50 protein-coding genes and 2 pseudogenes are annotated in these 52,245 nt (G+C 69.3%); 12 read left to right on the top strand and 40 right to left on the bottom strand.

From position 1 onward, the window contains the following. Positions 1-166 precede the first annotated feature (166 nt). The 5 genes from P1P75_RS09500 to P1P75_RS09480 all read right to left on the bottom strand — a co-directional run bounded on the left by P1P75_RS09500 (position 167) and on the right by P1P75_RS09480 (position 5,534). Entirely contained in the window at positions 167-1,120 is a 954-nt protein-coding gene (locus P1P75_RS09500; protein WP_319253492.1) for a PmoA family protein, read from the bottom strand. Beyond that, on the bottom strand, positions 1,117-2,232 hold the full coding sequence (locus P1P75_RS09495) for a Gfo/Idh/MocA family oxidoreductase (protein WP_319253490.1): 1,116 nt from the start codon (positions 2,230-2,232) through the stop codon (positions 1,117-1,119). The genes P1P75_RS09500 and P1P75_RS09495 overlap by 4 nt, the downstream gene beginning before the upstream one ends. An 86-nt stretch (positions 2,233-2,318) precedes the next feature. After that, positions 2,319-3,623 (bottom strand): extracellular solute-binding protein, encoded by a 1,305-nt coding sequence (locus tag P1P75_RS09490; RefSeq protein WP_319253487.1) that lies wholly within the window; start codon positions 3,621-3,623, stop codon positions 2,319-2,321. Between the two features lie 101 nt (positions 3,624-3,724). Continuing rightward, on the bottom strand, positions 3,725-4,621 hold the full coding sequence (locus P1P75_RS09485; RefSeq protein ID WP_319253485.1) for a carbohydrate ABC transporter permease: 897 nt from the start codon (positions 4,619-4,621) through the stop codon (positions 3,725-3,727). Then, positions 4,614-5,534, bottom strand: coding sequence for a sugar ABC transporter permease (locus P1P75_RS09480; protein WP_319253482.1), 921 nt, complete (start codon positions 5,532-5,534; stop codon positions 4,614-4,616). The genes P1P75_RS09485 and P1P75_RS09480 overlap by 8 nt, the downstream gene beginning before the upstream one ends. Before the next feature lie 229 nt (positions 5,535-5,763). On the opposite strand from P1P75_RS09480, the gene P1P75_RS09475 reads away from it, so the two are divergent. Continuing rightward, positions 5,764-6,753 carry a LacI family DNA-binding transcriptional regulator gene (locus P1P75_RS09475; protein ID WP_319253480.1) on the top strand — a complete coding sequence of 330 codons (990 nt, stop codon included), beginning with the start codon at positions 5,764-5,766 and terminating at the stop codon, positions 6,751-6,753. Positions 6,754-6,889: 136 nt separating this feature from the next. Here the strand turns inward: P1P75_RS09475 and P1P75_RS09470 are convergent, their stop codons facing one another. Continuing rightward, the gene (locus P1P75_RS09470) at positions 6,890-7,600 is read right to left on the bottom strand and encodes a cupin domain-containing protein (RefSeq protein ID WP_319253478.1); all 711 of its coding nucleotides are present in this window, start codon (positions 7,598-7,600) and stop codon (positions 6,890-6,892) included. Positions 7,601-7,725: 125 nt separating this feature from the next. Here P1P75_RS09470 and P1P75_RS09465 point away from each other — a divergent pair, with 125 nt between their 5' ends. After that, positions 7,726-8,370 carry an SGNH/GDSL hydrolase family protein gene (locus P1P75_RS09465; protein WP_319253476.1) on the top strand — a complete coding sequence of 215 codons (645 nt, stop codon included), beginning with the start codon at positions 7,726-7,728 and terminating at the stop codon, positions 8,368-8,370. A 157-nt stretch (positions 8,371-8,527) separates the two neighbouring features. Here the strand turns inward: P1P75_RS09465 and P1P75_RS09460 are convergent, their stop codons facing one another. Both P1P75_RS09460 and P1P75_RS09455 read right to left on the bottom strand, forming a co-directional pair. Next, positions 8,528-10,801: a right-handed parallel beta-helix repeat-containing protein gene (locus P1P75_RS09460; RefSeq protein WP_319253473.1), complete on the bottom strand. Its 2,274-nt coding sequence runs from the start codon at positions 10,799-10,801 to the stop codon at positions 8,528-8,530. A 652-nt stretch (positions 10,802-11,453) separates the two neighbouring features. Continuing rightward, on the bottom strand, positions 11,454-12,449 hold the full coding sequence (locus tag P1P75_RS09455; RefSeq protein ID WP_319253470.1) for a LacI family DNA-binding transcriptional regulator: 996 nt from the start codon (positions 12,447-12,449) through the stop codon (positions 11,454-11,456). Positions 12,450-12,807: 358 nt separating this feature from the next. Between P1P75_RS09455 and P1P75_RS09450 the strand changes: the two genes are divergently transcribed. After that, entirely contained in the window at positions 12,808-13,830 is a 1,023-nt protein-coding gene (locus P1P75_RS09450; RefSeq protein ID WP_319253468.1) for a LacI family DNA-binding transcriptional regulator, read from the top strand. Between the two features lie 172 nt (positions 13,831-14,002). On the opposite strand, the gene P1P75_RS09445 is transcribed toward P1P75_RS09450, so the two are convergent. The 14 genes from P1P75_RS09445 to P1P75_RS09380 all read right to left on the bottom strand — a co-directional run bounded on the left by P1P75_RS09445 (position 14,003) and on the right by P1P75_RS09380 (position 25,522). Next, positions 14,003-14,245 (bottom strand): hypothetical protein, encoded by a 243-nt coding sequence (locus P1P75_RS09445; protein WP_319253466.1) that lies wholly within the window; start codon positions 14,243-14,245, stop codon positions 14,003-14,005. Further along, positions 14,242-14,436: a ferredoxin gene (locus tag P1P75_RS09440; protein ID WP_319253464.1), complete on the bottom strand. Its 195-nt coding sequence runs from the start codon at positions 14,434-14,436 to the stop codon at positions 14,242-14,244. Before P1P75_RS09440 ends, P1P75_RS09445 begins: the two co-directional genes overlap by 4 nt. A gap of 165 nt (positions 14,437-14,601) precedes the next feature. After that, positions 14,602-15,618, bottom strand: coding sequence for a 4-hydroxy-2-oxovalerate aldolase (dmpG, locus tag P1P75_RS09435; RefSeq protein WP_319253462.1), 1,017 nt, complete (start codon positions 15,616-15,618; stop codon positions 14,602-14,604). Next, positions 15,615-16,580, bottom strand: a complete 966-nt coding sequence (locus P1P75_RS09430; RefSeq protein WP_319253460.1) for an acetaldehyde dehydrogenase (acetylating) — start codon at positions 16,578-16,580, stop codon at positions 15,615-15,617. The genes dmpG and P1P75_RS09430 overlap by 4 nt, the downstream gene beginning before the upstream one ends. Beyond that, a complete protein-coding gene (locus P1P75_RS09425) occupies positions 16,577-17,431 on the bottom strand; it encodes a fumarylacetoacetate hydrolase family protein (protein WP_319253458.1) in 855 nt (284 codons plus the stop codon). Before P1P75_RS09425 ends, P1P75_RS09430 begins: the two co-directional genes overlap by 4 nt. A 119-nt stretch (positions 17,432-17,550) precedes the next feature. After that, positions 17,551-18,363: a 3-(cis-5,6-dihydroxycyclohexa-1,3-dien-1-yl)propanoate dehydrogenase gene (hcaB, locus tag P1P75_RS09420; protein WP_319253456.1), complete on the bottom strand. Its 813-nt coding sequence runs from the start codon at positions 18,361-18,363 to the stop codon at positions 17,551-17,553. Further along, on the bottom strand, positions 18,363-18,911 hold the full coding sequence (locus tag P1P75_RS09415; protein WP_319253454.1) for a 3-phenylpropionate/cinnamic acid dioxygenase subunit beta: 549 nt from the start codon (positions 18,909-18,911) through the stop codon (positions 18,363-18,365). Before P1P75_RS09415 ends, hcaB begins: the two co-directional genes overlap by 1 nt. Further along, positions 18,908-20,311, bottom strand: coding sequence for an aromatic ring-hydroxylating dioxygenase subunit alpha (locus tag P1P75_RS09410; RefSeq protein WP_319253452.1), 1,404 nt, complete (start codon positions 20,309-20,311; stop codon positions 18,908-18,910). Before P1P75_RS09410 ends, P1P75_RS09415 begins: the two co-directional genes overlap by 4 nt. Before the next feature lie 48 nt (positions 20,312-20,359). After that, on the bottom strand, positions 20,360-21,295 hold the full coding sequence (locus P1P75_RS09405; protein ID WP_319253451.1) for an alpha/beta hydrolase: 936 nt from the start codon (positions 21,293-21,295) through the stop codon (positions 20,360-20,362). Positions 21,296-21,324: 29 nt separating this feature from the next. Further along, on the bottom strand, positions 21,325-22,236 hold the full coding sequence (locus P1P75_RS09400; protein WP_319253449.1) for a VOC family protein: 912 nt from the start codon (positions 22,234-22,236) through the stop codon (positions 21,325-21,327). Beyond that, positions 22,233-22,565: a bifunctional 3-phenylpropionate/cinnamic acid dioxygenase ferredoxin subunit gene (locus tag P1P75_RS09395; protein ID WP_319253447.1), complete on the bottom strand. Its 333-nt coding sequence runs from the start codon at positions 22,563-22,565 to the stop codon at positions 22,233-22,235. The genes P1P75_RS09400 and P1P75_RS09395 overlap by 4 nt, the downstream gene beginning before the upstream one ends. A gap of 37 nt (positions 22,566-22,602) precedes the next feature. Further along, positions 22,603-23,883: an FAD-dependent oxidoreductase gene (locus tag P1P75_RS09390; protein ID WP_319253445.1), complete on the bottom strand. Its 1,281-nt coding sequence runs from the start codon at positions 23,881-23,883 to the stop codon at positions 22,603-22,605. Positions 23,884-24,066: 183 nt separating this feature from the next. Then, positions 24,067-24,681, bottom strand: coding sequence for a TetR/AcrR family transcriptional regulator (locus P1P75_RS09385; RefSeq protein ID WP_319253443.1), 615 nt, complete (start codon positions 24,679-24,681; stop codon positions 24,067-24,069). 49 nt (positions 24,682-24,730) lie between these two features. Then, positions 24,731-25,522, bottom strand: coding sequence for an IclR family transcriptional regulator (locus P1P75_RS09380; RefSeq protein WP_319253441.1), 792 nt, complete (start codon positions 25,520-25,522; stop codon positions 24,731-24,733). A 240-nt stretch (positions 25,523-25,762) separates the two neighbouring features. Between P1P75_RS09380 and P1P75_RS09375 the strand changes: the two genes are divergently transcribed. Next, positions 25,763-26,587 carry an SDR family oxidoreductase gene (locus P1P75_RS09375; RefSeq protein ID WP_319253440.1) on the top strand — a complete coding sequence of 275 codons (825 nt, stop codon included), beginning with the start codon at positions 25,763-25,765 and terminating at the stop codon, positions 26,585-26,587. A 316-nt stretch (positions 26,588-26,903) separates the two neighbouring features. Beyond that, complete coding sequence (locus P1P75_RS09370; RefSeq protein ID WP_319253438.1) at positions 26,904-27,527, top strand: TetR family transcriptional regulator; 624 nt, start codon at positions 26,904-26,906, stop codon at positions 27,525-27,527. Between the two features lie 44 nt (positions 27,528-27,571). Here the strand turns inward: P1P75_RS09370 and P1P75_RS09365 are convergent, their stop codons facing one another. The 6 genes from P1P75_RS09365 to P1P75_RS09340 form a co-directional block, all read right to left on the bottom strand. Beyond that, positions 27,572-28,537: a fumarylacetoacetate hydrolase family protein gene (locus P1P75_RS09365; RefSeq protein ID WP_319253436.1), complete on the bottom strand. Its 966-nt coding sequence runs from the start codon at positions 28,535-28,537 to the stop codon at positions 27,572-27,574. Between the two features lie 93 nt (positions 28,538-28,630). Further along, positions 28,631-29,569, bottom strand: a complete 939-nt coding sequence (locus P1P75_RS09360; protein ID WP_319253434.1) for a VOC family protein — start codon at positions 29,567-29,569, stop codon at positions 28,631-28,633. Positions 29,570-29,579: 10 nt separating this feature from the next. Further along, positions 29,580-30,599: an amidohydrolase family protein gene (locus P1P75_RS09355; RefSeq protein WP_319253432.1), complete on the bottom strand. Its 1,020-nt coding sequence runs from the start codon at positions 30,597-30,599 to the stop codon at positions 29,580-29,582. Further along, positions 30,596-31,735 carry an FAD-dependent oxidoreductase gene (locus P1P75_RS09350; protein WP_319253430.1) on the bottom strand — a complete coding sequence of 380 codons (1,140 nt, stop codon included), beginning with the start codon at positions 31,733-31,735 and terminating at the stop codon, positions 30,596-30,598. The genes P1P75_RS09355 and P1P75_RS09350 overlap by 4 nt, the downstream gene beginning before the upstream one ends. Positions 31,736-31,849: 114 nt before the next feature. After that, positions 31,850-32,821, bottom strand: coding sequence for a cyclase family protein (locus P1P75_RS09345; RefSeq protein ID WP_319253428.1), 972 nt, complete (start codon positions 32,819-32,821; stop codon positions 31,850-31,852). Continuing rightward, positions 32,818-33,822 (bottom strand): fumarylacetoacetate hydrolase family protein, encoded by a 1,005-nt coding sequence (locus tag P1P75_RS09340; protein ID WP_319253426.1) that lies wholly within the window; start codon positions 33,820-33,822, stop codon positions 32,818-32,820. Before P1P75_RS09340 ends, P1P75_RS09345 begins: the two co-directional genes overlap by 4 nt. A 128-nt stretch (positions 33,823-33,950) precedes the next feature. Between P1P75_RS09340 and P1P75_RS09335 the strand changes: the two genes are divergently transcribed. Then, entirely contained in the window at positions 33,951-34,886 is a 936-nt protein-coding gene (locus tag P1P75_RS09335) for a LysR family transcriptional regulator (protein WP_319253424.1), read from the top strand. A 1,168-nt stretch (positions 34,887-36,054) separates the two neighbouring features. On the opposite strand, the gene P1P75_RS09330 is transcribed toward P1P75_RS09335, so the two are convergent. The 3 genes from P1P75_RS09330 to P1P75_RS09320 all read right to left on the bottom strand — a co-directional run bounded on the left by P1P75_RS09330 (position 36,055) and on the right by P1P75_RS09320 (position 39,078). After that, entirely contained in the window at positions 36,055-37,503 is a 1,449-nt protein-coding gene (locus P1P75_RS09330) for a DUF1996 domain-containing protein (protein WP_319253422.1), read from the bottom strand. Positions 37,504-37,912: 409 nt separating this feature from the next. Further along, the gene (locus tag P1P75_RS09325) at positions 37,913-38,785 is read right to left on the bottom strand and encodes an IS3 family transposase (RefSeq protein WP_190047558.1); all 873 of its coding nucleotides are present in this window, start codon (positions 38,783-38,785) and stop codon (positions 37,913-37,915) included. After that, the gene (locus P1P75_RS09320; protein WP_319253419.1) at positions 38,782-39,078 is read right to left on the bottom strand and encodes a transposase; all 297 of its coding nucleotides are present in this window, start codon (positions 39,076-39,078) and stop codon (positions 38,782-38,784) included. The genes P1P75_RS09325 and P1P75_RS09320 overlap by 4 nt, the downstream gene beginning before the upstream one ends. 67 nt (positions 39,079-39,145) lie before the next feature. Between P1P75_RS09320 and P1P75_RS09315 the strand changes: the two are divergent. Continuing rightward, a pseudogene (locus P1P75_RS09315) lies at positions 39,146-39,256 on the top strand (AraC family transcriptional regulator); the annotation flags it as partial. 275 nt (positions 39,257-39,531) lie between these two features. On the opposite strand, the gene P1P75_RS09310 reads toward P1P75_RS09315, so the two are convergent. Then, positions 39,532-39,864, bottom strand: coding sequence for a type II toxin-antitoxin system PemK/MazF family toxin (locus P1P75_RS09310; RefSeq protein WP_319253418.1), 333 nt, complete (start codon positions 39,862-39,864; stop codon positions 39,532-39,534). A 240-nt stretch (positions 39,865-40,104) separates the two neighbouring features. Between P1P75_RS09310 and P1P75_RS09305 the strand changes: the two are divergent. Next, a pseudogene (locus P1P75_RS09305) lies at positions 40,105-40,331 on the top strand (IS701 family transposase); the annotation flags it as partial. A gap of 69 nt (positions 40,332-40,400) precedes the next feature. On the opposite strand, the gene P1P75_RS09300 reads toward P1P75_RS09305, so the two are convergent. The 5 genes from P1P75_RS09300 to P1P75_RS09280 form a co-directional block, all read right to left on the bottom strand. Continuing rightward, entirely contained in the window at positions 40,401-41,504 is a 1,104-nt protein-coding gene (locus P1P75_RS09300; protein ID WP_319253416.1) for a PDR/VanB family oxidoreductase, read from the bottom strand. A gap of 23 nt (positions 41,505-41,527) precedes the next feature. After that, a complete protein-coding gene (locus P1P75_RS09295) occupies positions 41,528-42,439 on the bottom strand; it encodes a metal-dependent hydrolase (RefSeq protein WP_319253414.1) in 912 nt (303 codons plus the stop codon). A gap of 85 nt (positions 42,440-42,524) precedes the next feature. Continuing rightward, positions 42,525-43,484 (bottom strand): alpha/beta fold hydrolase, encoded by a 960-nt coding sequence (locus P1P75_RS09290; protein WP_319253412.1) that lies wholly within the window; start codon positions 43,482-43,484, stop codon positions 42,525-42,527. Beyond that, the gene (locus tag P1P75_RS09285) at positions 43,481-44,629 is read right to left on the bottom strand and encodes a hypothetical protein (protein ID WP_319253410.1); all 1,149 of its coding nucleotides are present in this window, start codon (positions 44,627-44,629) and stop codon (positions 43,481-43,483) included. Before P1P75_RS09285 ends, P1P75_RS09290 begins: the two co-directional genes overlap by 4 nt. Before the next feature lie 4 nt (positions 44,630-44,633). Next, positions 44,634-45,551: an SDR family oxidoreductase gene (locus tag P1P75_RS09280; protein WP_319253408.1), complete on the bottom strand. Its 918-nt coding sequence runs from the start codon at positions 45,549-45,551 to the stop codon at positions 44,634-44,636. Positions 45,552-45,703: 152 nt separating this feature from the next. On the opposite strand from P1P75_RS09280, the gene P1P75_RS09275 reads away from it, so the two are divergent. Beyond that, positions 45,704-46,345: a TetR/AcrR family transcriptional regulator gene (locus P1P75_RS09275; RefSeq protein WP_319253406.1), complete on the top strand. Its 642-nt coding sequence runs from the start codon at positions 45,704-45,706 to the stop codon at positions 46,343-46,345. A 145-nt stretch (positions 46,346-46,490) separates the two neighbouring features. On the opposite strand, the gene P1P75_RS09270 is transcribed toward P1P75_RS09275, so the two are convergent. After that, positions 46,491-47,456 carry a glycoside hydrolase family 6 protein gene (locus P1P75_RS09270; RefSeq protein ID WP_319253404.1) on the bottom strand — a complete coding sequence of 322 codons (966 nt, stop codon included), beginning with the start codon at positions 47,454-47,456 and terminating at the stop codon, positions 46,491-46,493. Between the two features lie 1,008 nt (positions 47,457-48,464). Between P1P75_RS09270 and P1P75_RS09265 the strand changes: the two genes are divergently transcribed. Both P1P75_RS09265 and P1P75_RS09260 read left to right on the top strand, forming a co-directional pair. After that, positions 48,465-49,358 carry a hypothetical protein gene (locus P1P75_RS09265; RefSeq protein ID WP_319253402.1) on the top strand — a complete coding sequence of 298 codons (894 nt, stop codon included), beginning with the start codon at positions 48,465-48,467 and terminating at the stop codon, positions 49,356-49,358. 78 nt (positions 49,359-49,436) lie between these two features. Beyond that, the gene (locus P1P75_RS09260; RefSeq protein WP_319253400.1) at positions 49,437-50,084 is read left to right on the top strand and encodes a hypothetical protein; all 648 of its coding nucleotides are present in this window, start codon (positions 49,437-49,439) and stop codon (positions 50,082-50,084) included. Between the two features lie 59 nt (positions 50,085-50,143). Here the strand turns inward: P1P75_RS09260 and P1P75_RS09255 are convergent, their stop codons facing one another. Continuing rightward, positions 50,144-51,019, bottom strand: coding sequence for an NAD(P)-dependent oxidoreductase (locus P1P75_RS09255; protein WP_319253398.1), 876 nt, complete (start codon positions 51,017-51,019; stop codon positions 50,144-50,146). A gap of 192 nt (positions 51,020-51,211) precedes the next feature. Between P1P75_RS09255 and P1P75_RS09250 the strand changes: the two genes are divergently transcribed. Beyond that, positions 51,212-51,775, top strand: a complete 564-nt coding sequence (locus P1P75_RS09250) for a TetR/AcrR family transcriptional regulator (protein ID WP_319253494.1) — start codon at positions 51,212-51,214, stop codon at positions 51,773-51,775. A gap of 13 nt (positions 51,776-51,788) precedes the next feature. Here P1P75_RS09250 and P1P75_RS09245 read toward each other — a convergent pair. Continuing rightward, positions 51,789-52,245, bottom strand: a 457-nt coding sequence (locus P1P75_RS09245; protein WP_319253396.1) for a hypothetical protein, incomplete at its 5' end; no start/stop codon positions are given.

Below are 52,245 nucleotides of genomic sequence, written 5' to 3'. Positions count from 1 at the left end.
ACACCACCCCCCAGGTCATCCGTTCGACAGGGGGACACAGTCATGCCGGGCCCGGAGGCCAGCGGCCCTCTTGCAGGACCGCGAAGAACATAACGGGGAGGAAGGCGTGCACTCCCTGGTGAGCGGGGAGTGCACGCCGGGGGCTTGCATAGCGAGCAGGGTCGGCTCACCCCGTCGCGAAGCGCCCTGAAGAGGATTCTGAGGACGGCGTGTCCGACCGTGTGAGCGCCCGGCGTACCGCGTCGGCGAGTGCGGGAGCCGCGTTCGCGTTGGCATCGGCGATCCCGACGCCGTAGCGGAACCGCACGGTCGCGCCGTCCTCGACGGTCAGCTCCTCGCTGAAGAACGGTGCCGGATTGAGGCAGGCGAACTCCTCGGTCCGGGCGAACCACTGCGGCGGGTGACTCGGGTTGGCCGCGTCGTCGACCATGAGCACGAGCGACTGTGCGTCCGTCTCGTCGTGGCGTCCGGCGAAACCCATCCACTCCATGCGCCGCCCGCGGACCTCGTCGCCACCCAGACCTTCCTCGGTCACGAACTGCCCGCCGGTGAACGACCGCGGGCCTCGCCAGAACAGGCCGCCGTAGCCGGCGTTCTCGCGCCCCTTGGTGGTCGGCGATCCCATGGCGACGTCCGTTCCGGAGACGTTCGTCATCCGTGTCTCGAACGTCAACGCCCAGGCGTGCGGTGAGATCAGACTCGCTCGCAGCGTCCTGCGTTCGGTGAAGAACAGCGCGCCGGACTGGGTGGTCCAGTCCAGGTCGTGGGCGAACGTCGCCGTTCCGTCGGCCCTGTCCAGGTCGACGACCCGGCGGTGGGCCTGGGTTCCGTTGTTCTCCAGCTGGACGTAGAAGCGTCCGTGGATGTAAGTGGGACCGCCCCAGAAGTTCTGCTCGCCGACGTGGGGCAGGGACCAGGCGATGCCCTTGTGCCACACGTGGTCGTGGGGACGGAACAGGCTGACCGCCTTGCCGGCCCGGGTGCGCAGGGGATGGATGTAGGGCTTGGGCGATTCCAGTTGGACGGTGTCCGGCTGGTACACGTAGCGGAACAACTCGGTGCCGCCGTCGCGGACCGTGACCGAGGTACCCAGGTCGTGGCGGATCTCAAGAGCGTTCATACGAGGGCCTCCTTGACCGGTTCCCACGGCACGGCGCCGCCGTCCATGCTGACCGCGAACGGGTCGTCGGCGGTCAGTTCGCCCGCTGCGACGGGGACACCGCGGAAGGCCGAGGCGTACGTCGCCGCCGCGAACTCCAGTGTGCGACGCGCGTCCTGCAGACAGACGCCGGGTTCCTGTCCATTCTCCCAGGCATCGAACACGGCCTCGATCTGGAGCCTGTGGCCGCTCGTGATGTCCGGCTCGTCACGGTCGGCCCAGAGGTCCGAGAGCTCCTCGTGGCCGGGGGCCGGGGTGAACCGCCAGTGCTCCTCGCTGTAGCCGTAGAGGTGCTCGAGTTCGACCGTGGCGTATTCGAAGTCGAAGCGCAGGCGCGAGGTCTCCCGGGGGGACAGCAGGGAGTTGACCACCGTGGCGAGGGCTCCGCTGCCGAACCGGACGGCGGCGATCGAGACGTCCTCGGTGTCCGTGGGCCGGGCCTGGCGTTCGGCGAGTGCGGTGATCAGCGACCAGGGGCCGAGGACCGACAGCATCAGGTCGAATTGATGGATGCCGTGTCCCATCGTGGGACCGCCTCCCTCGACGTCCCAGCGTCCCCGCCACGGCACCTCGAAGTACGCGTCGGGCCGGTACCAGAGGGTCTCGCAGGTGGCGACCAGTGGCCGGCCCAGCGCGCCGGCCGTGGCCAGCCGTCGCAGGCGTACCGCCGCCGCGCCGTAGCGGTGCTGGAAGACGGTCAGTACCTTGGAACCCGTCTCCTCCTGCACCGTGGCCAGTTGGTCCAACTCACGCAGGCTCAGCGCCGTCGGCTTCTCCACCAGGGCGGTCACGCCCGCCCGCATCACCATGGATGCCAGGGGTGCGTGTGTCTGCGGGGGCGTACAGATGTGTACGAGATCGAGGTCTTGGCTCTCCAGCAGCGCCTGCGGGTCACTGAAGACGTGTGGCACGGAGAATCGGTCGGCGAACTCGGCGGCACGGGTGGGGTCGACGTCGGCGACGGCGACCAGCCGGGCACGTTCGGAGAGTTCGGTGAGGGCTTCGGCATGCGCGTGGGCGATACCGCCGGTGCCGATGATGGCCACGCGGTACGGCGGCCGGGGGCTGGGCATGGGTGTGTTCTCTCTCTTGGTTCCTGACCCACATGTCGTGGGGCTCCCGGGGGCCGTGGCAGAGGCGACGGCCCCCGGGAAGGAGGTCACTTGGCCGCGTCGATCTCGCCCTGGAGCTCCTTGATGAAGGCCTTCGCGGCGTCTTCGGGCGAGGTCTTCCCGAAGTAGACTTCCTGGCTGTAGCGCTGCAGCTGCGGTTCGATGCCGCTTCCGCCGTTGGGGGTCACGACCGGCGACTCACCCGGGGTCACGGCGTTCATGTAGTCGGCTGCCGCCTTGTCGGTCCCGGCCAGTCCCGGCTGGAGGTGCTTCAGCATCTCCTTGTTGGCGGGGATTCCTCGCTCCGTCTTGAGGATGTCGGCGGCCTTCTGGTCGTTGAGCACGAAGTCGACGAACGCGGCTGCCTCGGCCGGGTGCTTGCTCTGGCTGGAGACCGCCCAGTACATCGAGGGCTTGAAGAAGTTCGCCTTGGTGTTGCCGACACGGGGCATCTGCAGCAGTTGCACATTGGCTCCCACGGCCTGCTGAATTGCGGTGATCTGGGTGTTGTACACCCCCATCATGGCTGCCTTGCCGGTGGCGAAGCTGCCGGCGGTGACACCCGCCGTCAGGTCTTCGACCATCGTCGACGCCTTGACGCCGGCCCCCGAGGAGATCAGGTCCTGACCGTACTTCCACATCCCGGCGAGCGTCTCGGGCTTCAACGAGACGTTGCCGTCCTTGTCGAAGAGGTTTTCACCGTGCTGACGAGCCCAGTACTTGACATCGCCGGCGGAGAAGCCGGGTGCGCCGGCCGCACCATGGATCCTGCCGCCGCTCTTGTCCGTCAGCTCCTTCCCGATCTTGGCGTAGTCGTCCCACGTCCACGTTTTGTCGTCGGGAACCTTCACGCCGTACTTCTTGAACAGGTCGGTGTTCACGAGGACTGACAGGACGCCGACGCCGACGGGAAGCGCGTACTGCGTTCCGTTGACCTGTCCGGTGGCCAGGGCCTGGGCGTCGAACTGCGAGGTGTTGAGGAGCTTCTTGGCCTTGCCGAGGTCGTACAGCGCTCCGCGGTCCGCGTACGACGCGAGATACAGCTCGTCCATCTGGACGACGTCGGGAGAGTCCTTGGCCGCGGTCGTCGTGGCGAGCGCGTCCCAGTAGCCGTTCCAGTCCTTGTACTGGCCCTTGACCGTGATGTTGGGGTACTTCTTCTCGAACGCCTTGATGACCTCGTCGGTGAGCTGGGCGCGGGCGTCCGCTCCCCACCAGGTGGCGCGGATGGTGACCGGCTTGTCGCTGAGGTCGGAAGCGGCGCCGGTGCCGCCGCCGGAGCAGGCGGTCAGCGCGAGCGAGAGTGAGGCGACCGCTCCGATGGTGACGCGTCTGAAGGGGCTGGCTTTCATGTGGTTCTCCTGTGCCTGATGGGTGGGTCAGGTTGATGGCTGCGGTGCTCCCGAGTGGTCATGGCTCGGTCGCCTCGCATGTCCGGCAGTGGCCCCCGCAGCTACTTGCCGCCGGTGGTCGCGATGCCGCGCAGCAGGAAGCGCTGTCCGGCGAGGAAGACGAGGAAGACGGGTACGAGCGACACGACACTCATGGCGAACACCGAGCCCCAGTCCGTCGCGGTCTGCTGGTCGACGAAGGTGCGCAGTGCGAGAGGCGTGGTGTACATGTCCGGGTCGGTCAGGTAAATGAGCTGGGTGTAGAAGTCGTTCCAGGTCCAGATGAAGGTGAAGATCGCGGTGGTCGCCAGCGCCGGGACCATGAGCGGGAGGATGAGGGAGAAGAAGATCCGCGCGTGCCCGGCTCCGTCGATCCGTGCGGCCTCGTCGATCTCGCGCGGGATGCCCCGGATGAACTGCACCATCAGGAAGATGAAGAAGGCATCGGTCGCCAGGAACTTCGGCACGATCAGGGGCAGGAACGTGTTGACCCAGCCGAGCTCCGAGAACAGGACGTACTGCGGCACGATGATCACGTGGATCGGCAGCATGATGGTGACGAGCATGACGGCGAACCAGACGCGCTTCGCCCGGAATTCCAGCCTGGCGAACGCGTACGCGGCCAGGGAGCAGGCGAGGAGGTTCCCGAGGATCGCGCCGGTCACGACGATCGCCGAGTTGATCATGTAGTGGCTGAACGGTTGGGAGAAGGCGTTCCAGCCGTTGCTGTAGTTCTCGAAGTGCGGGTGCGTCAGGGCGAGTCCCGCGCTGCGGAAGATCTGGTTGTTGGGCCGCAGCGAGCTGACCGCCATCCACAGGACGGGGTAGAGCATCGTCAGGGCGCAGAGAGCCAGCAGGCAGTGTTTGAGAGGGGCGCGCACCGCGCGCCTGATCCGGCGTATCGCGTGGGGGCGGGGGGTGGGCAGCGAGGGGGGTACGGCTGCGGTGCGGTCAGTCATCGTAGAACACCCAGTACTTTGAGGCCCAGAAGTTGACGGCGGTGAAGGCCGCGACGATGAGGAGCAGGACCCACGCGAGCGCGGACGCGTAACCCATGTCGAAGTGGCCGAACCCGCGCTGGTACAGGTACAGCGAGAAGAAGAGGGTGGAGTCGGCGGGGCCTCCGGTGCCACCGGACACCACGAAGGCCTGGGTGAAGGTCTGGAAGGCGTGGATGATCTGCAGCACCAGGTTGAAGAAGATGATGGGTGTCAGCAGCGGAATGGTGATGCTGTGGAACTGGCGCCAGCGCTTCGCGCCGTCGACGGAGGCCGCCTCGTAGAGGGAGGTCGGAATCTGCCGCAGCCCGGCGAGGAAGATCACCATGGGGGAGCCGAAGGTCCAGACGTTCAGGACGACGAGGGTCGACAGCGCCGTTCCCGGCTCCGAGATCCAGCCCTGCCCCTGGATACCGACGAGGGACAGGGCCTCGTTGACAAGGCCGTTGGTCCCGAACATCGCGCGCCACAGGACGGCGATCGCCACGCTGCCGCCGATCAGTGACGGCAGGTAGAAGACGGAGCGGTAGAAGGCAAGTCCACGCACTCCTCTGTCCAGCAGCAGGGCGAGCCCCAGGGCCATCGCCAGTTGGAGAGGGACGGAGACCAGGACGTAGCTGAACGTCACTTCGAGCGACTTGTGCAGACGCTCGTCGTCGACCATGCGCGTCCAGTTGTCGAGTCCGCTGAACTGCGGCGGCTGCAAGAGGTTGTACTTGGTGAAGCTGAGGTAGAGCGAGGCCAGCATCGGGCCGAGAGTGATCCCGAAGAGCCCGACGAACCATGGCAGTAGGAAGAAGAACGCCACCTTGTTCTGCTGTCGCGCGCCCTTTTGGGACCCGCGCAGCCGGCGTAGTTCGTTGATGGAGCTCACGGCACTGCTCCCTTGAGCGGCGGCATCGGCACACAGTGGTGCGGGCCCGTCCCGGGCCACGCGTCACCCAAAAAGTGATCGTTCACTTTGTGGGATGCGAGGACCATAGTGAACGATCACTTTTTGCGTCAAGAGTGTGTAGTCTCTGACTTCACCGAACGTTGACGGAAGGTGGGGGAAGCGGATGGATGGCGCTGACACGGCGCGACGACGGCCTACGATCACCGATGTGGCGCGACTCGCCGGTGTGTCACCCCAGACGGTGTCGCGGTATCTGCGGTTCAACGGCGGGCTGAAGCCCGCGACCCTGGAACGCGTGGAGAAGGCCATACGCGAACTCGACTACCGCCCCAACCTGGTGGCGCGGTCGATGCGCACACGGAAGACCGGCCGACTGGCGATCCTCATGCCCGCCATGGCCTTCAACCCGTCACGCATGCTGGCAGGAGCCAGCGCCACAGCACACGCCGCGAGGTACTTCGTGGACGTCGTGAGCGCCGGAGGCGGCGTACGGGCGAGGAGTGATCGACTGCTGGAGCTCGCCGATTCGGGACAGTACGAGGGGATTCTCTCCCTGGCTCCCGTGCTTCCCGAGGTGGAGCGCAAACTGCACCAGCGGACGACCGTGGTGATCTCGGCCGACTTCGACGACGAGATGCGCGGCATCGGGGAGCTGGCCGACGCCACGCCCGTAGTGCGGATGATCGAGCACTTGGCGTCCCTCGGCCACTCCCGGTTTCTTCATGTGGCGGGCGACGCGCAGTTCGCTTCCGCCAGGGCGCGCCGGCACAGCTATCTGGATACCGTCGAACGCCTCGGGGTCGAGTCCGTCGGCGTCTTCGACGGAGACTGGTCGGGAGAGTCCGGCATCGAGGCGATACGGTCGCTCCCGAGCCGTTCGCGGCCGACCGCGGTGATCGCGGCCAACGACCTCGTGGCCGCCGGCGTCATCCGGGGCGCCCGGGAGCGCGGCTGGGACGTGCCGGGCGACCTCAGCGTGACCGGTTGGGACAACGCGGGGGTCGGGCAGTTCATGACCCCGTCCCTGACCACCGTCGACGTGGAGCTCGAACAACTCGGCAGTACGGCCATGTCCAAGCTGATCGCGGGGTTGCTCAATACGGTGCCCGAGGCGAAGGAGGAACCCCTCCTCCGCATCATCTGGCGGGAGTCGACGGGCGAACCACCCGCGACCAAGCATCCCAGCCGCAAGCGGTGACCAAGGGCGGGCGCTGCCGGAGTGGGCGCGGGCCGTCGGCTCCCGTCCGTCCCTCTGCCGACGCTGGCGTCCTGCCGGCCTCAGGCGAGAGCCGGCCCGGCCGCGCACGCTGCCGGGCCTCAAGCGCACACCGGCATCAGTTCTGGTAGACGTCGAGCCGACCGCACATCCCGAACTTCCCACGGGCAACGGGCTGTTCGGACCTCACGGCGGCATCCACGAGATGGGGGGACTCCCCCCGCTCCAGCCAGTCGAGCTGCGCCCCAGTGGCCGCGGCGGAGGCCTCCGCGCCTTGGCGCCACCGCTCGCGCCACTCGGCGATGCGGGGCCGTACCAGCGCGGCGGCAGCCCGGTGGAACGCGGCCAGGGCCTGCGGCCCCTCGGCCTCCCGCAGTGCCCGGTAGCCCTCCAGGGCGAGGTCCCGCCGGGCGCGGGCGGCGCGCTCCTGTTCCTCCTCGGGCGAGTCGGCCGGGATGGCGGTGGCACGGGCGTATGCCTCCGGATCGGTCAGGTACTCCGCGGGCAACGTGAGGACCGCGTCCCCCGCCTCCGGCAGCCCGCTGTTCTGCATCAGAACCGTGATCCGCAAATCACTCTCGTTGACCAGCCGGTGGATGGTGCCGGGCGTGAACCAGGCGACCGTACCGGCCTGGAGCGGAGTGACCTCGTACCCGGATGCGGTCAGCGTCTGCACGGCCCCGCGTCCGCCGGTGACGACGTAGGCCTCCGAACAGGCCAGGTGCATGTGGGGGGTGCCGCCGCACGCCCCGTCGGCGGCAGGCCAGTCGTACACCGACAGATGCGAGACGGCGACGCCCCCGGGCAATCCGGTGTTGGTTGTGCTCATGTGTCAACACTCCACTTCATGAAAGTAAGCGCTTTCTATGGCTGCAATTTACGCGCTGATCGCCCAACGGGTCAATGTTCTGCCTAAAATCAATCCTGAAATACCGAAGCTGCAGGGAGAATGATGTGAACAGTGGGTTGGCGGGCAAGAGTATCTACGCCTTCGGGGACAGTATTGTGTATGGACATGTATATCCGCACAGTTTTGTGGACCTCGTTTCAGAGCGCGAGGGCATGACCCTCACGAAGTTCGCCCGGAATGGCGCGACCATCGGTGCCGACCCACATGCTTCCGGCGGGCAGATACTTGTGCAGGTCGAGGAGTCGACCGGCATCGCGCCGGACTTCGTCATCTTTGACGGCGGCACCAATGACGCCCAGTCCATCTTCAGGGACCGCGCTTACACGATCGGCACCTACGCGGGCGAACTGGACAGGACGCTGCACGAGATGAAGCGGAAATGGCCGACCGCCCGCATCGTGTACGTCGCCGCCCACAAACTCGGTTCGCGGGACTGGGGCACCCAGGTGGCGCTGCGCGAGGTGACCCTGCAGGCCTGTCGCAAGTGGGGCATCGCCATTGCCGACATCTTCGGGGACACCACGTTCGATACGCGCGATGACGCTCAGCGTGCGAAATACACATTCGATGACCTGGTCGACGGTTTCCCTGGCACGGATGGGTCGGGAACGCATCCCAACATGGCCGGTATCACCGCATTCTATGTGCCGGTGGTAAGCGACATGTTGCAGCAGATTTCATCACGTTGATCAGTACGGCAATCAGCGCTGCCAGGCCGATATCGGCCTGGCAGCGCTGATTGCTCTTTGTCAGGGCGTCAGCTTGCGCTGAGCACCCTGGAAGGTGGAAGCGCTTACTGCATCGGGTGCGCTTACCCTAATATCGCGCCACCATTGGACCTGGCTGTCACTGGCCGAATTCGGTACCGCGGGAGATGCGGACGTCGTCCACGTGCACGGCCCCGCGCTCGCCTCCGTTCGAGTACCACGCGACCTTCGCGATCCCCGGCATCGAGGTGCGGAACGCCGCGTCGTTCAGCACGCGCCGGCCGTCGATGTCCAGGTCGAAGCGCTGGTTCACGGTGTCCACGGTGAGCTTCACCGGGTACCACTTGCCAGTGGTGTACGTGCCGATCACACGGTCCGTGGTTCCCTCGTACGCGTGGATCTCACCGCGCGCGAACGCGACGCTGACGACGGGGGCGCCGCTGGCGTTGTACAGGTAGGGCAGCCCGAACCAGCCGGCCTGCGTGTCGTTGCGCATCACCTGCGCGTCGATGGTCACCACGCCCTGCAGCGGGGTGCTGAAGAGCCGGGCGAGGTTGGTCCCGTCGGTGCCGCCGCCTTCGATGGTGCGGGTCAGCCGGGCGCTCTTGTCGGTGGCGGACGGTGTCCCCACCACGGAGACGTCGTTGTTGGTCGAGATGACCCGCCATCCGTTGGTCCCGTTGGCGAGCGCCCCGGTCGCCAGGCCGTCGAAGGTGTCCGTGAACGCGATGTTGGGCGCGCCGCGTTCGAGGGCACCGATCTCCGGACCGTTCCCGATCGGTACGGTCGCCCCGGAGTAGTCGAGGCCGCCGTTGCCGGTGATCGTGGCACCGGAGTCGGCGAAGACCGACCCTGACTGGAGCGCGAAGTTCGCCGCCGTGGCGAGTCTCGTGCCGTTCTCGTCACCGTAGGGCCCCGTGACGCCGGCGTTCACGAACTGCGGAGCGCCGACCACGGCGTTCACGTCGGACGAGGGCCGAGTCGTCAGGTTGGACGAGTACCCGTTGTTGTTGTAGACGATGCTCGACTGTTGCCTGAACTCAGGTGCGGCATTTCCGGAGATGAACAGGTTGTCGGTGAACGTCACCTTGCCGCCGACACCGCCGCTCACCATGGTCGGCGAATCGGTGTTGGCGAAGGTGTTGTTGTAGACGTGTGCCACCGAGCCGGTCTGCTGCGACATGTGGATGTTCCACCGCTTGCTGCCGGTGATGACGTTGTAGCGGATCACCACGCTGCCGAACTTGACCGCGGAGTTGCACGCGCACAGCAGGATGCCGTCGCCGTTGTCGTGGAGGTAGTTGTACTGGAACAGTTGGTTGGTGGTGCCGATGTCGGGGTCCAGGGCGTTCTGGTCGGCACCGCCCGACGAGAGGTGGGTACCCATGATCTCGTTGTGCTGGACGGTGACGCTGTCGGCCATATTGGTCTCGACGCCGGAGACACCGACCCGGTCGATCACGTTGCCTTCGACGAGTGCGCCCTTGACGCCGGTGATGTAGATGCCGTTGCAGCCGAAGGGGGTGTTCGCCTGCGTGATGTAGTTACCGCGGAACGTGACGTTGGTGTAAGGCTTCCACTTGGAGTCGCTGGCCGTCTCGCGTTTGCCCCAGCCGGTGTACACGGCGCCGGGCGCGTCACCGGCGTACTGCTTCGTGACGATCCCGTTGAACGAGGTGTTCTTGATGGTGGAGTTCTGCACGGTGATGCCGTCGAGCAACGTGGGGGCGCCGGGCGCGGTGATGTCCTGGACACCGGTGAGGAAGGCGATGCCACCCGTGTTCTTCGAGCGGTCCCAGCCCTGCACGAAGGTGATGCCCGGCTTGTTGCCGGTACTGCTGCCGCCGACCCACTTGACCTCGCCGGTGACATCGTGCACGTCGACCGAGTCGATCACGAAGTGGTGCAGGGTCTGGCCGTTGTCACCGTGTACGCCGATGCCACGGAAGTCGCCGAGCTTCGAACCGTCCGTCGTGCCCGTGGGTACCGCGTTCGACACGTCGAGGTTGCGGATCTCCCAGTACTCCTGGTTGTACAACCGCACGGCGTCGCCGACCGTGCCCTGACCGGCGATCTTCGGCTTGGTGCCCGAACCGTAGCTGTCGATGGTGATCGGGGCGCCGTCGGAGCCCGACCCCTTCGGCCACAGCTGACCGGCCCAGCTGTCACCGGCCTCGAAGCGGATGGTGTCGCCGGGCTGGAATGTCTTCGCGTTCACCTTGCTCAGCGAGCGCCAGGGCACGCTGGTGCTGGTTCCGGCGTTGCTGTCGTTGCCACCCGCGCTCACGTAGTACGTGGTGCCCGCGGCGAAGGCCCGCTGCGCGGGGATGAGCACGATCGACGCGAGCACGACTGCCAGCGCGCACAGTGCGGCGGCTGTCGCTTGTGACACAAGTCTTCGGTTGCCGGTCATGGTCCTCTTCTTGTCGTCTGTGGTGGTGAGGTACTGACTCCTGTCGTGACGCCTCCAGCCGGGACATCGCGTAACGGCTCGGGGCGCGGGCAGTTCGGAACTGTGCGGTGGACGGGACAACGGGTGCCCGGCACGGGCGCGGTCCTGCCTGACATCCCCCGTCGGGGGCTCACCGGCAGCGGCTGCTCCGAGAGCCGCGCTTCCCGTGTCGCAGTGCCCCCCCGGAGGGGAGGTCGGCCGTAGAGAATCTGCATGCCTGCCCTTGTGGCCGCAGTGGGAAAACGTATTCCGCGCAGTGTGCCCAGCGGGACTCGAGTGCGTCAAGGTTTCGAGCGGATGAACGCGTCGGCATCGCGGAGGCCCTTGCCGGAAGGTGAGGGCACACCCATGCGGCTGTGTCGGGCCGGATCAAGGCTCCCGTCGCGTTGCCGCTGCTCACGCCTGTGAGGGTGAGGTAGCCGCCGTTGCTGCATGCTCGCTTCCACGGCGCCGTTCCTGCGTCGGAAATCGCATTCCGCGCAGTGCCCGTCCGTGATCGAAGGCGTCAAGCGGCGGGTCAGCGCCCGACAACGCGTCTTCGGCGCCTCAGGTTCTGGTGACCGTAGGTGCGGTGTGCTCGGCCGGAGCGTGGAGTGATCGGCTCCCGGGCAGTTCAGGCGACGCGGATCGCCGTGCTGTCCCGCACCACGACCTGCCCGCGCATCATCAGATCCTCTCCTTGCGCACGTTCCGCGAGCGCGAGGCGGACCGCCTCGGTACCTGCCTGGACCAGCGGCAATGACACGGTCGTCAGTCGCGGTGTCACGTCGGTCGCGAGCTCGATGTCGTCGAAACCGGTCACCGATACGTCGTCCGGCACCGCCACCCCGGCATTCCGAAAGGCGGACATCGCGCCGATGGCGATGGTGTCGTTGGCGGCGAGAACCGCGTGGGGCGGCTCCAGCCCCTCGGCGACCAGACGTCGCGCCGCATCGGCCCCTCCTTGGCGGCTCACCGCACAGTGCGCGATCCGGATGTGCCGCGCCTCGACGCCGCCGTCGCGGAGCCCGGCCATGAAGCCCGCGGTACGGGCGGAGACGTTCCCCTGCCCACGCGCGCCGGCAAGGATCGTCACGTGCCGGTGCCCCACCCCCGCGATGTGGGCGGCCAGTTCCTTCGCGGGACCGTGATTGTCGAAGCTGATGGAGTCGAACGGCATATCGGTGTCGCCGACGATCACTACCCGGCCGCCCTCGCGTTCGTAGCCGAGCAACTCGTCGAGCAGGCGCCCGCCGAGGGCCTTCGTATCGAGGCGGCTTGAGGTCAGAATGAGCGCACGCGGCCGCAGAGCACGCTGCACCCGGACGGTTTCGAGCTGCCGCTCGGCGGTGCCGTGGGTCGACGAGACGGTCACGAACGCCCCGGCGTCGCGTGCCCGCCGTTCCATCGCCGCGGCGACCATTCCCATCGACGGGGTCGTGAGGTCGTCGCCGACGACCGCGATCGAGTCGTTCGCGCGCCGCATCGCCCGGGCGGAGGCGTCCACGGTGTAGCGCAACGCGGCTGCGGCGGAGAGGACCCGCTGCCGATATTCCTCCGCGACCGTCCGGGAACTCCCGCCCAGCACGCGTGATGCGGTCGGGACCGACACTCCGGCGGCCGCCGCCACGTCGCGCAGGGTGACGGTCGGCCTCGCTGAATGGGGCATCGTGCCGTCCCTCCCGCACCACGAAAACGAGCCGTCGTCGACGCTACCCGAGGATAGCCCCGGCCAGGCCGCCGATACGGGGACCGAGTGCCGGTGACCGGCTCCGGAAACGGCGTCCCGTCGGACGGTGGTCGCGTTGGCCCCGGACGGGGTCCGCCGGGCATGGGCGCGTAGTGAGCGGTCGGCCCACGAAGTTACCCTCCGTAGTCACTCCGCGACTTCCGGGCGCTGTGCGGCTCGGTGCACAATGTGCGGCATGGAAGATGGATCGGCAGCGCCTGCACGGCGTCACGGGGAGGCCGTATCCGGGGAGCGTCAGGTGACCCTGCGTGACGTGGCGCGGTCGGCGGGCGTCTCACAGGCGACGGCGTCGCGGGTACTCAACGGCAGCGTTCGCAACGTCCGGCAGGCGAACGTCGACCGTGTGCTCGCCGCAGCCGCGGAACTGGACTACGAGCCGCACCTCTCCGCGCAAGCGATCGCGCGGGGCTCGACGAACATCGCCGCGTTGGTCGTCAGCGGTGTCGACGACCCGTACTTCTCCTCCATCGCGGCGGGGGTGACACAGGTAGCGGAGGCTGCCGGACTCATCGTGACCATGGCCGTGGCGGACCGCTCCCCTGAGCGTGAACTCCAGATCGTCAGCACGCTGCGCGGCATGCGGCCCCGTGCCATCATCCTGACCGGCAGTCGCATCGATGGCACGGACACCCGCGACGCTCTCCTCGAAGAGCTCGACGCCTACCGGGAGGCGGGCGGTAGCGTGGTCCTGATCAGTCAGCACGACCTGCCTTTCCGCACCGTGTCCATCGACAACTACGGTGGCGCTCGACAGCTGGCCCGCGCGCTGGTGGGCCTCGGCTACCGGCGGTTCGCGGTGGTACGCGCAGACGCCGGGCTCAGGACGTCCCGTGACCGGTGCGATGGCTTCGTGGACGGTCTGCGCGAGTTCAACCTCGGCGTCGACGAGCGGTTCGTGGTCGAAGCCGAGTTCAGCCGCCGAGGGGGTGGTGCGGCGGCCCGGGAACTCGTCCGGCAGGGACTGGACGGCACGGAACTCGTCTTCGCGGTCAGCGACGTCATGGCGATCGGTGCGATGACCGCATTCCGCGACGCCGGGCTTGTCCCCGGCCGGGACATCGCCGTCGCCGGCTTCGACGACATCGGCCCAGCGGTGGACGTCGTCCCGGAGCTGACCTCCGTCAACGTTCCTCTTCGGCAGGTCGGGCTCCGCGCGATGGAAGTCGCGCTCTCCGGCGACGACGCTTCGCGGATCGTACCGATCGCCACGAACGTCGTCCTGCGGGAAAGCACACCGGTTCTGCCTTCTGAGCCCTGGTGAGTCCGGTGCCGGCAGTCAGGCTCAGCCGGTTGCCCCGAACCGCGCCGGGCACGTCGGTCGCCCGCTTTCGCTCCATCACCGGATGGCGTGCATCATGTGCGCTGCGGTCCGAGCGCGGATGTCCTTCTCGACTGGATCGAGTCCGAGTTCGCGCCCCAGCGCTGCTTCCCTGTCAGCGGCATCGGTCACTGCGCGCGATGAACTTGCCGGTCACCAGCCGGTGACCCGCTTCCAGACATCGCTCCTCGCCGCTGCGGGCCCGTGGTAGGTGCGCTGCCGACATCACTGGAGCCCGTCGATGGTGCCGCCGTTGCTCTCGGTGCACGGTCACCTGGCCGTCGAAGCCCTCGGTGCGCAGGCTCTGCGCCGCCGTGACCGCGGCGATGGACCCACCGACCACGACGATCCGCCTCACGGCCGCACCTTCAACGCCGCGACGGGACACACCCGAACGGCGGCCGCGACGACACTCTCGTGTTCCGCGTCCACCTCGTCACTTGTCAGGTGCAACTCGCCCTCGTCGTCGAGCCGGAACACCTCGGGCGCGGTCTGCTCACACAGCCCGTGGCCCTCGCAGCGGTCGAAGTCGACCACGATCCGGGTCATTTCACGGGTCCTTCCATACGGCGATGACGGGAAGAGAGGTCCTCCCGATTGCGGTGCCACCAATCTGGCCCGTGACATCCGATCTGGGAAATCGATTCCTTGGATGATCTGAATCCAGTGGACGAATACAAGCACCTTGCGCGGCGGGCGGCGGCCGTGGTGCCGTCAGGCTCGGCTGCCGTCGAGCAGGTCGAGAGCGATGTCGGTGATCATGTCTTCCTGGCCCCCGACCATCCCGCGGCGGCCGACCTCGACGAGGAGGGCACGGGTGTCGACTCCGTACCGCTGAGAGGCGGTTTCGGCGTGGCGCAGGAAACTCGAATAGACGCCCGCGTAGCCGAGGGTCAGCGTTTCCCGGTCGACGCGCACGTCCCGGTCCTGGAGCGGACGGACCAGGTCGTCGGCGGCGTCCATGAGCGGGAACAGGTCGCAGCCGTGTTTGAAGCCCATCAGGTCGGCGACCGCGATGAACGCCTCCAGCGGGCAGTTGCCGGCGCCCGCGCCCTGCCCGGCCAGGGAGGCGTCCACACGCGTCACCCCGTTCTCGACGGCGACGACGGTGTTGGCGACGCCGAGGGCCAGGTTGTGGTGGGCGTGGATGCCGAGTTCGGTGGCCGGGTCGAGGAGGTCGCGGTAGGCGTGCAGACGGTCGCGTACGCCGTCCATGGTGAGGCGGCCCCCGGAGTCGGTGACGTACACGCAATGGGCGCCGTAGGACTCCATCAGCTTGGCCTGGCGGGCCAGTTCGGCTGGATCGGCCAGGTGAGACATCATCAGGAAGCCCGCCACGTCCATGCCCATCTCGCGGGCCGCGGCGATGTGCTGGGCGGAGATGTCGGCTTCGGTGCAGTGGGTGGCCACGCGCACCGAGCGGATGCCGAGAGAGTGGGACCGCTTCAGGTCGTGCAGGGTGCCGATGCCGGGCAGCAGCAGGGTGGTCGGGACGGCCTGGCGTACGGCGCCCACCACGGCCTCGATCCACTCCCAGTCGCTGTGGGCGCCGACGCCGTAGGTGATGCTGGAGCCGGCGAGCCCGTCACCGTGTGCGATCTCGATCGCCGCCACGCCGGCCGCGTCCAGTGCGGAGGCGATGGTACGGGCCTGCTCGACGGTGTAGCGGTGCCGGACGGCGTGCATGCCGTCCCGCAGGGTCACGTCCTGCACGTACAGAGTCGGGGTCACGCGGTCACCGCCTCGGGGGAGACGTGGGCGGCCATACGTTCCGCGGTGCGCAGCGCGGCCGAGGTCATGATGTCCAGGTTCCCGGCGTAGGCGGGCAGGTAGTGGGCGGCGCCCTCCACCTCCAGGAAGACCGACACCTTCACGGCGCCGCCTTCCGTGTCCGGCGGTAGCAGGCCGCGCAGCGGGTCGTCGGCGGCGACCCGGTCGAACTGCACCTTCTGCTTGAGCCGGTAGCCCGGCACGTATGTCCGCACACCCGCCACCATCGACTCGACGGAGGCGGCCACCGCCGCGTCGTCGCAGTCGCCGACGAGGCAGTGGACGGTGTCCCGCATGATCAGCGGAGGCTCGGCCGGGTTGAGGACGATCACCGCCTTGCCGCGGGCCGCGCCACCCACCTTCTCGATCGCGGACGCGGTGGTCTCCGTGAACTCGTCGATGTTGGCACGGGTACCGGGCCCTGCGGAGCGGGAGGCGATGGAGGCGACGATCTCGCCGTAGTGCACGGGAGTGACGGAGTCGACCGCGGCGACGACCGGGATGGTCGCCTGTCCGCCGCACGTCACCATGTTGACGTTGGGCGCGTGGAGGTGGGCGTCGGCGTTGACCGGCGGGACGACGTAGGGGCCGAGCGCGGCCGGGGTGAGGTCGACGACCCTGCGGCCGTGCGCGCGCAGGACCTCGTCGTGGCGGCGGTGGGCTCCGGCGGAGGTCGCGTCGAAGACGATACGGACGTCGGCGAACTCGTCCATCGCCACCAGGCCGTCGATTCCCTCGTGCGTGGTGGCGACCTTCAGACGACGGGCGCGGGCCAGGCCGTCCGAGTCGGGGTCGATGCCGGCCATCGCGACGATCTCCAGGTCCTCCGACAACCGCAGGATCTTGATCATCAGGTCGGTGCCGATGTTGCCCGAGCCGATGACGGCGACCTTGGTGCGGGCGGACGGGGGTGTCGTGCTCACTGTTCGCTCTCCTTGTCAGCCTGGGCGTCGGCCGGTGCTTCGGCCGGTACGTCGTCCCGTGCCTGGTCCGGCGCGAAGCCGACCCGGACACCGCCCAGACCGGAGATGCGGGCTTCGAAGAAACTGCCTGGCGCCGCCACGGCCATGGGGCCCAGTGCTCCGGTCAGGACGATGTCGCCCTCGCGCAGTGGGTCGCCCATGGCGGCCAGGGTCGACGCCAGCCAGACGGCCGCGTTGAGCGGACCGTCGAGGCAGTCCCGGCCGGTGCCCTCGGAGACCGGATCGCCGTCCCTGAGGAGGGTCATCCGGACGGTTCGCAGGTCCACCGAGGTCAGCGGGACCGGCGCGGTGCCGAGGACGAACAGGCCCGATGAGGCGTTGTCGGCGACCGTGTCCACCAGGCTGATGTCCCAGCCGGCGATACGACTGTCGACGATCTCCAGGGCGGGCAGCGCGAAGTCGACGGCCCGGATCACGTCGGCGACGGTGGTCCGCGGGTGCGCCAGGTCGCGGCCGAGGACCAGCGCGATCTCCGCCTCCACCTTGGGCTGGAGCAGGCGTCCCGCCGGAACCGTACCGCCGTCCGGCACCGCCATGTCCGCCAGCAGCGCTCCGAAGTCGGGCTGGGCGACGCCGAGTTGGGTCTGAACGGCGGTTGACGTGAGACCGATCTTGCGGCCCACGACACGGCGGCCCTCCCGCATCCGCCGCTCGATGTTCAGTCGCTGGACGGCGTACGCCGACGCCACGTCACCCTCGGTGAACAGGTCGCGTACGGGGGGACAGGGAGTGCCGGACTGCTCGGCGTCGAAGAGGGTGTCCGCTGCCTTGCGGATGTCGGCGTCGGTCATCGCCGCCGCCGCGGCGGGTGGGCAGAACGCATGGGTGTCTCCGGAAGGGGGTGCGCTGGGGGTGGTGTGGGCCCGGGCCGCCCCGCCGATGGGGGAGGCGGGGCGGCCCGGGCGGTTGCTCAGTTCTCGTGCAGACTGAGCGCGATACCGCGTCCCGCGGCCACGTCCACGACCGTGCCGGTGGACATGGCGCCGTAGCGGCGGGAGGCCAGGAGGAGGAAGGCGCCGACGTAGTCCTGCGGTCTGGGGGCCCGGCGCAGAGGTCCGTGCTTCTCCATGATGTCGTCCATGGGCAGGGAACTCAGCGGCGTGTCCGCGTAGTTCAGGGCGGCGGGGCCCCGCAGGTCGGTCGACATCCCGCCGGGGGCCACGGCGTTCACCCGCACGTCGGGAGTCAGCTCATAGGCCAGTTGCCGGACGAGTCCGAGGCCGGCGTGCTTGGACGACACGTACAGGCTGCCTCCGCCGCCCGGGTACAGGGCGGCGTTCGACAGCGTGACGACCAGCGAGCCGTTCGTCGCGCGCAGGGCCTCGAGCGCGGCCTTCGCGCCCAGCAGCGGCGCCTTGACGTTGAGGGCGTACACCTCGTCGAAGGCGGCGGAGATCGCGTCGTCGGGCAGGTCCGCCAGGCGGACGGAGAAGTCCCACAACCCGGCGTTGGCGACGAAGCAGTCGAGCCGGCCGAAGGCGTCCAGCGCGGCGGCGACCGTCTCGCGGTTGTCGGCGAGGAGCGTGGCGTCGCCCTCGACCACCCGCACCCGCTCCGGCCCGAAGTCCGAGCGCAGCGCCTCGGCCTTGGCCGGGGAGCGCTCCAGGACGACGACGCGGGCGCCCTCCTCGACGAGGCCGTCGACCAGGGCCCGGCCCAGTCCCGAGCCGGCGCCGGTCACGGCGACGACCTGGTCCTCCACCCAGCCGGTGTGCGCGCTCATCAGAACATCACGCTCATGTTCTTGCTGAGGATCACCGACTGGTCGAGGATGATCCGGCGCCGGCTGATCCGCAGGCCGTCCGGAGTGCGCCGGAAGCGGTCGGTGCGGCCGCAGGCGAAGGAGTCCTGCTCGTCCTCCAGGCGGTTGCGGACGATGAGGAGGTACGAGGTGACCGTGAACTCCCCGGCCCTGGCGTCCTCCTCGCCGATGACGACGTTCGTGAGCAGATGCCGCACCCGGGGCAGCGGGTCGTCGGCCCACGCCTTGCCGGTGGCGATCTTGGCGATCCGCTCCGCGAGGAAGGGCTTGTCGTCGTCGATCAGGGCGAGGGCGTCGTCGTGTTCGACGGTCTCCGGGTCCCGGGAGGAGTGGTTGCGCCGGATCGGCATGTAGTACCGGAGATCGTCGGTGAACAGTGCCAGCCAGGCGTCGTAGTCGTGCCGGCCCAGCAGGTCCGCCTCGCGGTAGAGGAACTGTTCGACTTCGTACTGGAGCAGGAGCCGCTCCACGGTGATGCCGGATGCGGTCTCGGGCAGCAGGGCGGTCATGCGATCACCGCCTTCGCGGACTCGGTGACGGGGGTTTGGGGAGCGGGGGTTTCGGATGCGGGGGTCTCCGAGGCGAAAGTTCCGGAGGTGAGGCTTCCGGAGGAGGAGGCCCCAGAGGCGGCCTCTTCGGCCGGGTGCGGCACGGCCATCAGCTCGGACCAGCGCCGGTAGAAGTGCCGCTGGTTGATCTCGCTGTACACGGCGTCGACGGTCCCGGGGAACTCCGGGAAGTTCTTGTTCGGTTCCCGGCCGGTCCCCATCCCGTAGTGCAGGGGCAGCGACGCGGTGACGAAGCCGTCGCTGCCGTTGGCGCTGTAGTTCCACTGCTCGGCGTCGTCCTGTTCCCAGGTGCCGGACGCGCTGAAGTGCCGCTGGTAGTCGAGGAGCAGCGCCCGGCGCACTGCGGGCGGGGCGCTCTTCGGCAGGATCGCCCAGGAGTGCACCTCCATGGCGTCGGGGCCCTTGGGGTGCCAGACCCGCAGGGTCCAGCGGTTCCACAGCAGGGACAGGTTCGGGAAGGCGGTGCCGTGGATGAGGACGGCACCCGTGGCGCGGGCGGGCCCGAGGCGCTCGGCGGCGCGCTCCAGCATGCTCCCGATCCAGTCCTCCACCTCGGCGGAGAAGCCCTGCGCGTGCCAGTAGGGGTAACCCGGGTAGCCGCCCAGGCCGTGGCCGCCGGGAAGACCGACCTGGAAGCCCTCCTCGGGCGGACGGATGCCCTTGCTGTTGGGCGCCTCCGCGATCATGGAGGACAGGTGCGTGGAGTAGGCGTGGTACATGTCGCCGGCGAACTGCTCGGCCCCGAACTTCCAGTTGCCACGCATGCGCCACTTGTGGACGCCGGCGGCGGCCGTGGCGCCCTCGTCGTCGAGGTCGACGAGCACGTCGAGGTAGTACGTGAAGCCGCCGAGGTACTCGGCCAACGGCGGGATCTCGGTGTCCCACGTGCCGAACACGAGCCCCTTGTAGGTCTCCACGCGCGGCACCACCGCCAGACCCCAGGCGGAGTGGTCCAGCCCGTCGCCGTAGGCGGCCTCCTCCTCGGGAACGCTCAGCAGCGCCCCGTCGGTGCCGTAGGACCAGCCGTGGTACGGGCAGGTGAACGCCTTGGCGTTGCCGGAGTCGTAACGGCACACCCGCATGCCGCGGTGACGGCAGGAGTTGAGCACCGCCTTGTGCGACCCGTCCCGCTGCCGGCTGACGATGACCGGGTCGGCGCCCATGTAGGTGGTGAAGAAGTCACCGGGCTTGGTGAACTGGCTCTCGTGGGCGAGGAACAGCCAGCTGCGGGCGAAGACCCGGGCCAGCTCCTGCCGGTGCAGGGCGGGGTCGGAGAAGATGGACCGGTCGATCAGTGTCTCGGCGTCATCGGCGAAAGCCCTGCCGCGTTGCAGACTCATGCCGTCTCCGTTCGGTGTGCGTGTGGGTGGATCGGGAGGGTGCGCCGTTCAGCGCGTGAGGAACCGGGTGAGCACCGCGTTGAACTCGTCGGGCTTCTCCCACTGCGGCCAGTGGCCCGCGTCCGCGAAGGGATAGAAGTCGGCGCCGATCACGTCGGCCCAGTACTCGCCGTAGTCGGGGCCGTGGCCCGGGTTGTGCTCACCCCAGACCACCAGCGTCTCGGGGCGCCAGGACTTCAGGTCGTCGTGGGTGTACGGCAGTTCGTAGAGGTGGGGTCCGAAGGTGCCGCCTCCGTCGAGGTTGAAGATGCCGCGCAGCGACCGGTTGACCTCGGGGTCGGAGTAGATCCGCCGGCGGACCGAGACCATGTCGTCGGTCATCCGGTCGGGCCGGGAGACCAGCCACCGCAGCCGGTTGCCGAGGTTCTCGGTGGTGGGTTCGGTGACGGCCAGCGCGGAGAGCTGACCCAGGTTCGACGCCCCGCGGGTGGCCGGCGCGAATCCCTCGCGGTCGGGGCGGTTGAGGTAGAACCCCGCGTTGAGGACCATCCGGTCGAAGCGTTCCGGGTGGTGCAGGGCCAGGTTGACGCCGAGCTGCGCCCCCATGGACTCGCCCTCGTAGAACACGCTGCGGTAACCGAGGGCGTCGATCAGGTCGATGACGCCGTCCGCGAGCTGGTCGTACATCCGGGGGACATCGAGGTCGTCCTTGGAGGAGAAGCCGTGGAAGCGGGCGTCCACGGCGTAGACGTGGAAGTGCTCGGACAGGGCCCGCAGATTGCGGGCGAAGGTCTCCGCGTGCCCGCCGATGCCGTGGTACATGAGCAGCGGCGGGCCGTCGGACCCGGCCTCGATGACACGGTGGCGCCACCGTTCGCCGTCCACGAAGCGGACCTGGCATCCGGCGAGCTCCGCCGCGATCGTGCCCCATTCCTCCAACGGCCGCTCGGTGACCGGTTCCTTCAACTGCAAGTGGCGAGCCATGACGGGCCTTTCGGTCTCCGGTGCGGGGGTCAGTACTGCCAACCGGGCTCGGGGCCGCGGACGTTGTCCGGGGTGCGCTTGTGACCCCACCAGCTCTCGACGGGGTAGCGGTGCTCCACGGCCTCCCAGCCGTCCTCGTCGATCTGGAGGCCGAAACAGCCGTATTCGAGGTCGAAACCGGAGGGGGTGCGGACGTAGAAGGAGAGCATCTCGTCGTTGGAGTGCCGGCCGAGGGTGTTGACCAGCGTCGCGGCACCGTCGCGGCACTTGTCGTAGGCGCGGCCCACCGCGTCGAGGTCGTCGACCTCGAACATGATGTGCAGCAGACGCGCTCCCATGCCGGGCACCGAGGCCAGCCCGATGCTGTGGTGGCGGGGGTTGCAGCGCAGGAAGTAGGCGTCGCTCGGGCCCTCGGGCATCCGGTCGCTGACACGGAAGCCCAGCAGCCCGGTGTAGAAGGCGAGCGCGGCCTCCATGTCGGGGACGAGGAAGAAGGCGTGGCCGAAGCCGAGGCCCTTCGTGCCGTGGGTGATGAACCGGGCGCCTGTGGGGGACACGAAGGCGGTCTCGCCGTACATCTGGCCGTAGAAGATCTCCACGGTGGTGCCCGCGGGGTCCTCGACGACGATCAGGTCGGTGACCTGACGCCGGGCGGCGAGCTCGGTCTGGTCGCGCTTGACGGCCACACCGTTCCTCTCCAGCTTCTCGGTGAGCTCGGACAGGGCCGCCGCGTCGCGCACCTCCAGGCCGAGGTGGGAGAGGCCGTCGGCGTCAGCCCGGCGGATCTCCGCGCGGTACGCGCGCTCGTCGGCTCTCAGCCGCAGCGCGCCGTCGGGTCCGTCCACGGCCTGCAGGCCGAGGGTGGCGGTGGCGAACGTGCGCCACGCGTCGACGTCGGTCGCCTCGATCCCGACGTAGGCGAGAGCGATGACTTCACTCATGAGACGGGCTCCTTGATCATTGCGTCGTCGATCTCCACGTACACCTCGCCGTCCTCGACGCGGACGGGGAAGGTACGCAGCGGTTCGGTGGCGGGCAGGGTCAGTGCCCTGCCCGTGCGCAGGCAGAACTTGGCGGAGTGCAGTGCGCACTCCACGACGGCCTCCTCGACGAAGCCGTCGGCCAGGGAGAATCGGCCATGGGTGCAGGTGTCCGCGGTGGCGTAGTACTCGCCGTCGGTGTGGAACACGGCGACGGGCGGCTGGGAGGGGACGACGACCGCGTCGCCCTCCTCCAGTTCGCCCCCCGCGCAGGCACGGATCCAAGGCATCGGTGGTGCTCCTTCGTGTGATGCGTGGAAGGAAGTCTCAGACGGCACCGGCATCGGACGCGAGCGATCGTTCCAGTGGTTTGAACGCTTTCGCGGACTTCACGAGCGCACGCAGGTTCGTGTCCGGCGAGGAAAGGTCCGCCGCCACCGGAGCGCCGGTCTCGATGAGCGGCCGGACGGTCCGCAGGTCCTTCGGCCGGTCCAGGGCCGCCGCGGCGGTGACACGGCCGTCACGGAGCCAGAAGCCGAGGAAGGCGGTGTCCGTGGCGTCCTCGCGCAGCACGAAGGTGTCACCTTCGGCGAAGCGGCCGTACATCTGCAGGGTGTGGCCGAACTGCTCCGAGTAGAAGTACGGCAGGCCGGTGTGCTCCTGATCCGCCGCCCCCGCCATGACGGCCCCGGCGACGGCGCCCTGCCTCTGCGCGTTGTCCCAGTGCTCGACGCGTCCGGGGGCGGGCAGGTGGGGGTTCGGCTGGCACGTGACGTCGCCGGCGGCGAGGATCCACGGATCGCTGGTGCGGCACCGCCGGTCGACGACCACACCCCGGTCGCACACGACACCGGCACGCTCGGCGAGGCCGGTGTCCGGGCGCACCCCCACCCCCACCACCACGGTCGCCGCGGGCAGCACCTCGCCCGTGGTCAGCCGGACGCCGTCGACCTCGCCGCTCCCCGTGAACTCCAGGACCGACACCCCGGTGCGGACACGGACGCCGCGGCGCGTGTGCAGGCCGGTCACCCGTCCGGCCAGGTCCGGTCCCAGAGGGCGCTCCAGCGGTCGGGGCGCCTGTTCGACGACGGTGACCTCCGCCCCCGCATCCCGGGCCACCGCGGCGACCTCCAGGCCGATGAATCCCCCGCCGACCACCACCACGGGGCCACCGTCCGCGAGCCGGTCGGCCAGTTGCCGCGCGTCGTGCACATCGCGCAGGGTGAGCACGCCGGGCAGGCGGGCCCCGGGGATTCCCGGCAGCAGTGCCTTGGCCCCCGTCGCCAGGAGCACGCGGTCGGCCCGCAGTGCGCGGCCGTCGTCCAGCACGACGAGGCGGCGCGCGGGTTCGAGGGCCAGCACACGCGTGCCCAGCAGGAGGCCGACATCCCGCTCGGCGTAGACCTCGGCCGGCACGATGGGTACGACGAAGCGCGACTCCGTACCGGTGAGCGCCTTGGACAACGGCGGGCGCTCGTAAGGGAGTTCGGCACCCGCGTCGACCACGGTCACCTTTCCGGCGAACCCGTGGTCGCGCAGGGCGAGTGCCGCGGCGACGCCCGCCGCGCTGCCCCCGACGATCACGTGATGCTCTGTACTGCCCCACATGTGTTCCTCCGCTCCGTGCCGGACGGCAGAAAGCTAGGAACCCTCGGCGGTCTCGGCACGCGGACGTTCCGGCCGCCGGAACGCGGGCAGTTGTCGTCCCGGTGGTCGGAACGCGGGGACCGCGACCACCCGGACCTTCCTTAACGTTGCGGGCCGTGCGGTCCGCGGGCCGGACAGCCGGCGTCATGCGCGGGAGCTGAGGTCCTCGCACCGGCCGATCACCGCGAGGACGGCGTCCAGGGCGCGCCGCAGGCTGGTGACGTAGTCCTGGCTCACCGACGTGCGGGCCACAATGGCGCCGTCGGTGATGTCGAGCGTCATCGCGGCCAGATCTCGAGCGACCACCGCGGCGTCGGCGAGACCCGCGTCACGGGCGACGGGTTCGATCACCCCGGCGATGCGGTCCACGAGGATCTCGTGGATGCGCCGCGTCTCCGAGCGCACGTCGAGGTCGTCGTGTTCCTGCAGGCGCAGCAGGAGGTACACCCGCAGGTACCTGGGGAACCGCTCGAAGACCTCGGCCGCCCGCATGTAGTAGCTCTCCAGCCGCTCGCGAGGCGAACCGTCGAGGGCGGTCTCCGTGGGCAGAGCGTCGAAGAAGCGCTCGGTGCCGTGCCGGAGTACACCGACCGCCAGGTCGGCCTTGTTCTTGAAATGCCAGTAGAGAGATCCGACCGGCAGGCCGGCCGCCTTGCACACCGCGGAGATCGACATCGCGGCATAACCGCGCCGGGCGAGCAACTCCTCCGCCGCGTCGAGGAACACCTGCTTGGACGACGCTCCGGCCTCTTGTGTCATGCGCGTATTGTCCTCGAACCGGAGGCCATCGAGCTGACGGGTCGGGCCGTCACAGGCACCCCGACGCGTGTGTCAGCGACCTGGACACGGCGGCAGCCGTTTCCCGCAGCGGTCTGATCAGGACGTCACCCTGTCCCGAGGCCGCCGGGAACGCCACCGACAGGGCTGCTACGACCTGGCTGCCGAGACGCAGCGGTGCCGCGATGCAGCTGAGCCCTTCGACCGCCTCGCTCCGGTCCTTGGCGACGCCCTCGCCTTCGATCCGGCGCAGCTCACGCCGCAGCACCACCGGATCGACCACGGACTGCGAGGTTCTGCCACGCAGGGCTCCGCTCAGCACAGCGTCGCGTTCCGCCGCGCCGGCGTGCGCCAGCAGTACCTTGCCGACTCCGGTGAGATGGGCGGGCAGGCTTCCGCCGACAACGGTGGGCAACGGCAGGGCCGAGCGGCTGCGCAGCTTCTCCAGGTAGATCACGTCCGCTCCCTGGAGTACGGCGAGGTGGAGGGTCTGGCCGGTGGCCCGGTGCAGGGCCTCCATGTGCGGCAGAGCCACGTCCCGCAGGGCCACCTCGGGGGAACAGGACCCGAGCTGGAACATCGACAGGCCCATGCGGTAGCGGTCGCCCTCACGTACCACGGCGCCGAGCTGGGTCAGCATGCCCAGCACCCGGTGGACCGTCGACTTCGGCAGTGCGCTGCGCCGGGCGACCTCGGCCAGGGGCATGCGGCGGTGGTTCTGGTCGAAGGCGTTCAGGACCGCGAACGCCTTGTTCAGGATGGAGGGGGTCGCCGTGAGCCGGGTTTCCGGGATGGCAACGGCGACCGAAGCCGTCTCAGGCATAGGGCCTCCATCGCTAGAAGGATCGTTCTAGTGGAAGTTACGTACGCGTGTCGGAGCTGTCAACGGCGTCGCGCACGCGGCGGTTCCCCGACGCGAGTAGTGCGGGGGCGATCCGGCGGCCGGCGTCCTCCAGCGCGGTGTTACTCATGCTCAAGAAACTACAGAGGAACTACTTGATACTCAGTCTCAAGACGGTCTAGAGTCTCGTACCGAAAGTTCGTTTCGAGCAGGAGTGTCCTCATGAGCAAGATCTGGTTCGTCACCGGTTCCTCGCGCGGCTTCGGCCGCCAGTTCGTCCAGGCGGCCCTGGAGCGCGGCGACAAGGTCGCGGCCACCGCCCGCAACACCGAATCCCTGGCGGACCTGGTGGCCGCCCACGGCGCCGCGATCCTGCCGCTGAAGCTGGACGTCACCGACAAGGCCGCCGCGTACGAGGCCGTCAATCGGGCGCACGAGCACTTCGGCCGCCTGGACGTGATTGTCAACAACGCCGGCTACGGCCTGTTCGGCGCGGTCGAGGAGCTGACGGAGCAGCAGGTCCGCGACCAGATGGAGACCAACTTCTACGGCGCCCTGTGGGTCACCCAGGCCGCCCTGCCCCTCCTGCGGGCCCAGGGCAGCGGACACATCGTGCAGATCTCCACGGTCGGCGGCGTCGTCTCCTTCCCCAACCTGGGCGGTTACAACGCCTCCAAGTGGGCCCTGGAGGGCCTGACCGAGGCCCTCGCCCAGGAGGTCGCCGGATTCGGCATCAAGGTCACCCTCGTGGAGCCCGGCGGCTTCGAGACGGACTGGGCCGGCGCTTCCGCCACCTTCGCCGGGCAGCTTCCCGCCTACGACGACCTGCGCGCGGCCGTGGCCGCCGCCTGGGGCGACGTCAAGACCGGCGACCCGGCCGGCACCGGCCCGGCCCTGCTGAAGATCGTCGACGCGGACAACCCCCCGCTGCGCGTCTTCTTCGGCACAGCCCCCCTCCACCTCGTCCCCCAGGTCTACGCCGAGCGGCTGAAGACCTGGGAGGAGTGGGCGGCGGTCTCCGCCGAGGCCGAAGGCGCCGCGGCCTGAAACCGCACACGGCGACGCGACGCGTGAGCCGTGCGGTGGCGAGGTGGACGGCTCGGACGGCGGCCCGCAGGCATGGAGAGGCGGGTCGGTGACCTGAGGCCGGTCGCGGCTTTCGAAGTGCCCGGGGTCAGGTGCCCTGTCGACCCTTCCCGTTCAAGGTGACGGGAAGGGTCGACAGGGGAGGCGCGGGGCCGTCGTCCTCCTCTTCCGCGACCGGTGGCCGTCCAGTCGGTCGGCCGGCAGGGACAGTGTGATCTCAGGAAGGCCGCGTTCTGATGCTCAGTATCAGATTGAGTCGCCGTTGTACTCTTTCCTCATGACCGACTCCGCCCGCACCTCCGGCCAGTCCGCAGCCAAACCGCCCGGCCTGCGGGAACGCATGCGCGCGACGGTCCGGAAGGAAGTTGTCGAGGTCGCGCTCCGGCTCTTCATCGAGCAGGGATTCGACCGGACGACCGTGGACCAGATCGCCGGTGAGGTCGGGCTGTCGCGTGCCAGCCTGTTCCGGTACTTCGGCACCAAGGAGGACATGGTCCTGCAGGGCCTGGAGGAGACCGGCCGTCAGATCGCGGAGGGGTTCGCCGCCCGCCCCGACACCGAGCGTCCCTGGGAGGCGCTGCGCAGGGCGTTCGACGTGCTCACGCAGATGAACGAGGCGGCACCCGAGCAGACGCTCAGCTATCTGCGCATGCTCCAGGAGACTCCGTCACTGCGGGCCCGGCACTTCGAGAAGCAGCTCAGCTGGCAGGCGATGCTGGAGCCGGAGATCGCCCGGCGGCTGGGTGTCAGCCCCGACCAGCCGGAGGAGGTCGGGCCGAACGCGCTCTCCGGGGCCGCGCTCGCCTGTCTGGACGCGGCCGCGACGGGCTGGGTGGCCTGTGAGGGCACCGTCCCCCTTGCCGTGCTGCTCGACCGGGCGATGGACACGCTGACGGAATAGCCCAGCCACAGCGCCCTGCCTCGTGGAGCTCTCCGCCGCGTGGCTCACGGGCGTGTTCGCGGGCGCGTGCGGGCGCGAGGGAGGGCCACCGGTTCGGCACCGGGAACCACGGTGTTGGAGACGGTGCCGATGCCCTCGACGGTGAGGGTGACGGTGTCGCCGGGCTTGAGCGGCGGCGGGTCCTGGCGGCCGCGTAGGCCCCAGAGCTCGGCGAGGCAGCCGCCGTTGCCGCAGGTGCCGGAGCCGAGTACATCGCCGGGGCGTACGTAGGTGCCCCTGGAGGCGTAGGCGGTCATCTCCTCGAAGGTCCAGCTCATGTTGGACAGCAGGTCCTTGCCGACGACCTCCCCGTTGATCTCGGCGGTCAGCGCCAGGCGCAGGAATCCGTCGCCGTCGCGGTACGGCTCCAGTTCGTCGGCGGTGACGAGGTGGGGGCCGAGGGTGGTGGCGGTGTCCTTGCCCTTGCAGGGGCCGAGGCCGACCTGCATCTCGCGGGACTGGAGGTCGCGTGCGGACCAGTCGTTGTAGACGGTGTAGCCGATGATGTGGTCGCGGGCCTGCTCGGGGGTGAGGTCGCGGCCCTCGCGGCCGATGACCGCGGCGACTTCGAGTTCAAAGTCCAGTGCCTGACAGCCGGGCGGCACGGGGACGGGGTCACTCGGGCCGATGACGGCGTAGGGGTTGGTGAAGTAGAAGGTGGGCGCGTCGTACCAGGCGTCCGGGGCGCCCGAGATGCCGTCGATGCTGCGGCGTACACCCTCGACGTGCTCCTCGAACGTGACGAAGTCGCGTATGGACGGCGACTGGAGCGGCGGCAGCAAGCGCACCTGTGAGACATGAGGGCCGCGCGGCACGTCCAGGCTTGCGTTGCCCGCCTCGCGCAGTGCCTCGGGACCGGCCTGGATCAGATCGAGAAGCGAGGCTCGGCCGGGACAGGGGTAGAGGACGCCGTCGTCCTCGACGGTGGCGAGACGGCTGCGGCCGTGCTGCTCATAAGTGGCGAAACGCATGGCATTCCTCAGGAGCTGGGTGAGTTGACACAGGCCGGGGGCCCGGCGCCATGGCAGGGCGGGGGAGTACGCCGAGCCCCCGGAGCCGAGGGATCAGACCGGCGGAGCGACGAAGACGCCGCGGTCGACGTCGTTCTGCATTTCCTTGACGACCATCTCGTTCATCGGGTTGGACGTGCCCCACTGGTCGGCGTTCTCGGGCTTCGTCAGGTCGTAGACGTGCGGGTGCCAGGTGTCCTCGTCCAGCATTTCGAGCTCGGTGGTGTACTCCACGGTGTTGCCGTGCGGGTCGAGGAAGTACGTGAAGGTGTTGTCGCCCGCCATGTGCCGCCCGGGGCCCCAGATTTTGGGGGCGCCGGAGCGCATCACGCGGCCGGAGCCGCGCATGTACTCGTCGACGCCGCGCAGCTCGAAGGAGAGGTGCTGCAGGGAGGTGTGCGGACCGCTGGCGATGGCCATGGAGTGGTGCTGGTTGCTGATCCGCATGAAGTGCATGATCTCGCCCATGTGCGGAATGCTCATCGTGTCGGACAGCCGGAAGCCGAGGTGCCGCTCGTACCAGGCGCGGGTGCCGTTGATGTCGGTGGAGTTCAGGACGACGTGCGAGAGACGGACGGGGATGGACTCCTTCTCCTCGACACGACGGTGCCGGCGCGCCTCGACGTCGGCCGAGACCTCGATGGTGCGGCCGTCGAGGTCGAAGAAGCGGAAGCCGTAGCCGCCGCCGGGGGTATCGACCTTGCCCGGCTGGGAGATCAACTGCACTCCGCCCGCGAGGAGTTGCTCGGCGAGCGTGTCCACGTCGGCGGGGTTCGCCGCGCCGTAGGAGATGAGGTCGAGGCGCTTCTCATCGGCCTTGCGGAGCCGGACGATGTACTGCTCGGGAGAGCCCTCGGCGGCCAGGAAGGAGATGCCGGAGTCTTCGGCGACCTTGGTCAGGCCCCAGACGCCGGCGTAGAAGTCGAGCTGCTTGTCATAGTCCGGCACGGCCAGGTCGACGTGCCGCAGGTGGGTGAGCAGACGGTTGGTCATGTCGGGCTCCTCAGGTGAGACGCAGCAGGGCTGCCGCGTTGTCGCCGCGTACGGCGTGGAAGTGGGGGGCGGGCAGGTCCGTGATGTCGCGCAGCGCGCCGAGAGGGTCGTCGGTTCCCATGTCGAACGGGAAGTCGCTCCCGAGCAGCACCCGGTCGGGGCCGGCCACCCGGATCAACTCGCGCAGGACATGCGGGTCGTGGACAAGGGAGTCGAAGTACAGCTGCTTGAGGTAGCTGCTGGGCGGGCGGGCGCAGCCGCGGGTGTCGGTACGGGCGCGCCAGGCGTGGTCGGAGCGGCCGATGTGCGTGGGCAGATAGCCGCCGCCGTGGGCCGCGACGACGCGCAACCCCGGGTGCCGGTCCAGGACGCCGGAGAAGATCAGATGGGACAGGGCGACCGCGTTCTCGGTCGGCTGGCCGACGGTGTTGGACAAGTACCACCGGTTGAGGCGCTCGTCGAGTGTGCAGCCGAAGGGATGCAGGAAGAGGATCGCGCCGGTTTCCTCGGCCCGTGTCCAGAACGGTTCGTATGCGGGGTCCGACAGTTCGCGTCCCGGCGCGTGGCTGGAGATCTCGACACCGCGCAGGCCCAGGCCGAGGGCGTGTTCGAGGGCTTCGACGGCGAGGCCCGGGTGCTGGAGCGGGACGAGGCCGAGGCCGTGCAGTCGCTGCGGGGCCTGGGCTACGTGCCTGGCGGTGCCCTCGTTGGCCAGTTCCCACACCGTACGGGCCAGGTCCTCGTCGGCCCAGTAGTGGTAGTGGGAGGGGGAGGGCGAGACCAGCTGGACGTCGACCCCGGAGGCGTCCATCGCGGCGAGCCGGGCCTTCACGTCGGTCAGCCTCGGGATGCGGTCGCGGAACATCGGGCCGCTGACGGCGGTGGCCTCGGGGCCGTTGCGGCGGGCGTCGAGATCGCGGGCGGCGGCCAGCCCGGGGTGTCCGGCGACGGCGTCCTCGACGGGCGGCAGCAGGACGTGCGCGTGGACGTCGACCGTCGGTGCGCCGTTCCGGGGACTCACAGGGCTCACGGCATCTCCTTCATGACGGACAGCGTGCGGCTCATCAGACCGGGCGCGTCGGCGTCACGGACGCCGTCCAGCAGCCACTGACCGAGTTGCACGGACGCGTCGACCACTCTGCGGACACGGCCGATCCGGCGTTCGTAGAAGCCGGTCAGCAGGGTGTCGAGGGAGCCCCAGTCCTGCTCCTTGCCCAGCAGTTCGGCCAGTACGGAGGCGTCCTCCAGCGACATGGCCGCCCCCTGGGCGAGCGTGGGGGGACAGACGTGGGCCGCGTCACCGATCAGCACGACCCGGCCGCGGTGCCAGGAGCCCTCGACGAGCAGCCGCTCGAACCTGGTGTGGTTGACCTCGGCCGGGTCGGTGATGCTCGCGGCGATCTCCGGCCAGACCCCGCCGTAGCCTGCGGCCAGCCGTCGCATCTCGTCCGCGTACGAGGCCGGGTCGATGGAGGCGCGGTCGCGGTTGTCCTCGCAGAGGTAGGCGTAGATGGTGTTCTCGCTGGTGGGGCAGTAGCCGGCGATGTAGCACGGTCCGCCGTAGACCAGGTCGGTGCGCTCCACGCCCTCGGGGCGGGGCGCGGGGACGCGCCAGATGGCCATGCCGGTCGGTTCGGGCTTGTCGTTGACGCCGATCATCGCGCGCGTGCGGGAACCGACGCCGTCGGCGGCGATGACAAGGTCGTAGCGCCCCTCGGTGCCGTCGCTGAACCGGGCGGTGACGCCGGTCGAGTCCTGGAGCAGCTCCTCGGCGGTGATACCCAGGCGCACCGTCGCGCCGCTCTCGCGAACGGCCTCGCACAGGATCTCCTGGAGCCGGGGCCGCTGCATGCCGACGGTCGCGGGCAGGTCGTCCCCACCGGTGCGCAGGTTCCGCTGGACATGGACCACCGTCCCGTCGGGCGTGGCCAGGCCGACGGTGTCGGCGGCGTAGCCGCTCTCCCGGACCTTGTCCCATACGCCCACCTCGCGCAGCACGCGCAGCGCGTTGCCCTGGAGGGTGATGCCGGAGCCGAGCACGTTCCAGTCGGGTTTGGCCTCGATCAGTTCCACGGCGATGCCCGCCCGCCGCAGCAGTACGGTCACGGTGTTGCCGGATGCGCCGCCGCCGATGACGAGGACGGTGCGGGGGCGGGGGTCGTTCATGGGTTCTCCCTGAGGTGGTGCCGCGCGACTTCGGGCGGCAAGGAGGGTGGTGCGGGCCGGGTGGACGGGGGTGGCGTGGCCGTCCGGGCGCGGCCCGCCCGGCCGTTCAGGGCGTTACTTGACGGCGATGGGATTCACCGGTGAGCCGACGGACCCGGTGATGGGCAGTGGCGCGGCGGTGAGCCAGAACTCGTACCGGCCGTCGGCGGCGCAGTGTGTGGCGAGGGCGTCGAGGTCCCACATCTCACCGATGAGCAGGCCGATGTGGGGGATGGCGACCTGGTGCAGCGGCTGGAAGGCGTGGTCGAATTCGTTCGGCCGCACCTCGAAGCCCCAGGTGTCGGTGGCGATCCCGGCGATCTCGCTCCGGTGCAGCCAGCCGGCCGTGCTGAAGCTCAGCCCCGGTGCCGGTCCGCCCGCGTAGTCGCCCCAGCCTTCGTGACGGGCACGGGCCAGCCGCCCGGTACGCACGAGGACCAGGTCGCCACGACCGACGGTCACGCCGTGCGAGGCGGCGGTCGCGGTCAGATGCTCCTCGGTGATGGCGAAGCCGTCGGGCAGCTCGCCGTCCTTGCCGATGACCAGGCCCACGTCGAGGAGGACGCCCCGCCCGGCGACGTGCGGAGCCATGTGCTCGATGCCGGTGACCAGGTCGCCTTCGCAGGTGACGACCTTCTCGGCCGGGCGGCCGTTCCATGCCGTGCCGTGATCGAAGATGTGCCCGAGCCCGTCCCACTGGGTGGAGCACTGCAGAGGCATGGCGATCACGTCGTCGGCGCCACCGAAACCGTGCGGAAAGCCCTGGCCGCCCAGAGCGGCGTCGGTGCCGGTGGCGAGCATCGTGTGCACCGGGTTCGTACGCCGCCGCCAGCCCTTCTGCGGGCCGTCCATGTCGAAGGCCTGTGACAAGGAGAAGCTGACGCCGTCGCGGATCAGGGCCGCACCCTCGCGGCGCTTGGCCTCGTCGAGGAAGTTGAGCGTGCCGAGCACGTCGTCCTCGCCCCAGCGGCCCCAGTTCGAGCAGGCCTTCGCGGCCTCGGCGATCGCCGCCTCGGGATCGGTACGGTCGATACGATCGGTGGTCATCGTGCCTCCTCGCTGACACAGCGGGTGCGCTGGGCGCCGAGCCCGCTGACGGAGCCGTCCATCACGTCGCCGTGGCGCAGCAGCCGGCCCCAGTGGATGCCGTTGCCTGCCGGGCTGCCGGTGAGGACCAGGTCACCGGGGAGCAGTCGGGCACTCTGGGAGATGTACGAGACCAGCCGTGCGACGTCGAAGATCATGTCCTGGGTGGACTCGTGCTGCATGGTCTCGCCGTTGAGTTTCAGGGTGACCTGGAGTTCGGACGGGTCGGCGATGGAGTCGGCGGGGACGATCCACGGGCCGAGCGGGGTGAAGCCGGGGGCGTTCTTGCTGCGCAGCCAGTCGGTGCCGATCGGGGGCATGTCCCGGCGGAAGACGCTCGCGCGGTCGGTCAGGTCGTTGGCGATGGTGTAGCCCGCGACGTACTTCAGCGCCTCCTCCACGGTGACCCGGTAGGCGGGGCGGGAGATCACCGCGGCCACCTCCAGCTCCCAGTCGGGCTTCTCTGCCCAAGCGGGTAGCACCACGTCGTCGTAGGGGCCGCTGATCGTGGTCGGCAGGCCGATGAAGACGTACGGGAGGTCGTCGGCGGCCCGCTTGTCCATGACCGCCGCGACCTGGGCGCGGGCCTCCTCGACGGTGCCCGGGGCGTCCGGGGCGCGGTGTGCGACCGCCAGGTCGATCACGTGCTGTCGGTAGTTGGCTCCGGACTGGAAGATCTGCCGGGGCTCGACGGGCGCATGCACCGTCATCTCCGCCAGGGGCCGCCAGTCGCGCGTCGGGTCCCCGGCGAGGGTGTGCAGCCGCGGCAGCTCCTCGTCCCAGCGCTCCAGGAGCGTGAGCGTGGTCAACGCGGGTTCGTTCAGTGCCGTGCGCAGGTCGAGGGCTCGGCCCTCCGGCGTCACGAGGCTCGGGAACCTGGTCTCGCCCGGTGCCGAAAGGGTGCCGATGGCGAACGGTCCGGAGAAGGGGGTGAAGGGTGCCGACGTGGCTGCGGCTGTCACGGAGATTTCCTCCCGATTGCGGTGCCACTAATCTGGCCCGTAGATTGCAATCAGGGAAATTGATTTCCTGTATACAAGAATCCAGCCGGTGAATACCGATGGTGCCGGCTCCGGAATTGGGATGTTTCGTGAACTTGGCCAGCCTGGACCTCAACCTCGTCGTTGCCCTGCGCGCCCTCCTGCAGGAGCGGAACGTCACCAGGGCCGGCCAGCGCATCGGGCTCAGTCAACCCGCGATGAGCGCGGCCCTGGCCCGGCTGCGCCGCCACTTCGACGACGACCTGCTCGCCCGGGTGGGCGGAGGGTACGAACTGACCGCCCTCGGGCGGGCCCTCCTCGACCGGACCACCACCGCGTGCGACCTGCTGGAGCGCGTCTTCGCCAGTCAGGCTGAATTCGACCCTTCCCGCGAGGAACATGAGTTCACGCTGATCGCCTCGGACTACGCGGTTGCCGTCTTCGGCACCGAACTCGCCCGCACCATTCAAGCCGAGGCATCAGGCATCCGGCTCAGGTTCAAACAGGTACCGAACGAATTCATCGACAGCACCGGGTCGCTGCTCAGCACCGTCGACGGGCTACTGCTGCCCCACGGCATCATCCGGGGCTTCCCCACGGTCGAGCTCTATCAGGACAGCTGGGTCTTCCTCGTCGCCGACGACAACCCCGAGGTCGGCGAGCAGCTCACCCTCGACGACCTGGCCCGACTGCCATGGGTGACGTATCAACGGGCCTACGACGCCCCCGCCGCCCGCCAGATCGCCATGCTCGGCATCGAGCCGCGCGTGGCGGTCTCCGTCGACAGTTTCCAGCTGATGCCACTTCTGGTCGCGGGCACCCGCCGGGTAGCTCTCCTGCAGAGGCGTCTCGCCGACGAGCTGGACGGACTCGCACATGTCCGCATCATGGAACCACCCTATGACGCCGTGCCGATCCAGCAGGCCCTGTGGTGGCATCCGGTCCACATGCACGACGCGGCGCACACGTGGCTACGGGAGACGATGGCCCGGGTCGCCGAGATGATGGAGGCCGGTCGGCTTACGATCTCCCGTCCGCCGAAATGAGGGTGGGCTTTGCCTGCATCGCCACAAGACACCGCCGAGCCACGGCCGACGCCGAATCGCGGCCGCCGCGCGGAGCCGGATTGATTAGTTGCTGCTGCTCTGGCTGGAAAGGTTCGCCGACCGGTCCCGTACCAGCGGCGACGATCGCTGCTTGGGCTGCGGGTATCGGGTCGCTCCCCCGGGATGGGCGTGCGGGTAGTCCCGGAAGATCCGCTGGCTCCGACTCCGCGGCACACCGGACACGGCACCGCCGCATCCGGCGTGCGAGCCGTGACCACCACCGCGTCACGAGCGTCCACCGCGTCCTCGACGACCAGCACCGACAGCCCGGAAAACACCGTGCTGACAAGGGAGTTGCATCCATCAGGAGTTCATGGTCAAGGACCGGCTACCTGGTGTCACCACCGATACGTGCCAGAGCCGAACGTCTTGCAGCCCCTGTAGTCACGGACAAGAGGAGTGGACGGCCCCCATGGCTTCGTGGTCCTTCCACCTGGCTCCCAGATGGCGGGCACGTCCGGTCCGTCCGCATCCGGCCTGACGCTCGACAGTGCACAGTGGTCGAGCGTCACGCCGGCCGGTCAGCGTAGGAGCCTGAGGATGGTGGTGGCGGCGCTGATGCCGGTGGGCTGCCCCGTGAGAAGCTCGCGGTCGAGCGTGCGCTGTGTTCTCCAGCCCGCGCTGCACGTCCACCCTCTCCAGGGGAAGCGCATTAGCCGGCGGGCCGGCAGATCGGCCAGGGCGCAGCCGACGGCCTGGGAATCTGCGGGCGGCCGCGCCCCGCATGCTGCTGTTCGGCCGCTCCGACACCGCGGTTGTACTCCGCCGCGACCGCACCGAACGGTACGGGTCCAGCCGCTTGAAGCACAGCCCCCTCAGCCCGGCCACCGTGTCCATCCCAGCCCATCCTGCGCCACCGACGGGTCGATGTGCCAGCGGATCTTTGCCAGGCGGACCAGTTCGATTACGGGGGTTTCTTTGGGCAGGTCGGATGGCCAGAACCGCGCGGCCGGCGGCCCTCGCCGCCGCCGCTGACGCCGGTGGCCTCGGTCAAGGTCACCGGCACCACGGTGCCGTTGCGTCCGCCCGCACAAGGCACGGTGGGCCGGCCTGCGAAGTGAGTGCCACGCAGGCCGGCTCGGTGGGTCTCAGATTTCGGGAGGGGAGATCACTGGCACTTCCGGCCGGTGTTGATGCACTGGACCATCCGGTTCATCAGGTTTTCGTCGAAAACGTTGATGAAGTCGCCGTGGTCGGTGATCGGCTTGTGCATCTGCTCCGGGAAACCGTCCACTGCGTAGAAGGGGCTGGACTTTCCGTTGTCGTTGAGGCTCGGTGCCTTCACGTCGTAGATCAGGCGCTGGACCAGCTGCGGGATGGCCTTGAAGCCGTTCGGGCAGGTGCCGGTCTTCGGGTCGGTGAAGGCGACGTGCGAGCGGTGGTTGGCACTGTCGATGCTGCGGCCGTCCCAGCAGCTCTGGAACTTCGATGTGCGGACCAGTTTGCTGCCCTGGGGACAGATCGGGTACTTGTCCGTCAGCTGCCGGTTCTCGAAGCCGGTGCAGCTCCATGCCGCGTTGGCGTTGGTGGTGCCGTTGGTGAATGCCTTGGCGTCACCGGTGATGATCCGCAGGAACTTGGGCATCGCCACGACCTTGCCGCGCGGGCTGCCAACGAAGTTCAAGGTGACTTTGGACGCGGTCAGTATCCGGCCGGTGTTGCCCTCCGCGCCGCCGCCGAGTTGCTTGGCATCGAACTCCTGGGTGCCGTCCTGCAGTCGGAGCACAGGCCAGTAGTACGTGGATTTGTCACCCTGGTTGCGGCAGCTGGTCGCGGCGGCTGCGAACTCATCGTTGGAGGTGAACGCGTCGTTGTCCTGGTTGCCGACGTAGTCGTGCGTGTGGTGGGCGCCGTTGTCGACACCGGGCGCGACGATGATGTTGTCGGAGTTGTACACCTTGTTCGCGTTGACGCCGCACCGGGTCGTGAACACACCTTGCGAAGCGCCGCGCTGCCCAAGGGGGATCTGCACATTCGGTCGGGCCTTGGTGATGTCCACGAAGTCGGCCGCCACCGGGCCGTTTGCGCCTTGGCCGCCGTTGCCTTGTCCCTGGCCTTGTTCCTGGCCGCCGGCCGAGCGCAGCGAGCAGGACGCCAGGGACTCAAGACCCTGGGGCCTGGGAGCGGACCTGCCGATTGCGATCCCGATCCGGTCGATGGTCGCGACCCGCTTGTCCTTCAGCGGCCCCATGATCGCGTTGTCGGCGAAGTTGCCGTCCTGCTGGATGGCCCTGGCCGAAGCCTGCAGTCGCTGGTAGGCCTCTGCCACCTGTTTGTCCAGGAGCGCGAGTTCCCTGTCGACCTGTGCTCTGGCCTGGTCGGGCACCGAGGCCAGCTTCACCCCGACATCCGGGCAGCTGATCGTGACGTTACCGGCCGCGAGGACCTGATTCGCCCGGTCCTGGGAAGCGCGCTTCGTGGTGTTGCTGTTTCCGCTCTCATGGGCGGAGGCGTACACATTCACCGCTATCAGCCCTCCCGCTCCCAGGGCGAGACCTGCAGTGGCGGCGATGGCCCGATGTGTTGTCCTGGGCTGCTTGCGGGTGTTGCGTCGCATGGGACTCCTCTGGCGTTCTTGAGTCAGGTAGGGCTTGGTGATGTCTTGGTCGATCGTGACTCGGTGACCAGAGTTACGGATGCGATCGGCGTGAAGGCGGATTCCTGACCCCGTGTCATGCCTCCGTAAGAACTCGGTGACCTGATCGAACGGGGAGACATACGGGAGAATTACGTGGCACCGGCATCACTCATCTCTTCTCGCACCACGGACAACTCCAGGTCTGTCGCCACCTGTCGTCGGGGTTCGTCGGACCCCATATGCTGGGTCCATGTCGGCCTCTACGCCGCCGCCTCCCCTCAAAACGTGCCGCGCCTTGCCGAGGCACCGCCCGTGACCATCGCGGCGGAGACGCCGCCGGTCCAGGCTTGAGCTTGTTCCGCTTTGACGGACACCGTCGGTGTGGTGGTCAGGCTGCGAGGGTCGTCTCGTATTCGGCGGGACTGCGGTAGCCGAGGCTGCTGTGCAGTCGGTGCAAGTTGTACCAGCCTTCGATGAAGTCGAAGATCGCGGTGCGGGCGGCGGCCCGGCCGGGCCAGGGGCTCGTGTCGAGCAACTCCCGTTTGATGGTGGCGAAGAACGACTCGGCGAGCGCGTTGTCCCAGCACTGACCGGTGCGGCCGACGGACAGGCGGATGCCGAACTCCCCTGCCAGCGTGGCGAATTGCTGACTGGTGTACTGACAGCCGCGATCCGAGTGAAAGATCACCGGCCGGGCGGGGCGACGCTCGCGGCAGGCCGCCGTGAGGGCGTCGGCGACCAGCTCGGTCCGCAGGTGGTCGGCGGTGGACCAGCCGACCACGCGACGGGAGGCGATGTCGATGACGGTGGCCAGATACAGCCAGCCCTCGTCAGTGGCGACGTAGGTGATGTCACCGCACCAGCGGGTGTCGACGCCGTCCGGGTCGGGAGCGAAGTTGCGGACGATGAGGTCGGGCCTGGAGGCGGCCCGCGGGTCGGGGATCGTCGTCAGCCGTCGTCGTCTGCGGTGACGGCCCACAAGCCCGGCATCGCGCATCAGTCTCGCGACGCGGCGCCGTCCGCAGTCCTCGCCCTGTCGTTGCAGGGCGGCATGGACCCGCGGGACTCCGTAGGTTCCGCGGGACCGCTCATGGACTTCCGTGATCTTCTCGGTCAGCTCGGCGTCACGGACCGCCCGCGGTCCCGGCTTGGCGGTGCGGCGGGCGTAGAAGGCGGTTCGGGAGACCTGCAGCAGTTCACACGCACGCTTGACGCTGTGACCACCATGCTTTTCCGCCTCGATGAACGGGTGCACCGTCACCGGGTCTCCTTCGCGAAGAAAGCCGTCGCCCGCTTGAGGACCTCGACGTCCTCGCGCAGCCGGCGGTTCTCCCGCCGCAGTGCGGCCAGTTCCTCGCGTTCGCTGCTGGTCAGACCGTCGTGCTCGCCAGCGTCGACCTCGGCCTGGCTGATCCACAGCCGCACCGCGGTCTCGGTCAGGTCGAAGTCCCTGGCGATCTGACCGACCGAGCGGTCACCGCGCCGGCACAGCTCGACGATCTCGGCCTTGAACTCCGGCGTGAACGAGCGGCGAGGGCGTGGCTTCTTCCCCATGCTCTCCATGATGGACATCCTTCCGGGGCTGAGCCCCCTGATCTCGGATGTCCGTCAAAGCGGATCAAGCCCACATCTCGGGTTCACCGACCCCGCGAACTTCGGCCGCTTCTTCCGCGACAGCACCGGCCTCACCCCGGCCGCCTTCGCGGCCGGCGACACCACTACCCACCCGTGACGGCGGCCGGGCGTCGGATCTTCATGCCCGGCGGGACCGGTGGTCGATTCGTGGGTTCACTCGGGGTGAGGTGAGATCCAGTTGAGGAAGTGCTCTTCGGTTCCCTCGGCGGTGGCCAGCCGTCCAAATGGCCGGGGGAAGCCCCCAGAGGCCGGCTCCGCCCCGCGGAACAAGCAAGGAGAAGCCGTCGTGAGCAGCAACGTCACCGCGAACCAGTCGGATGAGCCGGCTGACGAGCCGTCGGCCGGCGAGGCACGCCCGCCTTCCCTCTCTGCCTACTCGAGTCCACCGAGACGAAGGGCATCGTCGATCTCGCTGAGCTTCGCGGACGGCAGGACGCCCGCCTGCCCGATCAGGTCTTCCCTGGCCAGGGTGACCAGCCACGTGCAAGGGATGAGGCCGGGGCGTGGAAGTGCGACTCTCAGGACGCCTTCGAGAGGCAGTCCTTCGGGGGCACCTACTGCCACCTCAACGGCCACGCCGCTGAGATCGGTGCCCGCGGGAGCGACGACCTGCATCGCCAGGAAACCGGACGCCTCGTCTCCCGACAGCAGTACGACCGCCCGCTGCTCGCCGAAATCTGCCCACCAGACTTCGCCACGTCGCATATGTCCTCCTGATACGGGACGGTGCACCTGCGTCGCCCCTTCGACCGCCGCCTACTCCAGGCACAGACCGTGATGTTGGCTGATCAGGGCCGCCGATAAGACGGCTGCGGGGACCCGTGATGATCATCATGAGCTGTGTGGACAAACGAAGATCATGCGATGGCCGCAGCTCACAGCCTAGACCCTGCCCGGTGGCAGGAGGCGTTCGAGGGTCTGATGGGCCGGACAGCGGCGAGCTTCGCTCACGCCTTCCTCGCCGTCGTCCGCGCCGACGCACCCGCCTGCCATCCCGCCCCGGCCGAGCTGACCCCGCTCACCTGCAACGAGATACAGCCACTGTTCACGACGCTGATCGTGGGACCCGTGCACGATGTGGCCCACCGGCTCGGCCGGTCCGACTGGCGCCGCCCCACCAGGCCCGAGCCCAGGCCGGCCACTACCGCCGACACGCCGCGAATCGGACATGAAGATCATGATCTACGGCTGGAGCAATAGGGCGGCACGCAAGATCGCCTCGACGGGCATTCGGCCGGCGCTCACATCTCCAGCACCAACCGCTCTCCTTCCGGTGCGCGCGAGACGCAGGGCAGCATGGCGCCGGCCGCACGTTCGGTGGCGGTGAGCCGACGGTCACGGTGTTCGACACGGCCGTGGGCCACCCGTACCCGGCAGGTACCGCAGAATCCCTGGCGGCAGGAGAACGGCAGGTCCGGCAGGGCCTCGTGGAGCACATCCAGGGCGGAGCGGTCGCAGGGCACCGGCAGAACCCGTCCCGTGTCGCCGAGTTGAAGTTCGAAGGGACGGCCGTCCGTGATCGGGGCCGGGGCGAAACGCTCGAAGTGCAGGGCCGACGCGCGGCTGTCACCGAACGCGCGCCGCACGCCGTCGATCATGGGCGTGGGCCCGCAGCAGTACACCGCACCCCCGGCCGGGCTCAGGCTCAGCAGATCGGCCGCTTCGGGCGGGCCGGACTCGTCGTCAGGACGGATGGAAACCCGGCCAGGGGCTGCGGCCGCGAGTTCGGCCAGCTCTGCCGCGAAGGGCATCGAGCCGCGACTGCGGCCGGTGTGCACGAGCGTCCAGTCCAGCCCGCGCCGGGCGGCCTCCCGAGCCATCGGCAGGATCGGGGTGATTCCGATGCCGCCCGCGATGAGCAGGACGAACGCTTCGCCGGCGAAGGGGAAGGCGTTCCAGGGCCGCCCGGTGACGGCGACCCGCACCCCCTCTCCGAGGGCGTCGTGCACCTCGGCCGAACCGCCTGCGCCGTCGGCGATGCGGCGTACCGCGATGCGGTACCCGTACCGGTCGGCGGGGTCGCCGCACAGGGAGTACTGCCGCTTGCGGCCGGAGGGCAGGTGCAGTTCGAGGTGGGCGCCGGGCTGCCAGGGCGGGAGTGTTCCCCCGTCGGGTGCTGCCAGTCGCAGGGAGACGACATCCTCGGCCTCCTGGTGCTTGGCGGCGACCACCAGTTCCCGGATCAGGGGCATCTCGGTGGCCGGCGGGCGCCTGGGAGGAGGGCTGCGCCGCGCGAGGCGCGTGACCGCGAGGTCGCTGAAAGCCGCCAGCTTCCGCATGAAGGAGTCGCCGCGCGGCCTGCCGTACAGGTCCGGCGGCCGGGTGACGGGTGTGCTGATGTCCATGGAGTGCCTCATGGGTTGCTGACTCATCGGGCAGCCGCTCGGGCGGCGGGGGACGCCGCCAGGTAGGCGACCGCCAGCTGGGTCGAGCCCTCCTGGATCGGGTGGTAGCCGGGGCGGAAGTAGCGCAGCACCGAGCGGGCGAACGAACCCGGCGGGGGCAGCAGATCCTTGCGGGCCGCGGTCAGGTAGTCGCGGAAGCGGACCTGGATCCGGTCGTCGAGTTCGGGGTCGGCGCTCATCAGGAAGCGGACTCCGCGTATCCACAGCCGGATCAGCACCGGAGCGGTGACGAGCATGCCGACCACTCGGCGCCGGTACCGGGGATCGAGGTGCACCAGCAGGTCGAAGGCGACCGAGCGGTGCTCGACCTCCTCCGCGCCGTGCCAGCGGAAGAGGTCAAGCATCGCGGGGTCCGCGCCGGCCTGGTCCAGGTGCCCGTTGCTGAGAATCCAGTGACCCATGTACGCGGTGAAGTGCTCGAAGGCCGCGATGAGGGCGAGGCGTTGGAGGAGGTGCGCGTGGGTGGCGGCCGGCGTCAGCTCCGGCCGGTCTCCGAGCACCCTTCGGAAGATCCATTCGGACTGCCGGGTGTACGGAGCCGGGTCCAGCCCTTTGGCGAGCAGGTGCTCCAGGACCTCCTGGTGCGCCTCGGCGTGCATCGCCTCCTGGCCGATGAATCCGCGTACGTCCTCGCGCAGCCGGTCGTCGGTGATCAGTGGCAGTGCCTGCTCGAAGGTGCGCACGAACCAGCGTTCGAGTTCGGGGAGCATGAGGTGGAGCACGTCGAAGGTGTGGGTCGCGAAGGGCTCACCCGGCAGCCAGTGCAGCGGGGTGGCGGTCCAGTCGAAGGTGACGTCCCGGGGTTGTAGTACCAGGTCGTGGTGGTCGATGGGCTCGGACGGACGCTCCGGGTGGGCATGTGCGGCTCGGAACATGACAGGTTCCTCCTCCGTCGGCGATCGGTGTGTGCGAAGGGGCGGTCAGGCAGTCGTCGTCCACTACTGCCGATTTGCTGGGCTCTCAGATCGGGTGCGAGGTGTGGTCCGGATCCCGGCGGGAGCCGTCCTCGACGCGGTCGGCGAATTCCGCGATCCGGGACGCGATCTCCTCGGGGTGGCTGAGCTGTACCCAGTGCCCGGCGTCGATCGGGTGCCGTTGTATCCGGCCCGTCCAGTGCTCCACTCCGTACGACAGCACCGGGGTGACGCAGAAGTCGCGGGTGGGGACGATGAGTTGGACCGGGACGGTGGTCCGCCGGTCCCGGGGACGCAGCAGGCGGGGCAGCATGTTGGCGCGGTACAGCGCGGTGCCGGAGACGGCGTCGCGGGCCAGCGTCGGCGCGGGGTAGGGGGTGTCCCCGGGCATGCCTTGGGAGCCGGTGAGGAAGGCGCGCCAGCGGTGTCCCAGTGCTCGCCAGGCCAGGGCGGGCAGGAGCGGGAAATGGAAGTAGGCGATGTACCAGGACCGTGCGGCCTGCCGCAGCATCTTCGGCAGATCCGGATGGCGCGGCCGGAGGCGGGCCCGGATCAAGTGGCCTACGTGGTCCAGGCAGGGTCCGGAGATGGAGGTGAACGAGGCGATCCGCCCGGCCAGGCGGGTGCCGGTGACCGACTCCCAGGAGTGGATCGATCCCCAGTCGTGTCCGACCAGGTGCACCGGGCGGTCGGGGCTCACCGCGTCGAGAACCGCCTCCAGGTCGGCTTCCAGGCGGGACATCCGGTAGGCCGCCAGGCCCCTGGGCCGGTGGGAGGCACCGGCTCCCCGCACGTCGAAGGCGGTGACGTGGAAGCGGTCGGCCAGGCGCTCGGCGACCGGGCGCCACACGGCGCTGGTGTCCGGATAGCCGTGGACCAGCACCACCGGAGGAGCCGTGGACGCTCCCCATTGGTAGGCGGCCAACTCCACGCCGTCCGCGCCGTCCGCGCCGTCCGCGCCGTCCACGGCATCCACGGTGATCCGGCGGGCGGCCGGGCCGGTCATCGGCCACCGCTGGCAGGGGTCAACTCGCCGTAGTTCAGACCGCCGTGGAAGAAGCTGGGCAGCACCGGCCACTGCCGCTTGAAGCGGGCCAGTTCCGAGGAGGGCAGGATCTGCAGCCAGCGCGGATCACGCCGGCTGGGGTCGGCGAGGGTCTTCTCCTTGACCATGGAGTCGTACTGGTCGAGCGAGTCCTCCAGGGTGTTGGCGTTGGGCACCACCTCATGGCCGTAGAACGCGGCGTGGCGGCGCACCCCGGGGATGCGGGAGAGCTCGGGCTGCCAGTTGTCGGCCGAGATGCCGTTCTCGGAGGAGACCCACACCCCGTCGGGGGTGTTCAGCACCAGGGAGTGGTTGCCGTCCGTGTGGCCGGGGGTCCACAACAGGCTGACGCCGACACCGAGTTCGACATCGCCGTCGAAGGCGGTGACGCGCTCGTCCGGTACGCCGTCCATGCCTCCGTCGACGTACCAGGCCCACTGCATCGGATGCACCGATTCGAAGGTGCCCAGTTCCCTGCGGTGCACCAGCAGCCGGGCGCGCGGGAACAGGGCCTCGCGGGGCGCCCGTTCGCCCGGAATGGTGCTCGTGCTTCCCATGATCATGCGCACGTCCTGGACGTGCAGGTGGTCGAAGCTGACGAAGTCCACGTCCTCGGGGCGCAGACCGCAGGAGGGCAGAACGGTGTTCGGGTCGTGGTAGTAGCGGGTGAAGACGCGCTCGGCGAGAAAGTCTCCCGCCAGCCGCTTGAGCTGGGCGTAGAACGGCGCTTGAGCCGTTCCTGCCGCGACGGTCGGCTCCCACACCAGTGTTTTCGGCTCACCGTCGAAGCCCTCGAACTGCACGACGAGCATCCGGTTGACGATGCTCACGAACGGGTTGACCGCGAGCGCGGCGCCGTGGAAACCGAACCGGGTCGGGTACGGGGCGGCGGCGATGTCGAAGCTGTGGACGGCGTGGATGCGGCCCTGCTGGACGAACCGCTCACGGTAGGCGGCCGCGGCGCCGCGCACGGCGCGCAGCCGGTCACCGCGGGGCCATACGTCGTGGACACCCTCGAATTCGGGGATGGGACGCGGAGCGGCAACGTCCTGGACCTTTGTGGCCTTCTTCGCGCTGGGCGTCGCCGGCTTGGGTGTGGTGGTCACGGGCTCATCCTTCGGGCAGGCGGGCGGTACGGGTGCGCTCTTCGTAGGCCGCGCGGACCGACCGGTCGGGCAGGGCGGCGAGCTGGTCGGGGACAAGGAGGTGATGCAGGGCGTCGCGGGCACGGCCCGGCAGCACCGCGGCCAACCGGGTCAGGACGGCCACCTGGCGGGGAACGAAGACCTCGAAGCGCGGGCGCAGTACGACGTCGAGCACCGCGTCGGCCACCTGCTCCGTCGTCAGGCGCCGGGTGGGGCCGGTCACGGTGCCCACGGCCAGGTCGGTGTCCACGACCCCGGGCATCACCAGGGACACGTGCACGCCGGTGCCGCGAAGTTCGGCGCGGACGGCTGTGCTGTAGCCGTGGACGGCGTGCTTCGTCGCCGCGTAGGTCGCCTCGCCGGCCGGGGCGACCTTGCTGGCGGCGGAGGCGATGTTCACCACGTGGCCGTGACCGCGTTTCCGCATCCCTGGGATCACGAGTCTCATCCCCCGCTGTACGCCGTGGAGGTTGACGTCGAACTGGCGTAGGGCGGCGTCCTCCGGTTCCTCCTCGAAGGGGCCCACCCACATGATTCCGGCGTTGTTGATCAGTACGTCGATCGGCCCCAGCCGGGTCTCGACGGTGCGCAGGAAGTCGCCGAAGGAATGCGTGTCGGTGACGTCGAGAGACAGTCCGAGCAGTCGGCCACCGGGACGCGCGGCGATGGCACCAGCCGTCTCCACGGCAAGCTCCGCGTCGAGATCGCCGATCGCCACGTCGGCGCCGGCCGCGGCGAGCCGGACCGCGACGGCACGCCCGATCCCGCGGCCCGCCCCGGTGACCGCGATCACTCGGCCGGTCAGCGGTTTCGCACGGGGGAGCCTGTCGCGGCCGCGGTCTCTTCGGCTGAACCTGTCCGGGTACCTGGGCGGTGCTGCCACGGTCGAGCCCCTTCCTTGCCCTGGGCATGAGGCGGAGCGCCGAACGGCGAGCGGCCCCACACGCTTCTGACACGAAGCCATGTCAGATGAACTGACAAGCTAGAGTGTCAGTTCAGAGCACACCGGTGTCAACACCTCTGCGAAGGGGAGAAATGACCGGCACACAGACCGCCGGGCGGCGCTACGGCGGACGCGACGCGGCGCAACGACAGCAGGAGCGCCGCACCCGCCTCGTCCAGGCGGGCCTCGACCTGTTCGGCACGGTCGGATACGCCTCGGTCTCCGTCAAGCAGGTGTGCTCGCATGCCGGACTGACCGAGCGCTACTTCTACGAGTCGTTCCGCGACCGCGAAGACCTTCTCGCCGGGGTCTACAACGAGCTGATCACTACGATCAGCGCCGAAACCGCGCAGGCCGCAGCCGTCGTCGCACCCGATGTCGACGCCCAACTGCGCGCCGGCCTCGAGGTGTTCATCCGCACACTGGCCGGCGACGCCCGCAAGGCCCGCCTGGTGCTCATCGAGGTCGTGGGCGCCAGCCCCCGCCTCGAAGTGCGCCGCCGCGAGGTCCTGCACGAATTCGCCGCGATGGTCGCCGCCGTCGTCGCACCGCTCCCCGGCCCGGAAGCCTCCTCCAGCCGGCTCGCCATGACCACGATGAGCCTGGTCGGCGGAGTCAACGAACTCCTCGTGGACTGGACACTCGGCCACCAGGACGCCACCGTCGAAGAACTGATCGACCTGTGCCACACCCTGTACACCGCGGCCTACCGAGCCATCAGCGATCAGCCCTGATCACGCAGGCCGGCACCTGGTCATCCGGTGCCGGCGAGGAGAACTTCGTCGCCTTCGACGCCGACGCCGCACAGCCCGACACGCCGCTGCCCCTGTACGCGGAGCGGCGGCGTGTCCTCGATCGGTCGGGCGGTCACCGTAGAGGTCAGTAGCCGTAGATCATCTTGTAGGCGACCTCGGGGAGGAACTGTCCGGCCGAGGAGCCGGCGCCGACGCCGCAGTTGCCGTCGGACTCACCCGGGACCTTGATCCACAGGAGCATCTCGGCGCCTCCGCCCAGTCGGGTCGGGGTGCCGATACGGCGGCCCGAGGGGTTGCACCACTGTCCGTTGGAGCCGTTGCCGTTGCGGCTGGTGTCCACGACGAACGGCTTGGTGTAGCCGTACCGGGCGCCGAGTTCACGGTTGACGGCGTTGCCGTACGCCGTGTTCTCGGCCGTGGTCAGGTAGTTGGAGACGTTGAGCGAGAAGCCGTGGGCCTGTCGTACGCCCGCTTCGTGGAGGCGCTGGGCCATGGTCGCCGCGTTCACCCAGCCAGGGTTGCCGGCGTCGAGATAGACCCAGGTGTTCGGAGCCTGGCGGTTGAACTCGGCGAGCGCGCCGGTGAGCATGCCCTCGCGTTCGTCGATCTGGGCCTGGGTCATGCAGCCGTAGTCCCCGAGGGAGTCCGGTTCGAGGACGACGACGGCCGGGCGGCCCGCGATCCCGCCCGCGAACTGGGCGATCCAGTTCGCGTAGGCGGACGGCGAGGAGGCTCCGCCCGCGGAGTGCCCGCCGCAGTAGTCGCGGTGGTAGATGTTGTAGGCGACGAGGAGGGGCAGCTTGTCCCGGGCGTCCGCGGCGCCCACGTACGCGCCGGTGGCGGTGCCGATGGTGCCGCTCCAGGAGCCGAACCAGCGGGCCGTCGGGGTGTTGGCGATGGAAGCGTTGATCGCGGGCGCCCGGCCGTCACCCGGGTTGGCGGCGGCCCACCGCTTCGCGCTGGAGTCTGGGTCCGCGTAGAACCCGTTGGTCATGGTCGTCGGGTCGGCCGCGTGGGCGGACGGTGCGGCGGCGAGCGCCAGCGGCAGCGCGGAGAGCGCTGCCGCCAGGGCGAGGAGTCTGGAGCGCATGACGGGTACCTCGGCTTTCTGGCAGGGGTGCGTCGGGCGGGCGGCGGTGATGAGCGCGGGGAGCGCCCCCGAAGGGCTCTCCGTGGCATGGTCGGTCAGCAGGTCGAGCTGGTCCGGGCCAGGAGGCCGAGCCAGGCCCGGGTCACCTCGCCCTGGCTGATGCTCATGGCGGGTTCATGACAGGCGCACGGTGACGGTCTCCTTCTGTGGCCCGGCGTGGGTGGTTGGAGTTGCCCGGATCCGCCCTGCCGGGTTCGCGTGAGTGACCGGATCGATCGACCGGCCCGATCGACAGTTCCGTATGCGAAATATCGAACATGGATCGGCTTGTTGCGCCCTCTGGATGTTAGAGCGCTGGCGAATCCCGTCAATACCTCCCGCAGGAATCGTAGGAAGCATCGAAACATTCGAAGAGTCGCGCTGGGGAATCGCCGCAGGCTGCTGAACCGATGTCGCAGATGGGCCGCGTTTCTCGTTCTGTCTATTCGCGGCGTGGAGGGGATTCCTGTCGGAGGTTGGTGCCGCTCGATCGACTCCTCGGCTCCGCGAGGGCATCATTTTCGGAATTGCGCACGAAATTTCGAACCGCGCTTCCTCCTCCCGCCGGTGTCATGGAGGTGACGTCCGTGGGCCCCTCGCCGGCTTGCGGCAGCCTTGGCAGGCGCCGGTGGGCAGTCCGGCCGAGGGGCGGCTGAACTCCTGTGGCCGCACTGCCCGTTCAGTCTCACCGAGCGGGTACAACCAACTGGCGGTGTCATGAGTCTCCGTCCGTGATCACGTGGTGATCGCACTGACGAGGAGACCATCATCACCGCCATACGCAAGACCCTGACCGCCACCGCAGCTGCCGGTGCCCTCCTGGCGGGTTCGGCCGCCTGCGGCACCGTCGAGCAGCTCTCCGCCGGGAGCAAGCTCGACCAGGCCTTCGAGAAGCTGGCCAAGGAGAAGAGCATCTCCTTCGAGCTCGATCTGGACACGGACCCCCGGTCTCTGAAGGCGCTGGACGCCTTGTCGGATCCGGAACCCGGTGAGGAGCTGACCGACGAGTTCGCCGGCGTGCTCAGTGGCCTGAAGTTCAGCGTCACCGTCCAGTCGAAGAAGCCGATCGCGGAGTCCGGGGAGAAGGACTACGTCGGCATGGCGCTGAAGATCAGCAGCAGGGACGGTGACCTCACCGAGTACCGGGTCGTCGGCGACTACACCTACCTCCGCTCCGACGTGAACACCCTCAGCAAGGCGATGGGCCTCCCGCTGCCGTCGGTGGAGGACCTGCCCCCGGAGGCGGGTGGGCTCAAGAAGGTGTTCGCGGGCGAGTGGGTGAAGATCAACACCAAGGAGATGGCGAAGACCTACGCCGAGATGGGAGCGGAGCCCGGTGCTGAGCCCGAGCCCACCCTCGACGCCAAGACGCAGAAGCGTCTGCTGGAGGCCCTGCGCGGCACCATCGCCCGCGAGGTCGAATTCAAGACGGCCGACGGCAAGGACGGTTCGGAGCACATCACCGCCACGGCTCCCTTCCGTACGCTGATCACCGAGTTCCTCGGCGAGATCCGTCCGCTCGCGAAGCACTTGCCGCCGGGCATGGAACTGCCCACGGACAAGGACTTCAAGGACGCCCCGAACGCCAAGGTCACTGCTGACTTCACCCTCAAGAACGGCGAGCTGACCCAGGTCTCCGTCGACCTCGCCAAGCTGGCCGAGGACGCGAAGGTGAAGAAGCTGGGCCTGGTGGTGCGGATGAGCGAGGGCCGGACACCCGAGGCCCCGGCCGGTGCCACCGAGCTGAACATGGACGAGATCCTGGGCGGGTTCGGCGCCGCGATGATGGATGAAGAGGGATTCCTCGAGGACGAGGAGGGCTTCTACGAAGACGAGGAGGGCTTCCTCGAGGAGGCGGCGTGACCACGCTCGGGCCGGGCGGGCGAGGGGCGTGGCGAACGGCGGAGCCGTGCCGAGCCTCCACTGGATAGGGTCATGGTCATGTCGAACGCGTATCCGCCCGCACAGCCGCCCCCGCAGAACCCCTACGGACAGCCTGCCGGACCGTACGGTGGACAGCCCGCCGGACAGTACGGCGGTGACCCCACCGGGCAGGGCGGCCCCTACGGCCCGCCGGCCACCATGCAGGGGGGAATGCAGGGCGGGGCCTACCCGCCGCCGGCGCCCGGGGCCCCGATGCCGGGCACCCCGGCAGGACCGTACGGAGTTCCCGGCGTGTACGGCGCCTCTCCCTACGCGCCCGTGCCGGCGCCCGTCATGCCCGGCTCGGTGCGTGCCGCGCAGATCGTGATCTGGGTGCTGGCGGGGCTGATGCTGCTGGTCGTCCTGGTGTGGGGGTTCGGCTCCAGTTCGGAGCAGGCCGGCCGGCTGATCGGCGCCAACCTGATGGGCTGGGTGCTGTTCGGCCTGTCGTTCCGCTACCCGACGGCCGGCAACGGCGTGCGGATCGCCTCGATCGTCCTGGCCTCGCTGCAGATCGCGATGTCCCTCGGCGGGCTCTCCCAGGGCAACGGTGGCGGAGGGTTCCCGCTGATCGGCGCGATCGTCGTCGTGATCCTGCTCAACCAGGGCAGCGCGGCGCACTGGTTCCAGCGACCGCGCACCATGGGTGACCCGTACGGTCGTTGACCCGGGGAACCGTGGCAGGCGTGGCAGCGAGGGCGGCGACGGGGAACCGTGTGCCGCCCTCAGTCGTCGGTCCGGGACTCCAGCGCGTGCAGCACGGACACCATGTCCTCGCCGCCATGGCCCTGTTCGACCGTCTCGGCGTACAGGGCGTGGCAGACGTCGAGCAGCGGGGAGGCCAGGCCGGCCTCACGGGCGGCCTCCGCGATCAGCCGGTTGTTCTTCAGGACGTCCGCGGCCGCCGCCTGGACGGTGAAGTCACGGGACAGCAGTTTGGGCGCCTTCATCCGGGAGACCGCGCTGGCCATCGGACCCGCGTCCAGGACGTCCCGCAGCAGACGCCGGTCGAGCCCGTGGCGGTCGGCGAAGTGGAACGCCTCGGCCAGGCCGGTGACCAGGGTGATGAGAAACAGGTTCACCGAGAACTTCATCAGCAGCGCCCCCGGCACCCGGCCGCACACGAAGGTCTCGCGGCACAGCGGGGCGAGCAGCGGACGTACGGCCGCCACGGCGTTGTCCTCACCCGCCAGCATGGCCACCAACTCGCCCTTCTCCGCCGGGACTCGGGAGCCGGAGACCGGCGCCTCGACGTAGGAGCCTCCGGCGGCCCGGATGTCGTCGCGCAGGGCGGTGGAGTACTCCGGTGAGGTCGTGCCCATGTGGACGACGGTGTGCCCGGCGACGCGCGCGGTGAAGGCCGGGGTGCCGCGCCCGAGCACCGCGTCGACGGCGGTCTCGTCGGCCAGCATGAGGATCACCGTGCCGGCCCGGTCGAAGACCTCGGCGGGGCTCGCCGCGACGACGGCCCCGGCGGCGCGCAGTGGATCGCAGCGGCCGGGGGTGCGGTTCCACACGGTGAGGGGCGTTCCGGCGCGGGCGAGGTTGAGGGCCATGGGCTGCCCCATCACCCCGAGGCCGAGGAATCCGACGTACGTCATGTGCTGCCTTTCCTGGCCTGCGGCCCTGCCGAGGCGGGGCCGTTGCCATGGGTGTCGCGTTGCCTGGTTCCACCGTTATGACAGCGGTCATAGTAGGCGCTTCTATGACGACGGTCATAGGGTGGGTGCCGGTCAGTCGCGACAGCGTGGAGGTCGACAGTGGCACCGTCCGAACGGGGGCCGCGGGAGCGGATGGTCTTCAGCGCGGCCCAGCTCATCCGGCGTGACGGGGTCGCCGCCACCGGCATGCGCGAGGTGGCCGTCCACGCGGGGGCGCCGAGGGGCTCGCTCCAGCACTACTTCCCCGGCGGCAAGGAGCAGTTGGTCAACGAGGCGGTGGGCTGGGCCGGCCGTTACGCGGGCAACCGCGTGGCCCGGTTCCTGGCCGCGCTGCCGGAGCCGACGCCGAGCGGCCTGTTCGCCGAGATGGTGCGTCAGTGGACCGACGAGTACGAGGCGGCCGGGTTCGCCGCCGGCTGCCCCGTCGCCGCGGCCACGGTGGACTGCGCCGAGTCCGTCGACTCCACCCGGGAGGCCGCGTCCGCCGCGTTCGCCACCTGGACCGGCGCCGTGGCCGACGCCCTGACCGGCATGGGCGTCCCACGGGAACGGGCCGCATCGCTCGCCACGCTCATGATCGGAGCCCTGGAGGGCGCGATCGTCATCGCCCGCGCCGAGCGGGACGTACGGGCCCTGACCGGCGTGGCCCGGGAACTCGGCCCGCTCCTCGACGCGGCGGTGAGCGTGAAGGACTGACCGGGTGGGGGCGCTACGGCCGCGCCCCCGCCGTGGCCGACGGGGACGGTACCCCCGCCGTGGCCGACGGTTCACCGGACGCGTCGCAGCTCGGCGCCCTTGGCGCGTCCTCCGCGTGCCGGGTCAGCTCGCAGACCGTGCGCAGGGCGACCCTCCAGGTGTCGCCCTGCCGGACGGCCGCCCCAGGCCCGCCGGGGTCCAGCGGTCCGCCGTCGCGGGTGAGGGTATAGCCGACGATGGCGTCCTGGGACGTCGTGAACGCCACGGACGTCACCGTGGCCCGCAGGCGGCTGCCGAGGCGGTCGGCGAAGAGGTTCTCGATCATCAGGGCGTTCTCGGGTCCGTCCTCGACCACCGTGCTCCGGTCGTCGACGGAGGACTCCTGATCGAAGAGGGCCGCCCACGCGGCCCGGACGTCCCGCTCGGCCCCGGCCGGGTCCTCGGGAGCCGTCCCGGTGGGAGTGGGGGAC

Source organism: Streptomyces sp. ID05-39B (assembly GCF_033794725.1).
In the GTDB taxonomy this organism is placed as follows: Bacteria; Actinomycetota; Actinomycetes; order Streptomycetales; family Streptomycetaceae; genus Streptomyces; species Streptomyces bobili.
The sequence above is the reverse complement of the archived record's forward strand: the minus strand, read 5'-3'. Positions and strand labels throughout refer to the sequence as shown.

Coding starts and splice junctions, on each gene's coding strand:
- P1P75_RS09500 (WP_319253492.1), bottom strand. CDS start 1,120: ATGAACGCTCTTGAGATCCGCCACGACCTGGGTACCTCGGTCACGGTC.
- P1P75_RS09495 (WP_319253490.1), bottom strand. CDS start 2,232: ATGCCCAGCCCCCGGCCGCCGTACCGCGTGGCCATCATCGGCACCGGC.
- P1P75_RS09490 (WP_319253487.1), bottom strand. CDS start 3,623: ATGAAAGCCAGCCCCTTCAGACGCGTCACCATCGGAGCGGTCGCCTCA.
- P1P75_RS09485 (WP_319253485.1), bottom strand. CDS start 4,621: ATGACTGACCGCACCGCAGCCGTACCCCCCTCGCTGCCCACCCCCCGC.
- P1P75_RS09470 (WP_319253478.1), bottom strand. CDS start 7,600: ATGAGCACAACCAACACCGGATTGCCCGGGGGCGTCGCCGTCTCGCAT.
- P1P75_RS09460 (WP_319253473.1), bottom strand. CDS start 10,801: ATGACCGGCAACCGAAGACTTGTGTCACAAGCGACAGCCGCCGCACTG.
- P1P75_RS09440 (WP_319253464.1), bottom strand. CDS start 14,436: ATGACCCGGATCGTGGTCGACTTCGACCGCTGCGAGGGCCACGGGCTG.
- P1P75_RS09425 (WP_319253458.1), bottom strand. CDS start 17,431: ATGACCGACGCCGACATCCGCAAGGCAGCGGACACCCTCTTCGACGCC.
- hcaB (WP_319253456.1), bottom strand. CDS start 18,363: ATGAGCGCGCACACCGGCTGGGTGGAGGACCAGGTCGTCGCCGTGACC.
- P1P75_RS09415 (WP_319253454.1), bottom strand. CDS start 18,911: ATGACCGCCCTGCTGCCCGAGACCGCATCCGGCATCACCGTGGAGCGG.
- P1P75_RS09410 (WP_319253452.1), bottom strand. CDS start 20,311: ATGAGTCTGCAACGCGGCAGGGCTTTCGCCGATGACGCCGAGACACTG.
- P1P75_RS09405 (WP_319253451.1), bottom strand. CDS start 21,295: ATGGCTCGCCACTTGCAGTTGAAGGAACCGGTCACCGAGCGGCCGTTG.
- P1P75_RS09400 (WP_319253449.1), bottom strand. CDS start 22,236: ATGAGTGAAGTCATCGCTCTCGCCTACGTCGGGATCGAGGCGACCGAC.
- P1P75_RS09395 (WP_319253447.1), bottom strand. CDS start 22,565: ATGCCTTGGATCCGTGCCTGCGCGGGGGGCGAACTGGAGGAGGGCGAC.
- P1P75_RS09390 (WP_319253445.1), bottom strand. CDS start 23,883: ATGTGGGGCAGTACAGAGCATCACGTGATCGTCGGGGGCAGCGCGGCG.
- P1P75_RS09385 (WP_319253443.1), bottom strand. CDS start 24,681: ATGACACAAGAGGCCGGAGCGTCGTCCAAGCAGGTGTTCCTCGACGCG.
- P1P75_RS09380 (WP_319253441.1), bottom strand. CDS start 25,522: ATGCCTGAGACGGCTTCGGTCGCCGTTGCCATCCCGGAAACCCGGCTC.
- P1P75_RS09375 (WP_319253440.1), top strand. CDS start 25,763: ATGAGCAAGATCTGGTTCGTCACCGGTTCCTCGCGCGGCTTCGGCCGC.
- P1P75_RS09370 (WP_319253438.1), top strand. CDS start 26,904: ATGACCGACTCCGCCCGCACCTCCGGCCAGTCCGCAGCCAAACCGCCC.
- P1P75_RS09365 (WP_319253436.1), bottom strand. CDS start 28,537: ATGCGTTTCGCCACTTATGAGCAGCACGGCCGCAGCCGTCTCGCCACC.
- P1P75_RS09360 (WP_319253434.1), bottom strand. CDS start 29,569: ATGACCAACCGTCTGCTCACCCACCTGCGGCACGTCGACCTGGCCGTG.
- P1P75_RS09350 (WP_319253430.1), bottom strand. CDS start 31,735: ATGAACGACCCCCGCCCCCGCACCGTCCTCGTCATCGGCGGCGGCGCA.
- P1P75_RS09345 (WP_319253428.1), bottom strand. CDS start 32,821: ATGACCACCGATCGTATCGACCGTACCGATCCCGAGGCGGCGATCGCC.
- P1P75_RS09330 (WP_319253422.1), bottom strand. CDS start 37,503: ATGCGACGCAACACCCGCAAGCAGCCCAGGACAACACATCGGGCCATC.
- P1P75_RS09320 (WP_319253419.1), bottom strand. CDS start 39,078: ATGGGGAAGAAGCCACGCCCTCGCCGCTCGTTCACGCCGGAGTTCAAG.
- P1P75_RS09310 (WP_319253418.1), bottom strand. CDS start 39,864: ATGCGACGTGGCGAAGTCTGGTGGGCAGATTTCGGCGAGCAGCGGGCG.
- P1P75_RS09300 (WP_319253416.1), bottom strand. CDS start 41,504: ATGGACATCAGCACACCCGTCACCCGGCCGCCGGACCTGTACGGCAGG.
- P1P75_RS09295 (WP_319253414.1), bottom strand. CDS start 42,439: ATGTTCCGAGCCGCACATGCCCACCCGGAGCGTCCGTCCGAGCCCATC.
- P1P75_RS09290 (WP_319253412.1), bottom strand. CDS start 43,484: ATGACCGGCCCGGCCGCCCGCCGGATCACCGTGGATGCCGTGGACGGC.
- P1P75_RS09275 (WP_319253406.1), top strand. CDS start 45,704: ATGACCGGCACACAGACCGCCGGGCGGCGCTACGGCGGACGCGACGCG.
- P1P75_RS09270 (WP_319253404.1), bottom strand. CDS start 47,456: ATGCGCTCCAGACTCCTCGCCCTGGCGGCAGCGCTCTCCGCGCTGCCG.
- P1P75_RS09260 (WP_319253400.1), top strand. CDS start 49,437: ATGTCGAACGCGTATCCGCCCGCACAGCCGCCCCCGCAGAACCCCTAC.
- P1P75_RS09255 (WP_319253398.1), bottom strand. CDS start 51,019: ATGACGTACGTCGGATTCCTCGGCCTCGGGGTGATGGGGCAGCCCATG.
- P1P75_RS09250 (WP_319253494.1), top strand. CDS start 51,212: ATGGTCTTCAGCGCGGCCCAGCTCATCCGGCGTGACGGGGTCGCCGCC.